Here is a 55,813-nt window from a genome sequence, read left to right as displayed (position 1 = left end):
CGGCGCCTGACGATTTCGACATGTATTTCATCCTTTTCGCCTTTGCCATCGGCCTGATCGGGATGGAGTTCGCGACGATTTTCACCAATGCCATGCTGCCCGATCTGGGCCCGCGCGAAGAGATCGGGCGGATTTCGGGGCGCGGCTGGGCCTTTGGATATGTGGGCGGTTTGGTCACGCTTTTGTTGATGCTTGCGCTCTTTGCCGAAAGTGCCACGACGGGGCGCACGATGATCGGGATCGAGCCGGTGCTTGGCCTTGATCCGGCGGCGCGCGAAGGCACGCGGTTTGTCGGGCCGCTGACCGCAATCTGGTATGCGGTTTTCATGATCCCCTTCTTTTTGTGGGTGCGTGATCCCAAACCCGCCAAACCGCCCAAAGGCGCGCTTGGCACGGCGCTCAAGGGGCTGGGCCAAACGGTGCGCAAACTGCCGCAAACCCCCTCGCTCTTCAGCTATCTGGGCGCGTCGATGTTCTATCGCGATGCGTTGAACGGGATGTATTTCTTTGGCGGGCTTTACGCCCAAGGCGTCTTGGGGTGGAGCGTCGTGAACGTCGGGATTTTCGGCATTGTGGCGATCATCTTTGGCGCGATTTTCGCCTATATCGGCGGCGAGATGGATGTGCGGTTCGGGCCAAAACCCGTGATCCGCATCTGCATTCTGGTGCTGGCCTTTGTAGCGATTTCCATGGTCCTCGTCTCGCGCGAGAGCGTTTACGGCGTTTTTGTGGGACCGGAATCGAGCCTGCCCGATATCACCTTCTACATTCTTGGCGCGACCATCGGCGCGGCGGGCGGGGTGCTGCAAGCTGCGAGCCGCACGATGATGGTCAAACAGGCCAACCCCGAGCGGATGACCGAGGCCTTCGGCATCTACGGTTTGGCGGGCAAGGCGACGAGCTTCCTTGCCCCCACCGCCATCGGCATCGCCACCGCCGTCACCGGCAGCCAACAATTGGGCGTGACGCCGCTGGTTGTGCTTTTCCTTATCGGGCTGTTCCTGCTACGCTGGGTCAAACCCGAGGGAGATAGTGCAGTATGGTCCGGTTCTTCAAAGCCCTGAGTTTGGCAGTTTTCCTGAGCGCGTGCGGCGGCGGGGGCGGCGACAAACCCGCCCGCGAGGCGGCGCTCTCGACGCAAGCGACGGTGCCGCAATCCATGCGCGGCGTGCAGGCCAAACAGCTTTTCGGCGCCAAATCCGGTCCCTCGGCGCAGACCCCCGCACCCCATGGCGGATATGCCAAAGGCTGCCTTGCGGGCGGGGTGCAATTGCCCGAAACTGGACCGACATGGCAAGCCATGCGCCTGTCGCGCAACCGCAACTGGGCCTATCCCGAAACCGTGGATTTCGTCAAAGATCTCAGCCGCAAGGCCGCCGCACAGCCCGGATGGGCGGGCCTCTATGTGGGTGATATGAGCCAGCCGCGCGGCGGGCCGATGTTGACGGGCCACCGCAGTCACCAGATCGGGCTGGATGCCGATATCTGGATGTTGCCGCCAAAACGGCTCGACCTGAGCGCGGCGGAGCGCGAGAAAATTTCGTCGATTTCCATGCGCCGCAATGGCGGGGCCTATGTCAATTCAAGCTGGACGCGCGCCCATCATGAGATCTTGAAAGCGGCGGCCTCGGACCCGCGTGTGGCGCGTATTTTCGTCTTCCCCGGTGCCAAGGTGCAAATGTGCAAAGACGAGAAAGGGAACCGCAGCTGGCTCAACAAAATCCGGCCTTGGTATGGGCATCACTATCATTTCCATGTGCGGCTCAAATGCCCCAAAGATGCGCGCGGATGTGTGGATCAAGCCGCTCCGCCCGCCGGTGACGGATGCAAGGATGCGGAAAAATGGGTGCGTGATATTTTGAACCCGCCCCCCCCGAAACCGCGCGATCCCAATGCGCCCAAACCCAAACCGCGGCGTGAATACACCTTGTCGGACCTGCCTGCACAATGCGTCTCGGTATTGCAGTCGCGCTAGGCGCGCTGTGCCTGTATTTTGCCTCGTCCCGCCTTGCACAGGCTCAAAGCGCGCAGTTCGTCTCGCGCTTTGTCTGGAGCGAAAAGGCGCGGGCCTTTGGTGGAATTTCCGGTTTTGAACTGGCGCCGGATGGCGGCGCCTTTCGCGCCATTTCGGATCGCGGCACGCTATTGTCGGGGGTGCTGCGGCGCGAGGCGGGAAAAATAACCGGAGTTGAAAACCTGCGCATTGTGCAGCTTCGCGGCGCGCTGGGTGGCCCGCTGCGCGGCGCAATGCAGGATGCCGAAGGCTTGGTTTGGGACGGCGGTGATGAGGTCATTGTTTCCTTTGAGGGCAATCACCGGCTGGCCGCTTTCGATGCGGATGGCATGTTGCGCCGACCCTATCCGATCGTGCGCGAGTTTCTTGGATTTGCCAGCAATGGCGGATTGGAGGCCTTGGCGCGCGGGCCTGACGGCGCGCTTTATGCCCTGCCCGAGTTCGTAGCAAGGGACGGAAAAATAACGGTTTATCGCTATCTGAACGGGCGCTGGAGCGTGGCCATGCGCATTGAGGGCGATGCGCAGTTTTTGCCCGTGGGCGCCGATTTCGGTCCTGATGGCGCGCTCTATCTGCTGGAGCGGGACTTCACCGGACTTGGCTTTCGCAGCCGCGTGCGGCGCTTTGATATGAGCGATCCGGCGCGGGCGGGTGCTGGAGAGATTTTGCTGCAATCGCGGGCGCGGCAATTCGACAACCTCGAGGGGCTGTCGGTGTGGCGCGACGGGGCGGGGCGCATCCGGCTGACCATGGTGTCGGACGATAATTTTATGGTGTTCCAGCGCGGCGAGATCGTGGAATTTGTGATCGACACAGGGCTTGCAAAGCGCGGTGCGAAGGATTAGACGCCCCTGATCCGCGCCGATCCTCGGCGCCAAGTCGCCGCAACCTTGTAAAAACGGGCTCAAAAAATGAAAACTGCTTATTTTCCTGGCATTCTTGCCATGGCCGCGATTGTCGTGGCCTCCAACATCTTGGTGCAATTCTTGCTGCTTGATGGCCTCCTGACGTGGGGCGCCTTCACCTATCCTTTGGCCTTTCTGGTCACCGATGTGATGAACCGCGTCTATGGCGCCCCTGCCGCGCGCCGTGTGGTTTTGGCCGGTTTTGTGGTGGGCATCCTGTGCTCGCTGATCGGCAGCCAGATCATGCTCGAATTCGGCCCCGCCGTGCCCTTGCGCGTTGCTGTGGCGTCGGGCACTGCATTCTTGGTCGCGCAACTGCTTGATATTTCTGTGTTTAACCGGCTTCGCGCGGGGGCTTGGTGGCGCGCGCCCTTGGCCTCTTCGGTGGTCGGATCGGCGGTCGATACGGGGATTTTCTTCACCCTTGCCTTCTCCGCCAGCGTCTCCTTTGGCGCCAATGCCGATGCTGCCGTGGCTTGGGCATCGGACCCCGCGCCGTTGCTCACCGTTGGGGCGATGGCGCCGCTTTGGGTGACTTTGGCCTTGGCCGATTGGGGCGTGAAGCTGGCGATTGCCTTGGTCGCGCTTGTCCCGTTCCGCATCATTGTGGGGGCGATGCGCCCCTCGACCACATGATTTTGTTTTGACATCCAGAAAAACTGTGCTTTCCTGAAGATATCGAAAACATCAGAAAGGAGGTGCTCTAGTGTCTAATGAGGTCATGGAGAAAGGTGTCGGAACAGTCGGGAGGCACGCGACCTGAGGCAGCCCTCGGGAGCGAAAACTCCGGATTGGTGAGCGCCTAACCGGCCCCCACCTCCACATTCTCGAAGGGCCGTCCGCGCATGTTGGGCGGCCCTTTTGCATGTCAAAACCCCTGTCTGTATAACGTCGGTATTCTGTCGGTATTGCGTCGGTGGCAAAATGCGCCGCGCCGGACCGCCATACGCAGCCCCAAAAGGACGCGCCATGCCCCTGACCATCAGCCCCGAGATCACGATCGAAGATTGGGAATTGACCGAGCAGTTCGTGCGCGCCTCCGGTCCTGGCGGGCAGAACGTCAACAAGGTCTCGACCGCGGTCGAATTGCGCTTCGAGGCCGAACGCTCGCCCAACCTGCCGCCTGCGGTGAAAACGCGGCTGCGCAAACTGGCGGGGCGGCGGTGGACGAAAGAGGGGGCCTTGGTGATTTTCTGCGACGAGACCCGCCACCAAGCGCGCAACCGCGACATCGCGCGCGAGCGTCTGGCGGCGCTGATCGTGGAGGCGACCAAAAGGCCCAAGTTTCGCGTGAAGACCAAACCGACGAAAGGGTCTGTGCGCCGCCGCCTTGAGGCCAAAAAACAGCGCGGCGAGGTGAAGGCGCTTAGGGGGAAGGTGGAGTGAGGGGGTGCGCGCGCCCCTAAACCACTACCTCCATCCGGTCCTGATCGCCCACGCCGAACACGCGTTTATAGCGCTCGATTTCGGCTTTCGGGCCCATGGCTTTGTTGGGGTTGTCCGAGAGTTTGACGGTGGGGTTGCCATTGGCGCTGACGGCTTTGCAGACCAAGGAAAACGGCGCGAGGGCGTCGTCTTCGGTCAGGCCGCGAAAGTCGTTGGTCAGCAAGGTGCCCCAGCCAAAGGAGGTGCGCACGCGGCCTTTGAATTGCCCGTGTAGCTCGATGATTTTGTCGGTGTCCAACCCGTCCGAGAAGATCACCAGCTTTTTCGTCGGGTCCTCGCCGCGTAGCTTCCACCAATCGATCGCGACTTCGGCGGCGGCGGCGGGATCGCCGCTGTCGATGCGGATGCCGGTCCATCCGGCGAGCCAGTCGGGCGCGCCGTCGAGGAAGCCTTTGGTCCCGTAAGTGTCGGGCAAGATGATGCGCAGGTTGCCGTCATGCTCTTCGTGCCAATCGGCGAGCACGTCATAGGGCGCTTGGCGCAGGGCCGCGTCGGATTTTGCCAAGGCGCTGTAAACCATGGGCAATTCATGGGCGTTGGTGCCCACGGCCTCCAGATCGCGTTTCATCGCGATGAGGCAATTGGAGGTGCCTGTGAATTTATCGCCCAGCCCCTCGAGCATCGCCTGCACGGCCCAATCCTGCCACAGGTAGCTATGGCGGCGGCGGGTGCCGAAATCGGCGATGCGCAGCCCGTCCAGCCCGCGCAGCCTCTCGATTTTCTCCCAAAGTTTCGTCATGCCGCGCGCATAGAGCACCTGCAATTCGAATTTGCCCATATCGCGCAGAACCGCGCGGCCGCGCAGTTCCATCAGCACCGCCAGTGCGGGGATCTCCCAAAGCATCACCTCGGGCCATGAGCCTTCGAAGGTCAGCTCGTATTGATCGCCCTTGCGCTCCAGATGGTAGGGCGGCAATTGCAGGTTTTCGAACCATTCCATGAAATCGGGGCGGAACATCTGGCGTTTGCCGTAAAACGTATTGCCGCGCATCCATGTGCTTTCGCCGCGGGTCAGGCGCAGCGAGCGGATATGGTCGAGTTGCTCGCGCAATTCGCCCTCGTCGATCAGATCGGCCAAAGGGATCGAGGTCGTGCGGTTGATCAGCGAGAACCGCACCTGCGCCTCGGGGCGGTTGCGAAACACCGATTGGCACATCAGCAGTTTGTAAAAATCCGTGTCGATCAGGGACCGCACAATCGGATCGATTTTCCAATTGTGATTGTGAACGCGGGTTGCGATATCGACCATCTGCTGCTCTCCTTGGGGGCGAGATGCATAAAGCAGGGAAAACAGAGGCTTGGCAAGGTTTCGGTGAGGCTTGTGTGATACTGCCTCGCGAGGTGCCCAAAATAAGGAGAGCGGGATGCGAGAAATGGTGATGATCGGTGCGGCGGCTTTGGCGGCTGCGGGCGCGGCCTTGCCCGCCGCAGGGGCGCAATATTGGGATTACGGCGCGTGGCATGTCGCCGTCGAAGAGGTCGACACCGGCGAGGACCTGCGCCGCAGTTGCACCGCCTATACCGGCTATGACGGCGATCCGGGGTTGAAATTTTCGTTCAGCAATGGCGACGCCGGCCCGCCGGATTTCTTTCCCGACGTGATCGTGCATGAATACGCGATGCGCCATTACCAGACGGTGATGCGCGAGGGCGATGCCGCCTATGTGCGCTTTGACGACGAGGATACGATGGAGGCGGTGGTGCGCGGCTATCTCGAAGAGGATGTGTTTGAAAACGCCGAGATCGTCTATTCCCACCCCGTCAGCCTCTATGTGCTCGAAGCCATGCGCCGTAACTATCAGATGGAGGTCGTGGTGAACCATAAGGTGCTGCACACCTTCTACCTCGACGGATTCACCGCCGCCTATCTCAAGGCCGCCGAAGAATGCGGCTTCACCGGCGCGGGGTTGATGGAGGGCGGTTGAACCTAGGCCAAGGTCACCCCCGCGGCCTTCATCCCCTCCAATGCGGCGGCGAGGGATCCGTCCATGTCGATGGCGCGGCAGAGGGATTGGCGCACGGTGACGTCAAAGCCCAAGCGGGCGGCGTCGACCGCCGAGTAGTTCACGCAAAAATCCAGCGCGAGGCCGACCATGGTCAGCCGCGTGATCGCGCGCGTGCGCAGGTAGCCCTCAAGCCCCGTAGGGGTGGCGCGGTCGTTTTCGAAGAACGCCGAATAGCTGTCGATGGCGGGGTTATAGCCTTTGCGGATGATCAGATCGGCGCGGGCGGTGTCGAGCTGCGGGTGGAACTGCGCACCTTGGCTGGCTTGCACGCAGTGATCGGGCCAAAGCACTTGCGGCCCGTAGGGCATGTCGATCATCTCGAAAGGGGCTTTGCCCTTATGGCTGCTGGCAAAGGAGCTATGCCCCGCGGGGTGCCAGTCTTGGGTCAGGACCACGGCGTCGAACTGCGCCATCAGCGCATTGACCGGCGCGACAATCTCGTCGCCGCCCGCCACGGCCAAAGCGCCGGAGGGGCAAAAATCGTTTTGCAGATCAATGACGATCAGGGCGGATAGGGACATCGGGCGGCTCCGTGTGTGAGGGGCTGGGGGCAAGTCGGGTCAGGTCGGGTCGGGTCAGCGGTCGGGCCGCGCAGCAGGCTGGGGCAGGGCCAAGATGCCCCGCAGGGCGCGATCAATCAAGATGGCGGCGCGGCGCACAAGGTGCAGGTCGCAAGATGCAGAGCAACACGCAGGCCCGCGCCGCGGCAGGCGCGCGGCGGCGGGGCAAAAAAATCCGCCGCGCACGGGAACCTTTGGCGCGCTGCGGTGTTACTCTCTCAAGCCCGGCCGCAAAACGGTCCCAAGCCGGGGCGCATGAGATGGCGCGGTAAAACTGTAGGACCGCTGGCTCTGGACCCTTGTTGCGCTGCAAGCAGTCATCCCCCTGCGATACGTGCGCCGCGAGGATATATTGGCCCGCATAGGGCAAAATCTATTTTCCTTTTGGAAAGGCCCGCCGGATGTCCCTCGGCAGGGCCTTTCTTGTTTGCGGGCGGCGGCGCGGGGCGGGGGCGGGACGCGCGCGCGGTGCAGGGCGAAAAGCTGCATGGCAAATACCCTTATTTATAGGGGCGGGCATGGGGTTTGCCTCTTGCGCGGCGGGGCGCGGGCGCGCTAAAGGAGCGCCATGTCCTATACCATCGCAGCGCTCTATCACTTCACCCGTTTCCCCGACCGCGAGGCCGTGCAGGCCCCGCTCAAGGCGCTTTGCGCCGCCGAAGGGATCACCGGCTCCTTGCTCATCGCCCATGAGGGGATCAACGGCACCATCGCCGGATCGCGCGCCGGAATTGACGCGGTTTTGGCGCATATCCGCGCTTTGCCGGGCTGCGGCGATCTGGTGCATAAGGAAAGCTTTGCCGCCCAGCAGCCCTTTGGCCGCATGAAGGTGCGCCTGAAGGCCGAGATCGTCACCATGGGCCAGCCCGATGTCGATCCGCGCGCCAGCGTCGGCCATTATGTCGAGCCTGCCGATTGGAACGATCTGATCCGCTCTGACGATGTGGCGGTGATCGATACGCGCAATGATTACGAGGTGGCGATCGGCACATTCGAGGGCGCGATCGACCCGCAGACCGAAAGCTTTCGCGAGTTCCCGCAGTGGTGGGAGGCAAACAAAGAACGCTTTCACAACAAACGCGTGGCGATGTTTTGCACCGGCGGTATCCGCTGCGAGAAGAGCACGAATTACCTGCTCCAGCAGGGGGTTGAAGAGGTCTATCACCTCAAGGGCGGGATTCTGAAATACCTCGAAGAGGTGCCGCAAGAGCAAAGCACGTGGGAGGGCGAATGTTTCGTCTTTGACGGGCGGGTCTCGGTGGGGCACGGGCTCAAGGAAGGGCCGCATGAGCTGTGCCATGCCTGCCGCCGTCCGATCCTGCCCGAGGATAAGACGCGCGCCCAATACGAGCAGGGCGTGTCGTGCCACCAATGTATCGGTCAGACCTCCGAGGCCGACAAGACGCGGTTTCGCGAGCGGCAAAAGCAGATCGAATTGGCCCGCCAGCGCGGCGAGACGCATTTGGGCCACGCGCCCTCGGCGTAATCTGGCGGCGTTACATGCCGGCAATGCGCGCCCATTTGGCGCGGCCCGACAGGGCGCGGCGCTCAGAGCGGCGAGACGGCAAAGGCGGGCATGGCGCGCCCGTCCTGATCGGCCTGCAAGAACATCTCGGCGGTGTCCAAGGCCTCGCGGATGGTGACATCCATATCCAGATAGCGATAGGTGCCAAGCCGCCCGACAAAGGTCACCGCAGGGGTGTTTTGCGCCAGCGCGACATAGCGGGCGAGCAGCGCCTTCTCATCGGCCAAGCGGATCGGATAATAGGGGATGTCTTGCGGCTCGGCGGCGCGCGAATATTCGCGGTAGCACAGGCTGCGGCTATGGGTTTCCCAAGGGGCGAAATGTTTGTGTTCGGTGATGCGCGTATAGGGCACGTCGCGGTCGCCATAGTTCATCACCGCACAGCCTTGGTAATCGCCCTCGGCGGTAAAGCGTTCGAAATCCAAGGTGCGATAGCCCAAACGCCCCAGTTCATAGTCGAAATAGCTGTCGAGCGGGCCGGAGAAAAACACATGGTCGTATGTTTCGGCGTCGGGGGCGGCAAAGCTGCGGCCAAGGGTGAGGGTGATGCGCGGATGGTCAAGGATCGCGGCGATCATCGGGCTATAGCCTTCTTCGGGCATGCCTTGGAATTTATGGAAGAAATAATTGTCGTCATAGGTGAAGCGCAGCGGCAGGCGTTTGAGGATCGAAGCGGGCAACAGATGCGGCGCAAGCCCCCATTGTTTGACCGTATAGCCTTTGAAAAACGCCTCATATAGCTGCGGGCCGACCGTCATCAGCGCCTGCTCTTCGAAGTTTTGCGGATCGGTGATCGTGGTGTCGGCCTGCGCGGCGATAAAGGCGCGGGCCTCTTCGGGTCGCAGGGTTTTGCCGAAGAACTGGTTGATCGTGTGCAAATTGACCGGCAGCGCATAGACCGCGCCTTGGACGGTGGTTTTGACACGGTTTTGAAAGGGCCGGAAACGGGCGAAACCGTTGACATAGGTCCAGACCTCTTCGTCATCGGTGTGGAAGATATGCGGCCCGTAGGTATGGACCAGAACGCCGGTGTCCGCGTCGCGCGCGGTATGGCAATTGCCGCCGATATGGTCGCGGCTGTCCATGACGGTTACATCATGTCCCGCCTCGGCCAGCTTGCGCCCGATCACCGCGCCGGACAATCCCGCACCTACGTTGAGTATTTTCACCGCGTTTTCCCGTTTTGGCCAGTGGTTCGGCCCATGGTTCGGCCCATGGCTCGGCCCGTGATTGGGCGTGCCTATGTGTCCCATGGGGGGCGGGCGAATTCAAGCAAAGCGCCATATGTCGGCGCGCAAAGGCCTAACTGCGTGCGGAGCAAGGCACGGCGGGGGCGGCGGGGCGGCGGCGCTCATGGGGCCGCGCTGAACAGGAGCGATAACAAAGGTGTGAGGTGGCTTGGCCGTATTTTCCCCATGAATTTGACACGCAAATGCCTTAAGAAAAGTTTAGGCCAAATCGGGGCTTATTGTAGGCCTGAAGGCGCGCGCCTTATCTGCGCTCTTCGGGGAAAATATCGACGAGGGATTTCATGCAACCGAACGATCCACTTTACAGCTCTCAATGGCACTTCACCTTGATTGGCGACATCGAAACCATCTGGGATGATTACACCGGCGAAGGGATCGCGGTTGGGGTTTACGACGAAGGCGTCGAATCGGCGCATCCGGACCTTGATGACAACTACGATTACGCGCTGCTTTTCCCCGGTGATGATGGTGAGCCGAACGGCGCGGCCAACGGGCATGGCACGGCGGTTGCGGGGATCATCGCGGCGGAAAACAACGGGGTTGGCGTGGTTGGCGTTGCCTTTGATGCCACGCTCACCGGCGTCGATCTGTTGCAAGATCTCAATTCCTCCCAGACGCTTGATGCCTACGACTGGATGGCGAATTTCGACGTCACCAACCACAGCTGGGGCTATACCCCGACCTTTGGCAGCGCCAATGATGTCGGTGACAGCAGCGGCTATACCTACCAAGAAGCCTACCATTTCGGGATCGCGGCAGGGGCGGGTCGCGGCGGGCTTGGCACCGTCAATTTCAAAGCGGCGGGCAACGAGAATCACAATTCCTCGCTCGAAGCCTCGGGCATCATGGGCAATGCGCAGGGCGACGGGATGAACAACACCCGTTTCGCCGTCACCGTGGCGGCGACCGGCGCGGGCGGCATTGCGGCGGATTATTCCAACTGGGGCACGAATATCCTGATCGCGGCCCCTGCGGCGCAACACACCACCGATATGACCAGCTTTAACGGCTATAGCGGCACCGATTACGCCAATGATTTCGGCGGCACCTCGGCGGCGACGCCGGTGGTTGCGGGCGTGGCGGCCTTGATGATGCAGGCCAACACGGGCCTTGGCTGGCGCGATGTGCAAGAAATCCTGTCGGTGTCGGCGGCGCATACCGGATCGAGCTATGGCGCGGCGGCGACCTCTTACGAGGAAGGCGCATGGTTTGCCAATGGCGCTGACGACTGGAACGGCGGCGGGCGCACCTTCAACGTCTCTTACGGCTTTGGCATGGTCGATGCCTTTGCGGCGGTGCGGATGGCGGAAGTGTGGTCGCGGTTCGGCGCGGCGCAAACCTCGGCCAACGAGATGTCCGGCACGCTTGAGTATTCCGGCTCGGCGGTCTCGATTTTGGACAATGACACGGTGTCGATCTCGCAGGCGGCAAGCCTGGGCATGGTGGTCGAACATATCGATGCGCGCATCACCGTGTCGCACACCTATATGGGCGATATCCAGATGACTTTGGTCGGCCCTGACGGGACGCGCTATGTCTTGCTCAACCATGATGGCGGCAACGAATTTCTTGCCGGAAGCTATACTTACGGCGTCGATGTGGTGCGCGGGTCCTATTCCGACGGGACATGGACCGTCGAGGTCGAAGACAGCGTGTCGGGCGATACCGGCACCTTGTCGGATTTCACCCTCGATTTCTTCGGCAGCGCGGTGAGCGACGACAAAGTCTATCACTTCACCGAAGATTACCTCACCTACCGCGCCGAGGAGATTGCGCGCGCCTCGACCGTGGTGGCCACCGGCGGTGTGCAATGGCTCAACCTTGCGGCCATCACCGGCGATGTGGCCTTTGTGGCGGCGGGCACGTCGGGCTTTAGCGTCGATGGCGCGGTCTGGGCGACCTATGAGGGCGCGGGCCGGATCGAGCATTTCGTCACCGGCGACGGCGATGATTATGTGCAGGGCAACTGGCTGGCCAACCAGATGCTCGGGATGCGCGGCGATGATTTCCTCAATGGCGCGGCGGGCAATGATACGCTTGAGGGCGGATTGGGCAATGATACGCTCAATGGCGACAAGGGGCGTGACCGTTTGATCGGCGGCGAGGGTCATGACGACCTGCGCAGCGGCGAGGACAATGACACCTCGGTCGGCGGCGCTGGCAATGACACGTTGCGCGCGGGGGCGGGCGACGATCTGGCGTGGCTCAATGACGGCGCGGATGTCTTCTTTGACCAAGACGAAAGCGGCGGGCTTGGCCATGACACGATCTATGGCGGCACTGGCAACGACAGCCTTGAAGGCGCCAGCGGCAACGACAAATTCTATGGCGAAGCGGGGGCCGATACGCTGTCGGGCGGCACCGGCAATGATACGCTCTTTGGCGGTTCGGGCGATGATTTCCTCTCCGGCGAAGAGGGCAATGACCGGCTCAACGGCGGCGCGGATAATGACACATTGGTCGGCCATAACGGCAATGATGTGCTCATCGGCGAGAACGGCAATGACCGCTTTTATGCCGGATATGGCGACGACACGATCTATGGCGGCAATGGCAATGACACCGTGTTCGGCCACCAAGGCGACGACTATGTCGTGATGGGCTTTGGCGACGATCTGTTCAATGACACCGACGGAAGCAACGGCGGCAACGATTCGGTTTATGCGGGAATGGGCCGCGATACGATCTATGGCTCGACCGGCGCAGACACGTTCGATGGCGGCGGCGATCCCGATTTCATCAATGGCGGTCTGGGCAATGACCTTTTGGTGGGCGGCACCGGTTGGGACACGCTGCGCGGCGAAGGCGGCGACGATTTCATTGTGGGCGATCACGGGAATGACCGTCTTTATGGCGGCTATGGCGAAGACGCCATCTTTGGCATGGTTGGCAATGATTTCCTGCACGGGTCGAACGGCGATGACACGCTTGCGGGCGGCTCGGGCGATGACCGCTATTTCGGCGGTCTGGACACCGATACTTTTGTGTTCGAAAGCGGCCATGATGTGATCACCGATTTCGATGTGAACGAGGATATCATGGTGATCCTGGGGTCGCCGTGGGGGAGCGGCACGCTCACCGGTCAGCAGATTGTCGATACCTACGGTGGCGATGTGGCCGCAGGCTACGAGCTCTATTTCGACGCTGCGACCTCGATCGTCTTTGAGGGGATGTTCGACAACACCGGCCTCGCGGCGGCGATTGATTTCAGCTACTGATCGGGTTCACATCCGGTCTGACATAGCAACGGGCGCCTCGGTTTCGGGCGCCCGTTTTGCATGGGTCCGGCCCTGCGCGGTCGCGGCGGGTCAGAAGAATTCAAGGTTCGCCACGCTGATCAGCCAAGGCATGGTGTCCTCGATCACGATGGTGCCGAAATCGCTGCTCAGCAGGGTATCGCCATTGCTATAGACGAGGCTGAGGTCATTGCGCGAGGCGGGCGCATCGGGGTCGCCTTCGCTGAGGAAACGCAAAATATCCGCACCGGTGTCGAAATCGCGGATCGTGTCGTCGCCGTGGCCATCGGCAAAGACAAAAACATCATTGCCCGAGCCGCCCGACAGCACGTCATTGCCAAAGCCGCCTTCGATCGTGTCGTTGCCGCCATCGCCGTGGATGCTGTCATTGCCGCCATAGCCATAAAGCCGGTCATGGTCCTCGTTGCCGCGCATATGATCGTTGCCTTGGCCGCCGATCAATTCGTCGTTGCCAAAGCCGCCGGTGATGACATCATCATCATCGCCGCCTTTGAGCGTGTCATTGCCGCCGCCGCCGCCAATCGTGTCATTGCCGTTGCCGCCCTCGACGTGATCGGCGCCATGCACATCGTTTTGCGCGCTGTCGATAAAGATGTCGTCGCCATCATCAAGATAGACGCGGTCGCGCCCCGCCCCTGCGGTGACCACATCATTGCCCGCGCCGCCATAGATCCAGTCATAGCCGCTGCCGCCGTCAATCGTGTCGGCGCCCTCTTGGCCGAACAGCGTGTCATTGCCCGCCCCGCCGATCAGATTATCCACGCCATTGCCCGCATTGATCCGGTCCGCGCCTTCGCCGCCGTCGAGGTAATCGGCCTCATCGCCGCCGTTCAATGTATCGTTGCCATGGCCGCCAAACAAAGTGTCGCGCCCCGCATCGCCGAACAGCCTGTCGTTCATATCGCCGCCATAGATCAGGTCATCGCCCCTGTTGCCATACAGCGAATCCTCGCCGTCCGAGCCGTAAAGGCTGTCGTTGCCCCAACCGCCATAGATATGGTCGTCGTCATCGCCGCCGGTCATATGGTCGTCGCCCGCCGCCCCGTCGAGCGTGTCATCCGCGCCCCCGCCGGTGATCGTATCATCGCCGATACCGCCAAAGATCAGATCAAGCCCCGTGCCGCCGCTCAGCAGGTCATTGCCTCCTCTGCCGTTGAGCGTGTCATTGCCATCGCCGCCATAGACCGTATCGGCCCCGCCTGCGCCGTCTTCGTCATGGTCCTCAAACAGGTCGTGGCCGGCGTCGAGCCGGATGTCGTCGCGCCCCATGCCGCCATAGACCGTATCGTCGCCGGTGCCGGCGCGGATCGTGTCGGGTTGATCGCCACCATCGATGAAGTCATGTCCGTCCTCGCCGACAAGGCTGTCCTTGCCGCCATCGCCGCGCAGCGTGTCGCCGCCATTGCCGCCATAAAGGTGATCGCCGCCCAATCCGCCCTCGATGGAATCGCGCCCGCGCCCGCCATAGGCCACGTCATGCCCGCCCGAGGCAATGATCGTATCATCACCATCGCCGCCATAGACCGTATCCGCGCCATTGGCGTCGTTTTGCGTCTCGTCGATAAAGCGGTCGTTGCCATTGCCCAGCCAGACCTCATCGGTGCCCAGCCCGCCGATCACCGTGTCATTGCCATCGCCGCCGCGGATCGTATCGCCCCACGAGCCGCCATCGATGCTGTCGTCGCCCGCGCCACCGTCGATATCGTCGCTCTCGGAGCCGCCGAAAATCGTGTCATTGCCCGCGCCTCCGGTCATCACATCGCGGCCGGTCAGCCCGAACAAAAGGTCGTGCCCATCGGCGCCGACAATCGTGTCATGCCCGTCGCCGCCGTCGATATAATCATCGCCCAAATCCCCATAGAGCGCGTCATGACCCTGCTCGCCGAGCAGGCTGTCGTTGCCCCAGCCGCCGCTGATATGATCATTGCCGTCGCCGCCCGCGGCCGTATCCGCGCCTGCGCCGCCGATGATGCGGTCATTGCCCGCCGCGCCGAGCAGGCTGTCGTCGCCGATCTCGCCCAGCAGCGTGTCATTGCCATCGCCGCCCAGCAGCGTGTCGTGCCCGTCGCCGCCGAAAATGCTGTCGGCGCCGCCGCGCCCGTCGACGTAATCGTGGCTGCCGAGGGCATAGATTTCATCGGCGGTGCTCTCGCCGGTCATCACATCATCGCCATCGGTGCCGCGCATCGGCACGCGCACCAACATCATCGGGCGGTTCGGGCCGGTGATTTCATAGCCGAACAGATCGGTCATGCTCAGATAGCCGCCGCTGGCCGCATAGACGTCGATCACCTCGTTGCGATAGCTGACGCGCGCGCCCCAAGAGGTGCTCAAAAGGGTGATCTGCTGGGTCGAATAGAGCATCGGAAAGGCGCTCAGATCAAAGCGGTCCACGCCTCTTTCAAAGTCCATGATCGTATCGGTGGCTTGGTCATAGTCGAGGATGAAAATATCCGCCCCCGCGCCGCCGCGCAGCGTGTCCTCGCCATCGCCATCGACCAAAATATCGTTGCCCGCGCCGCCCGAGAGGCTGTCGTTGCCGCCGTATCCCATGATGATATCGTCGCCCGAGGTGCCGTTTTGGGTCGCGCCGCTGCTGGTGCCTGAAAGGGTCTGGCCCTGCGCGCTGGTGCTCATGGCAAGCTGCGTCAGGCCCGCTTCGGATTGCGAGGCGGCCATGACGATCATCTCGCCGCCCACCGAGGTCAGCGACAGCGCCTCGATATTTTGCAAGCCCATCGCCATCGTGTCTTCGATGGATTGCAAATGCACCAGCCGCCCGCCTGGCAGCAAGGTAAAGAGCGAGATCCCGTCATCGGCCCCGCCCGCCAGCACGTAAACGCGCCCGTCCACCGTGGTGACCTCCAAAGAGGTCAACCCGCCAAAACGGGTCGAGAGCGTGTCGAGGATATGATCGACGGGGGCCAGATTTCCCGAAGCATCGAGCCGCATGACCGAGATCGACTGGCTGCCCGCCGCGCCCAAAATGACGTAGGTCTCGCCCTCGACCTGCGCCACTTGCATCGCCGTCGGGGTGTTGACGCCCAACCCGTTTTGCGCGCCCAAGGACATGGTTTCGCTCAGGTTTCCGGTCTGTTCATTGACGTGGTAGGAGGTGACGCCATGTTCGGCGTTCGAGGCCACCAAAAGATAGGTATTGCCGCCGACCGTGGCCTGCACCAAGGCGGCGGCGTCCTGCATATAGGAGGTGTCGGTGTCTTGCGCCGAGGCGGAGGCCACATATTGCGCCGTGCCCGAGCCCCAGCGGTAGGCGTGGATTTGCGTGCCGCCCTCTTCGGCGAAATAGAAAAATTCGCCGCCCATCAGATTGACCGAGGCAAAGGCCGACACCCGCCCCGAGGCGGAGGCCTGCACGCCGCTGATCGCGGTGGCGGTGCCGATGGTGCCCGCGTCGTCGACATAATGGCCGACCAATGCGCCGGAGCTGTCGTTGCCGGTCAGCACATAGCTTTGCCCCGACAGGGTGACGGTGGTGATTTGCGTGTCGGCGACGGCGGCCATGGATGCGGAAAACACCGCCGCATCGACCAAGGAGGCGGCGCTGCCTTCGCTGAGTTGATAGGAGCTGAGCCCGCCGTTGGTGCCGCTGGTGGCATAGGCGAAGACACCGCTGCTGGTGACTTGGACATCGATGTCGGAAATCGCCACATCGAGCATCTCCTGCCCGCTGCCGATCACCGTTCTGAAACCCAGATAGCTCATACCACACCCGCTCACGTTTACGGGCTGACATTGCGCTCAGGGGCGTTAACGCGGCTTAATGGAATTCGGGCAAGATTGTGATGATCACCTCAAATCTTAATCTATCTTGATGATCTCTTTGCGCAGTCTTGAGCTAAACATGACTGTATTGTTGCCTTGGCGCGCGGCGACAACGGATCAGGCCATGAGCGTTTCATGGCGACGGATCGCCTCGTTCAGATCGTCGAAATATTCCAACCCGCCGCCGTGCAAAACGCATCCCGCTTCGCAAAAATCGCGCAACTGGTTCATGTCGTGATTGACCACAATCGCCCCAGCGCTGCGCATCCGCTCCAAAAACACCGCGCGGCTTTTGCGGCGAAAGCGTTGGTCGCCCACGGCGGTGACCTCGTCCACAAGGTAGGTGTCAAAGCCGATCCCCATCGAGGCGCCAAAGGCCAGACGCGAGCGCATCCCCGAGGAATAAGAGCGCACCGGCATCTGAAAATGCGGGCCAAGTTCGGCGAAATCCTCGACAAACCCCTCAAGCTCGTAGGTATCGACGCCGTAGATGCGCGCGATAAAGCGCACGTTTTGCGCGCCGGTCATCTCGCCGTGGAAGGATCCGGCAAAGCCCACGGGCCAAGAGATCGAGCGGTCGGTGGTCAGCGTGCCGCCATCGGTCGGCAAGGTGCCCGCGATGATTTGCAGCAAGGTCGATTTGCCCGCGCCGTTTTGCCCCAAAAGCGCGACCGAGGCCCCGTCGGGGAAGGAGACGCTGACATCATCGAGCACGGTTTTATGCCCGCCTTTGACGGCAAAGCGTTTGGTCACATTGTCGAGCCGCAACATCGGTTTGCCTTCCCTCGCTTGTCCTGTGGCGCTTGGCCCCGCCCTTATCGCCGTGCCTATTGCCGGTCGCGGATCGAGTAATAGACCAAGGCGCAGATCGACCAGAAGAGCAGCGAGAAGAGCGCGGTCAAAAGCGTCCATGTGATGCGCTGCGGATATTCGGCGGTCTGTGCCAGCGTCGGGGTGATATAGGTCGCCAGATAGCGGCTTTTGCGCGCGGCGTTGGAGCGCGCGATCTCTACGGCGGCCAAGGCGGCGCGGTAGGCTTCTTCGGAGAACTCGCGGTCCACCGAGAGGCTTTCGAATTCGGCCATCAAGGTGGGGTAATCGGCGCCGTTATTGCCCGCCTCGGCGGTGGCAAAGGTCGCGCGCTCTTCTTCGATGCGGCTTTGGATCACCTCGATGCGGCGCTCGGCTTGCTGCAGGCGCGGGTCCGAGCGTTTGGTGGTTTCCGACAGGATGTCGAATTCGATCAGGGATTCGGCCAATTGCTGTTGCAGGTTGTTGAGCACCCCCATGCGGCCTTGGATATCGGCGGTGGGATCGACGATCTGTGTGCGGGTGCGAAAGGCGGTCATGGCCTCGCGGGCCGCCTTGAGCCGCACCAAGGCCTCGTCGAGATCAAAGAGCGCATAGCGGATCGTATCCTCGCGCGCGGCGGCGTTGAGGGCGTTGATCATCGACTGGCTTTCCGCGACGATTTCCTCGGCGATGGATTGCGCGGTTTGCGGATCAAAGGCAAGCACGCGCAATTCGATCAGGCTGGCCGATTGGTTGTAGGAAATCCGCACGATCCGTTGCCAATAGCGCACCAGATCTTCGAGCGTCGCATCGGGTTTGAGCGAGAAAATCGGGTCGGTTTCATAGTTGTGCACGTAATGGGCGCGCAGATCGACGGCGGCATCGACGCGGCGCACCAACTCTTGGCTTTGGATGAATTCATACAAGATATCGGTGTCCGACGATCCGCCGCCCGACAGGCTCGACAGCCCGCCCAGAAGGTCCACGGCGCTGCCGCCGGTTTCGCGCTGCACCGTGAAGGCCGTGGTCGAGGCATATTGATCGGCGCTGCGCACCCACAAATAGAAGGACATGACCACAACGGGCAGCATGACCAGAAAGGCAAAAGAAACGATCAGCCCGCGATGGCGTTTGCGCAGCCGCGCCGGACCGGCGAGCGGTTTGATTTGCACGGCGGGGGCGGGGGAGGGGCCTTGGTTCGCCTGCCCTTGTTTGGGCTGTCCCTGATTGGCCTGCCCCTGTTTGGGTTGACCCTGATTGGACTGACCCTGTCCCTGACCCTGTTTGGCTTGGCCACCTTGGCCTTGGGCGGGTTGCCCCTGCTTGGCCGCCGGTTGGTTGCCTTGCGGCTTGCCGCCCTGACCTTGGCCGCCTTGGCCCTGCGCGCCCTGACCCTGTCCGCCCGCGTTCGGCCCCGCTTTCGGCCCTGCGTTCGGGCCGCCGCCCTGAGCGGCGTTGGGGGGTTTGTTCGGGCCTGCGTTTGGTCCCGCATTGGGTCCTTTGTTTGGCCCTTGGCCGCCCGCTTGCGCTTGGCCTTGCGGTCCTTGGCCGCCGCCCTGACCACCGCCTTGGCCTTGGCCTTGCGGTTGCGCTTGAGGCTGGCCTTGGTTCGGCCCGCCGCCGCCCTGCGCGGGGCCTTTGCCTTGACCGCCCTGACCTTGCTGTCCTTGGCCTTGCGCCGGACCTTTGCCCTGACCCTGACCCTGACCTTGCGCCGCTGCGCCCTGACCGCCTTGGGGGGCATTGCCCTTGGGCGCCGCTGGTTTGGCGGGGGTCTCTTTGGCGCTGTTGTCGGGGGCTTTGGCCTCGGCATCGGCCGCGCCGCTTGTGGCGGCGGCTTTGGCGGCTGGCGTGTTGTTCTGGTTCAACAGGGATACTCCGCTTGTGAACGCAATTGCATTGCCGCAATCATAGCCCCATAATTGCGCTTTAAAAACCCCGCATAACGGAGGCGTTGTTGAGCGCTCGTTCCAATCCTGCCGCTGCCCCGTCCGGCCCCCCGATCCGCCCCGCAGCGCGGCCCAAACGCGCGACGCGCTGGGCCTCGGGCCGTTCGGTGCTGGCCTTGATGCTGCGCGAGATGGGGTCGCAATACGGCCGCTCCCCGGGGGGCTATCTTTGGGCGGTGCTGGAGCCTTTGGGCTATGTGATCGTGATGTCCATGGCGTTTTCCTTGCTGTTTCGCGCGCCGTCCTTGGGGACCAGCTTTGTGCTGTTTTATGCCACGGGATATTTGCCCTTTACCCAATATCAAAACGTCTCGCAGGCGGTGGCGCGGTCGCTGCGCTATTCGCGCGCCTTGATGAATTATCCCGTGGTGAGCTGGATCGACGCGGTGCTGGCGCGGTTCTTGCTCAATGCGCTGACCTCGGTGGCGGTGGCGGTCTTGCTGATGGCGATCATCTTGTTCTTTGTCGACACGCGCGGCCTGTTGGATTTCTCGCCCATCTTGATGGCCTTTGCGGTGGCATCGGTGGGAGGGCTCGGCGTGGGGCTGGTCAATTGCGCCTTGATGGGGCTTTTCCCCGTGTGGGAGCAGCTATGGAACATCGCCACGCGGCCGCTGTTTTTGGGGTCGGCCATTTTGTATACCTATGAGGACCTGCCCTCGATGGTCGGCGATATCTTGTGGTTTAACCCTTTGGTGCATGTCGCCGGATTGATGCGGCGCGGGGTCTATTCGACCTATGATGCGAGCTATGTATCGCTGATCTTTATCTGGGGCGTGGCCTTGGGGCTGGTGGTGCTCGGCATGCTCTTGATGCACCGGTTCAGCCGCAAAATCCTCGCCGATATGTAAGCGGCTCAGGCGCCGCGGCGGGTTTCGGCGGCGATTTTGGCCTCGGGGATCGAGGCGTGTGGCGCTTTGGCATGGGGCAGGTGCGGCGGGCCAGCGGCCTCAAGCACCGCATCATGCGAGGTCGAGGTGCGCCGCAAGACCCCGTCGCGCAGCGCCATGCGCAGCAGCCGCAGATAATCGCGCCGATCCGCCCCGTAGCGGCGCGCGGCCAAAAGCCATTTGACCATCAAGAGCGGCAAGAGCGCGACAAACAACAGCCCCGCCGCCTCGCGATACATCATCAGCCCGTTGCGATAGGTGTAATAGACCTTCCACAGCGGGCGGAACACGCGGCGTTTTTCATTGCTATAGGTGGTGCAATCATGGGTGAAGGTGACGCGCGGATCAAAGCCGATGCGCATCCCCGCCTTGCGCAGCGACAACGCATAAAGCACGTCATCGCCATAGATAAACAGAGCGCCATCAGGCTCTCCGACCCGATCCATCGCCGCGCGCGAGACGAAAAACCCGACGAAAGAGGTGATGTCGAGCGGCACGATCTCCTCGTCCGCATAGGCCCCGCGCGAGATGTGATAGCCGTCGCGCCCGTGACCCAGAAGGGTGCGCAAGAACAAGCGCGGATGTTTGAACGGGTTTTGCGAGGGGCGGTTCATCTCGCAAATCTGTCGGTTGGGGTAAAAGACTGCCGCTGCGATCACGTCCCATCCGCTATGGTCGCGGCGGTGGAATTGCGCCAATGCATCGGGGTCGGGGCGGGCGTCGTCATCCATCAAGACGCACCAATCGGGGTCCAACTCGCGGCGCGCATGGCGCATGCCGATCTCGAAACCGCCCGCGCCGCCAAGGTTATGATCGGGGGTGATCACATGTAGACGCGCGCCCATGCGGGTCTTTTCGCGCGCCAGCCAGTCGCGGGTGCCATCGGTCGACAGGTTGTCGACCACGATGATATTGCTCAGCAGCGCAGGGCTGACCGCTTCGAGCTGCGCCAAAGTGGTTTGCAATTGCTCAAGACGGTTATACGTCGTCACCACGGCCACGACGCGCCCCTTGCGAGGTTCGGTCTCGTCGATCATCTGTGCAGACAGGGGCGTGTGCATTTGGGGCCTTTGGGTCAACGTGGTGCTTCAATGGTCATATGGCGGTGCCGATGTCAAACCGCGAAAGGGGAAAATCGCGGTGTTTCGCCCATATGCTGCTGCTTTGCGCTGTTGCGGCGGGCTGTGCACGCCCGAGCAGGATCGGCGATATCTTAGCGCAGCGCGGTCTTGAGCGCCGCTGTTTCGGCCTGCTCGGCGGCGGCGTAATCCTTTTGCCCGCGCGCGATTTGCCACGCGCAATAGGCCGCCATGCGGGCATGATACCACGGCGCGAGCGCGGCGTAACGCGCGGCCAGATCGGGCGCGTTCAATGCCGCCAAAAAGCCCTGCTCCTGCGCGCGGCTCAGCGCCGCACCGCGATAGATGATCTGCATCGCGGGCGAGAGAAAATGCGCGATATCCTCGCAAGGATCGCCCAAGGCGGGGCATTGCCAATCGATCAGCCGCAATCCATTTGGTCCGGCAATTAGGTTGCCCGCGACCGGATCCCCGTGCAGCAAGGCGCGCGCGCCGAGGGGCGGGACCGCCGCGCGCGCCGCCAGCCTGTCCAAAAACGGCGCAAGCCGCGCCCGCGCATCGCCCGGGCAAAGCGCAAGGATCGCCGAGGTTTGGCGCGCCAGCGCCGCAGAGCCGTCCGGCGCGGCAGGCAGGCCCGCACTCTTTGCCGCTCCCTGTGCGGCGCCGCTGCGGTGCAAATGGCGCAGCAGATGCGCAACAGGCGCAGGATCATCGCACCATGGCGCGCCCTCCACATGATCATAGAGGAGCGCCCTGCCTTCGGGCGTGTGCAACTGCGCGCGCAGGCGGGGCGCGATGCCCAAGCCCTCCAGACGCGCCAAAATCCGCGCTTCGCGGTCGGGGTCATTGGCAAAAAGCGGGTTGCCATCGGGGGCGGCAAAGAGCTTTACCACCGTGCTGGCGGCGTCGCCGCGCCCATGATGCAGTTGCCACAAACGGTTGCTGCGCCCGCCGGACAGCGGGATCCATCTGCATCTGTCATCGGCAAATCCCGCCTCTTGCACCGCGCGGCGCAGCGCTGGCGGCACCTGCGCGTCCGCAGTCGCCTCTGTGCTGCCCGCGCGATGCGGCGCGGCGGGGTCACCGGCAGAATATGGTTCAGGGGATTGGGGCAATGAACGGCTCTCACAGGGCTTGCGCCGCGCGACACAGGCGGGGCCGCCCGACGCTATGCGAGCGGGGGCGCCAAGGCAAGCGCCGCCCGTTGGCGGGTTGGCCAATGAGGCCGATAACCGCGCGCGCTCAGCCGCGCCGTCTCGGCTGGGCCGTGTCAGTTGCCTTGGCGCAGCGCCGTGATGCCGGAGGCCGCGATCTGCGCGCCGCCTTCGAGCAAGAGCACCGTCGTGCCATTGTCGTTTCGCGCCTCGGTGATACGGGTATAGGTTTCGACCGGCGAGGTGCCAAGCAGATCGCCATTGGCGTAGCTTTCCAATTCAAACGAATAGGCCCCTGCGGCGAAGGGCGCGCCGTCCTCGCCCACGCCCGCCCATTCGATGGTATCGGAGGAGACCGGCACATCGACCCGCTGCACGATGGTATTGCTGGCGTCGCGTACCACAAGCGTGGCCGCATCAGCGAGGCGCTCGGGGCTGGGCGAGAGGCTGACGGGGGTGCCGTCGAAATATCCGGCGGCGCTGGAGCGTGCGTCCATGCCGACCCAACCGGCCAGTTGGGCCATGCCCATCGCGCCCATTTGCGCCGCCAGCCCTTCGAGCAGGTCATTTGTCACCACCTGTTGCTCGACCGAAGAGAAGGTCGCCAGTTGCACCGCATAATCGGAACTGTCAATCGGGTTCAGGGGGTCCTGATTTTCCATCTGCACGGTGAGCATTTGCAAGAATGTGGTGAAATCCGAACTGAGCGTCGCCTTGGTGCCGGTTTCGGCCGCGCCGCTGGCGGCGGATCCGCTCGCGCTGCCCGCCGATTGGATGTCGGCGGAGCTGGCCGCGCGGGCGGTTTTGCCGGTGGTCGCGGCGGGCAGGGTGTTTGCGCCGCTCGGTGCGGCGGCGGCCTTGGCCGCGCGGGCCAGATCGGCGCCGGTTTTCAGCCCCGTAAAGGCGGGGGGGATGGAATGTGTGGCAGTGGCCATGATGGTGTCCTTTGCGTTAAAGCCTGAGGTCCAGACCTTCGGTCGGGGCGAGGGTGATTTGCGCTGCGGCGCTCTGGTCCGGTGTGTCTGCCGACGCGGCGGCGGGCGCGCCAAGACCGGAGCCGGAGGCGGCGTGTTCTGCCTCCTGATGCGCGCCGCTTGCGCCGCTATCGTCTCCTGCGCCGCCGCTTTGGGTGCCAAAGGAGAAAGAGACATCGTCATAGCCGATGTCGCGGAATTGCTCGGCCAGTTGCGCGATATGGCGGCGCATCAGATCGAGCGTCTCGCCGCGTTCGGCCAGAACCGTCACCACCATGCCGCCTTCGGCGGCGCTCAAGCTCATCCGCACGCGGCCCAGCTCTTCGGGGTTGAGGGCGATCTCGACCGGTTTGCGATCCGACAGGCGCTGCGCCGCCGAGGCCATTTGCTCGGCGATGTGGCGCGGAATTTCGGGGCGCGCCAAAGTGGCGTCGAGCCGCGCCAGCGCGGCGGGGGTGGCCCGTGCGTCGTGGCGCGTCTCAAAGGAGAACTCGGCCTCGGAGAGCCATTCCACCTCTGCCGCCGCATCGGTTTTGGATTGGGCGCCAGCGGGCATTTGCGCCTGAAGCGGGGCGGCGGATGCGGGTTGCACTTGCGCGCCAGCAGCGGTTTGCGGCGCAGGGCGGGCGGTGCGGGCGGCCTCGTCGGCGGCGCGCAGGGCCGCATCGCGACGGTTGAATTTCGGCTCTGCGGGGTCGGTTTTGGGCACGGGCGCCGCGTGGAGCGCCGCTTGGGCGGTGGCGGCGGTCGGGCCGGAGGGAAGCGCGGCGCGCGGCTCGGTAGCGGTTTGCGCGGGGTGATCGGTGAGGGCCGGCCCGCCTAGGGGTTTGCCCGTTTGCGAGGGCGCTTGCTCCGCCTGTGCGCGACCCGTTGCTTGCGCTCCCGAGGATGCGGCGGCGCTCGCGGTTTGGGTCTGCGCCGCGATGGGTGCGGCGGCGCCCTCGGTGCGGCGGGTGGTGAAGCTTGCGGCGCGGACCAAAGGATCGGCGGGCTCCGCGGCAGGGTCGGCAGGGGCGGTAGGCACGGCGGCGCCCTGCATCTGTTGTGCGGTGGAGGTGGCGGAGGCCTGCGCGCCATTGGCAATGGGCGTCGCGGGTTGCGCTGCGTTCGCGCCGTTTGCCCCGTTCGCGGCACCAAGCGCGGTACCGAGCGCGGCAGGCGTTTGGGCGGCCATCGCGGCGGGGGCGGTTTGCGCGCCCATGGCGTCGCGGCTCAGCCTTGCGTTGAGCAGGCTCAGCGCAGGCGCATCGGGCGCGGGTTTGGGCGGGGGCGGCGTTGCGGCCTCGCCGAAGGCGCGCTCCATATCGCGGCCCGCGTCATCGCCCGAGGGCTCCGCCGCGCCGCTGCTTTTGCTGCTGTCCATGGCCGAGCCGCTGTGGGGCGCACCGTCCGCGTCCGGCGCCGCCTGTGCCTCGTTTGCCGCATCGTTGCGTGCGTTGGGGGCGGCGGGCGCTTCGGCTTGGTTGGCCTTGGCGCCGTTGCGCGGGGCCTGTGCGCCGGACTGCGCGCGTTCGGCGGCGCGTTTTCGTTCTGCGGCGCGCTGCTCTTGCTGGCGCAAGATGTCGCCAAAGCGCTCTTGATCCTTGCCATGGGTGTCACGATCCAGCCGCGCGGCAGGTTCGACAGGTTTGCGCGGCGTGTCGAGCGCGGGTTTGGGCGCGAGTACGGTGTGAAGCGGATTCATATGCGTGCTACCTCCGGGAATTCTTCCTCAGCATGGGGGCACTATGACGACGCTTGGTTACTGGTTCTTTACCGCTCATCGGCCAATCTGGAAAAAACCTGTCAATTTGGAGATACCCTATGAGCGATCCCTCCCCCCTGATGACCAGCGCCATGCGCTTTTCTTCGGCCCCTGCCGTGCGCGGGCAAGGCGTTGAAACCAATGCACTATCAAGTGATGCGCGCGAGAAGGCCCTGCATGAGGCGGCGCGCTCTTTGGAGGCGGGGTTCCTGTCCGAGATGCTCAAATCCGCAGGGCTGGGCAAATCGCGCGAATCGTTCGGCGGCGGCGCGGGTGAGGATCAATTCGGCTCTTTCTTGCGTCAGGCGCAGGCCGAAGAAATGGTGAAAACCGGAGGGATCGGATTGGCCGAGTCGCTCTATCAGGCATTGAAGGACCATGAAGATGCAAAATGAGACCGCACAAGACCTGATCAATGAAATGGATGATCTTCTCGACAAGGAGCGCGAGGCGCTTTTGGTCGGGGATCTGGATGTGATCACGCGGCTTTTGGGCCAGAAGGAACATCTGATCGACGCGCTCAATGCGATGGAGCATGACGAGCAGGAGCGGCTGGTGGCCTTGCAAGGCAAGGTGCAGCGCAATCAGGCCTTGCTTGACGGGGCCTTGCGCGGGATTCGGGCGGTGGCCCAGCGGCTCTCGTCGATGCGCCGCGTGCGCAAGAACCTCGACACCTACGACAGCCACGGACAACGCCAGACCATCGAAGGCACCCGCGCGCCGACATTGGAAAAACGCGCCTGACGCGCGAAAACGCCTATAGTTCAAAGGGTTCTTTGCGGGGTGCATGGGGATTTGTCTCAAATCCGAAGTATTGCAAAAAACCGGTTTAGGCTCTCGTTAGCTTTTATGCGGGCATGGTGACAGGGCATTCCAAAGCGAATGGCGCAGACGGCCCGAACAGCCGAAACTGTAGCAGTCAGAACGACAGTTGGATCCGTCCCGATGGGGGGCGGGAATGAAAAATTGGGTGCAAAGTGCCCACTGACCAAAGGAATATGCTATGTCCAGCATTCTGACCAATAATGGCGCAATGGTTGCGCTGCAAACCCTCAAATCCATCAACTCGAACCTGTCGGATGTGCAATCGCAAATCTCGACCGGTAAAGCGGTTGGTTCGGCCAAAGACAACTCGGCCGTTTGGGCCATCTCGAAAGTGATGGAATCGGATGTCAAAGGCTTCAAGGCGATTTCCGACAGCCTTTCCTTGGGCGAAGCGACCGTTTCCGTGGGCCGTCAGGCGGCTGAAACAGTCACCGACCTCTTGACCGAAATGAAGGGCAAGATCGTCGCGTCGCAAGAAGACAACGTCGACAAAGTCAAAATTCAGGCCGACATCTCGGCTCTGCGTGACCAGATCACAACCGTTGTGGGCGCCGCCCAGTTCAACGGTTTGAACCTCGTCGACTCTGCCGGCACCGTGAACGTTCTTGGCTCGCTTGACCGCGACTCCTCGGGCAATGTGACGGCCTCCAATATCGCCGTGACCAAGCAGAACCTTTCGACCGGTAGCTACACAGCGAAAGCCGTGTTTGACACCACCAACACCGACGGCGTGTCGGCGGATGGCGCGGATACCTTCGGTTTCGCACTTGACGCAAACGGCGGCACCGATGATGCGGGCGTGATCGAATTCGAAGATGGCGCAGCCGCAGATGCATGGGCCGCAGGCGATTCGGTAACGATCCGTCTGGGTGATGAAGAAGTCACCTATACCATCACGCAAGAAGATGTGGACGCGACAGCGACCGAAGACGTGATCGCGGTTGGTGTGAAATCGGCCATCGAAGCCTCGGGTGCCAATGTCACCGTTGACTATGACACCACCACTCCGGGCCGTTTGACCATCACCAACGCAGACACGACCGATGGCTTGCACATCTCGGGTCAGTTCAACAACGCTTCGGCCGGTGGTCTTGGCGCTTTGGCGGCCATTGACGTGACAACCAACGCCAGCGCGGCTTTGGGTTCGATCGAAACCTTGATCGGCACCGCAATCGACGCGGCGGCTGAGTTCGGTTCTGTCGAAGGTCGTATCGGTATTCAGGCCGACTTCGTGTCGAACCTGTCGGACTCGTTGAAATCCGGTATCGGTGCCATGGTTGACGCCAATATGGAAGAAGCTTCGGCCCGCCTGCAAGCGCTGCAAACACAGCAGCAGCTTGGTGTGCAATCGCTCTCGATTGCCAACCAGGCTCCGCAGACTCTGCTCTCGCTGTTCCGTTAAGGCACAGTTTCAGGGGCGCGGGAACCGCGCCCCTGATCACAGTCGAATAGCATATCTGCCACCTGGAAGGATTTCACGTGAACGCTCTAAATATGGCCCGTCAGGCCTATGCCAACCAAGCTGCTCCCACACGCACGACGCGGGGCACGGAATACGAGGTCTTTGCCAAGATCACCCACCGCCTCAACGCCGCCGCGCGCAAAGGCAAACTGGGTTTCCCCGAACTGGCATCGGCGATTCACGACAACCGCAAATTATGGACCCTGCTCGCCACCGATGTGGCCGACGATGGCAACGGTCTGCCCGACGATCTTCGGGCGCGGATCTTCTATCTGGCGGAGTTCACACAGGTGCACAGCCGCAAGGTTCTCAAAAACCAAGCCTCGGCTGCCGCGCTTATCGAAATTAATGCCGCCATGATGCGCGGTCTGCGAAGCGGGAGCGTCAAGCCATGAGCGGCCTTGTCCTGAAACTTAGCCCCAAAGAGCGCGTGCTGATCAATGGCGCGGTCATTGAAAACGGCGACCGCCGCTCGCGGTTGTCCATCGTCTCGCCCAATGCGAATATCTTGCGGCTGCGCGATGCGATCCACCCCGAAGAGGCCAACACGCCGGTGCGCCGCGTGTGCTATGTCGCGCAACTGGTGCTGACCGGCGATGCCGATCCCGACGAGACGCGCCACAAACTGCTGCGCTCGATCGAAGAGTTGAGCCAGGTTTTGACCGATGTCGACAGCCGCACGCATTTGACTGCGGCCACCGATGCGGTTCTGGGCGGTCAATTCTACCAATGCCTCAAGGCCCTGCGGGCGCTGTTGCCCCGCGAAGACCGCCTTTTGGCAACGCCGCTGAGCTGAGGAGCCGCGCCATGAGTTTTCAACCCATCGTCCCCTCCGGCGGTCTTGTCGGTTGGAAGTTTCTGGAGCGCACCTATGAGGCGCAAAACGCCGCTTTCCAAAGATCGACGGTCATCACCCGCGATACCGAGTATTTTGCCGAGAATATCAGCAAGGTCGACACGGCCGAAGACCTTGTGAATGATCGCCGCCTGATGCGGGTCGCCTTGGGGGCTTTCGGGCTTCAGGACGACATCAACAACAAGTATTTCATCAAGAAAATCCTCGAAGAGGGCACGTTGGAAGACGGGGCTTTGGCCAATAAGCTGTCCGATGACCGCTACAAGAGCCTTGCCAGCGCTTTCGGGTTCGATCTGGGCACGCCGCGCAGCAAAATCTCGACGTTTTCCGATACGATCATCGAAAAATTCCGCCAGCAGGAGTTCGAGGTCGCCGTGGGCGAGGCGGATGACGATATGCGCCTTGCGATGTATACCGAGCGCAACCTTGCCGACATCGCCACGGGGGAAAACTCGGAAGAGACCAAATGGTTCAAGATCATGGGCACGCCGCCCCTGCGCGCGGTTTTCGAGGCGGCGTTGAACCTGCCGTCGAGCTTTGCGCAACTGGATCTCGACCAACAATTGGGCGTGTTCCAAGACCGCGCCACGCGATATTTTGGCGACGACAGCGTCGCTCAATTTGCCGATCCGGAGAAGCAAGAGAAGCTGATCACCAATTTTCTGGTGCGCAGTCAGGTCTCGCAGGTCACCTCTTCTTCGGCGGGCAATATTGCGCTGACCCTGCTGCAAAGCGCGGGGTATTGAGCGCGGGTCGCATCGCGCCCGAGCCGTCTTTTCAAACGTCCGATCTTTCAACATGACAGCACCGGCGCGAGGGGTTCCTCGTCGCCGGTGTTTTTCATTCATGCTGCCTCAAGCTGGCCGCTATTCGGCGGGCAAGCTTCCGCCCGACGCGCCGCGCACCGCCGGATTGAGCGCCAATGCGCCGCCACCTGCGCGTTGGCGGGCGGGCGGTTGCGGGCCGCGCGGCGGCATCGGGCGTTTTTGCCCTGCGCCGCGGGCGGCGGCCTGCGCACGGCGCAAAATGAGTTGCAGCCGCGAGAAGCTGTGAGAGCTGTCTTGGCTTTCCTTCTCGGCCAAAAAGGCATCGAGTTCGGAATGCACTTTGATCGCGCTGTCGAGCATCGGGTCGGAGCCTTCGGAGTAAAGCCCCGCGCGGATCATCATTTCCGATTGCGCATAGGCGCCGAGCAATTGGCGCGCTTCGCTGAGCGATGCGTTCTCTTCGGGGCTGGCGGCATCGGGCAAGGAGCGCGAGACCGAGCGCAGCAAATCCACCGCCGGATAGCGCCCGCGTTCGGCGATTTTCCGGTCCAGCACCACATGCCCGTCGAGCACCCCGCGCAAGATATCGGCGATGGGTTCCTCCATATCCGATCCGGCGACCAGCACCGACAGGATCGCGGTGATATCGCCGCCCGTGCCCATGCCTGGCCCTGCGCGCTCGCACAGCGACATGATGGTATGGGCGGTCGAGGGCGGATAGCCGCGTAGCGACGGCGATTCGCCCGAGGCCACGGCAACCTCACGGTGGGCTTCGGCGAAACGGGTGATCGAATCGGCGAGGAAGAGGACATGTTTGCCCTGATCGCGGAAATGTTCAGCGACGCTCATCGCGGTCCATGCACAGCGGCGGCGCACCAAGGGCGAGCGGTCGGAGGTGGCGGCAATCACCACCGAGCGGCGCATGCCTTCCGGCCCTAGAACATTCTCGACGAAATCGCGCAATTCGCGGCCCCGTTCGCCGACCAGCGCGATGACCACGACATCGGCCTGCATGTTGCGCGCCAGATGCGCCAGAAGCGAGGATTTTCCCACGCCCGAGCCGGCAAACAGCCCGACACGCTGCCCGCGAACAACGGGCAGGAGCGTGTTGAACACCGCCATGCCGGTTTCAAGCCGCTCGCCCATGGCGCGGCGCGCGGCGGCGGGGGGCGGATCGGCGCGCAGGGCGCGCGCACGCGCTCCGCGCATCAAGGGCGCGCCGTCCAAAGGTTTGCCGTAGGGGTCAATAATGCGGCCGATCCACGCATCGCAGGGGGCGACGGTATTGGCGTCCAAAAGCGCGACGCGATTGCCAAGAGAGACACCGTCAGGCGCGGCATCGGGCAACATCACCACGCTGTCTTGGGCCAGTTGCAAGACCTCGCCGCCCAAGGTTTCGCCGCCGCGCAAATAGACGCGCAACTGGTCTCCCATCCGCGCCGCGTGGCCCAAACCGGACACACGCAGCGTATTGCCCTCGACGGCGCAAATGCGGCCCACGGTGCGCACGGCGCTCAGGGTGGCGATTTCGGCGGTAAGGCTTTCGAAGTCGGGCTGGTCCATCGAACTCTCCATAAATTCTCTGCAACTGTTTCTAAAGGAATCAGGGTTAAGCCTTGATTGAAGCCAATCGAGGGAGAAGCCCCGATGTTTGAAAAACTCGAAATCTTTCGCATGGCACATGCGATGGCGACCCATGCAGGGGCGCGCCAGACCGTTGTGTCGCAAAATATCGCCAATGCGGATACGCCCGGATATCGCGCAAAGGACATTGCCTCCTTTGCCGAGCAATTCTCGCCCTCGGCGGGCGAGGGGGTGCAACGCGCCACCCGCGGGCGGCATCTTCACGGTGCCGAAGGCCCCTATCAGGTCGCGATGATTCGCGGCGATGGTGCGGCCAATCCCAATGGCAATTCCGTCACTGTCGAAGAAGAGATGATGAAAGCCGTCGAGGTGCAGCGTCAACACGACCGCGCCCTTGCCATCTATAAATCCTCGCTGGGCCTTTTGCGCACCAGCCTTGGCCGCCGCTAGGAGAACCCGCATGGCTGATTTTACCGATTCCCTTTCTGTTTCCGCCTCCGGCCTGCGCGCCCAAGCGCAGCGCTTGCGCCATGTGTCCGAGAATATCGCCAATGCCGATACCCCCGGATACCGGCGCAAAACCGTTTCGTTCGAGCGCGAGCATGGCGCGGCGGGCGGGGTGGAGACCGTGAAAACCGGCCGCGTCAAACTCGACAAATCCGATTTGGCCGCGGTCTACGATCCGGGTCACCCTTTGGCCGACGAGACCGGCCATTACGACGGATCGAACGTCAATTTGGTCATTGAAATTGCTGACGCGCGCGAAGCGCAGCGCAGCTATGAGGCGAACCTCAAAATGTTCGATCAGGCGCGGCAAATGTCGTCCAGCCTGCTTGAACTTCTGCGCCGCTAAAGGCGCGCAACTCTCTAAAGGAGATCCAGAATGGATATTCAATCGCTTGCTGCCCAGAAATATGCAGCCTCCCGTCCCGCCACCGAGCCAACGCTCGGTGCGGGCGGGGCTGGCGAGGCCTTTGCGGGTCTCGCCAAAGATTTCGCCGCGACCTTGCAAGAGGGCGAGGCGACGGCCAAAGCGTCGATGATGGGCAATGCCGATCCGCATGCTTTGGTGCAGGCGCTGGCGCAAACCGAATTGGCGGTCGAAACCGCCGTGACGGTGCGCGACAAGGTCGTCGAAGCCTATCAAGAAATCCTGCGGATGCCGGTCTAAGGCGCGGGGCATGGACGAGGCTATTTTCTTTGACACCCTGCGCCAAGGGCTTTGGGTCGCGCTGATCACATCGGTGCCGATCCTGAGCGTGGCTTTGGTTGTCGGTCTGGTGATCGGCCTGTTTCAGGCGCTGACCTCCATTCAGGAAATGACGCTGACCTTTGTGCCCAAACTGGCCGCCATTGTGGCGGTGTTCTGGATGTCGATGGGATTCATGACGCAAACGCTGGTCTCGTTTTTTCACGACCGGCTGATCCCGCTGATCATCAGCGGATAAAGAGGAAAACGCCCATGGAAAACGCAACATATACCACGCTGACACGGCAAAGCGGTTTGATGCGCGAGATGCAGATCGTCGCCAATAACATCGCCAATGCCGCGACCACCGGCTTTCGCCAAGAGGGGCTGATGTTTGGCGAATACGTCAAAAAAGTCGATGGCGAGCCGTCGATTTCGATGGCGACGGGTAACCTGCGGATGACCTCGATGATGCAGGGCGGATTGACGCAAACCGGCGGGCAGTTCGATTTCGGCATCGAAGGTGACGGGTTTTTCCTGATCGAGACGCCGCAGGGCGAGCGGTTGACCCGCAACGGCTCCTTCAGCCCCAGCGCCGAGGGCGATCTGGTCACGAACGACGGGTTTCGTGTGCTGGATGCGGGCGGCGCGCCGATCTTTATCCCGCCCGATGCGACGGACCTGTCGGTCGCGGCGGATGGCACGGTTAGCTCCAATGGCAAACCTTTGGCGCAGCTCGGGATCGTCATGCCCGTCGAGCCGACCAAGATGGTGCGCGAGGACGGCGTGATGTTTGCCGCCGAAGAAGGATACGAGCCCGCCCAGAACCCCACGGTTTTGCAAGGATTTTTGGAAAGCTCGAACGTCGATCCGGTGGGGCAGATCGCCCGCATGATCGAAGTGCAGCGCGCCTATGAGATGGGCCAGAGCTTTCTAGATGCCGAAGACGAACGCATGCGAAACGCGCTCAAAACCTTCCTGCGCTGAGGCGCAGGCAGGCCAGCCGTTGACCATATCCTGACACACCAACCAAAGGAGACGCCAGATGCGCGCCCTGAAAATCGCCGCCACCGGTATGGCCGCACAGCAGATGCGGGTCGAAACCATTTCGCAAAACCTCGCGAATATGTCGACCACGGGCTACAACACCCGCCGCGCCGAATTTGCCGATCTGCATTATCAACAACTGGCACGCGCGGGCACGGTGAATGCCTCTGACGGCACGGTTTTGCCGACCGGCGTGCAGCTTGGCCTCGGGGTGCGCCCTGCGGCGGTTTCGGTCAATCTGGCGCAAGGATCGCTCTCGGCGACGGGCGGCGATCTGGATGTGGCGATTGACGGCAAAGGTTATCTTGAGGTGACGCTGCCTTCGGGGCAGGCGGCCTATACCCGCGACGGGGCGCTCAAGCGCACGGCGGAAGGGTTGATCGTCACCTCCGACGGTTTCCCCGTCGCCCCCGAGATCGTCATCCCCGACGATGCGCGCAGCATTTCGATCAACGCCAATGGCGAGGTCTATGCCTATTTCGACACGGCCACGGCGGCGCAGCTTTTGGGGCAATTCACCTTGGCGAATTTCACCAATGCCAAGGGGCTGGAGGCCATCGGTTCCAACCTCTTTACCGAAACCGAGGCCTCCGGCCCCGCCAATGTCTCGACGCCAGGGATCGACGGGTTGGGCACGCTGCGGCAGGGGTATCTCGAAGACAGTTCGGTTGATGCGGTGCGCGAAGTGACCGAATTGATCGAGGCGCAGCGCGGATACGAGTTGAACGCCAAAGTGATCTCAGCCGCCGACCAGATGCTCGGCGCAACGACGCAAATCCGGTGATGGCCGCGCGTTCATATATTGCGGGCGCGGCATTGGCCGCCCTATGCACCGCAGCGGGCGCGCCCGTGGCGGCCGATACGGTCGTGCCGGTGCGCACCCTGCGCGCGCAGACGATTTTGACCGCCGCCGATCTTGTGGTCAGCCCCGTCGATGTGGCTGGCGCCGCGACGCGCATCGAGGATGTCGTCGGGCAAGAGGCGCGCACCGCACTCTACGCCGGACGCCCCGTAAGGTTGCAAGATGTCGGGCCGCCCGCCCTTGTCGACCGGAACCAGATTATCGCCCTCATCTACACCACCAGCGGCCTGCAGATCATGGCCGAAGGGCGCTCTTTGTCGCGCGCTGGCGTCGGGGATGCGGTGCGGGTGATGAATATGTCGTCGCGCACCACGGTGAGCGGCACCGTCCAGCCGGACGGCACAGTGCGCGTGTCCCAGTGACGCTGCGCCTAGCAATTTAGGAGTAAAGAATGAAGCCTTTGAACGTGATCTTGAGCTGTGCGCTCTTGGCCTTTGGTGCGGGCTGTGCGGACCGGTTTGACCATCTGGGAAAACCGCCCAGCTTTTCGCCCAATGTCGAATCCGCCGAGCGCAGCGCGATGGTGAACGCGGGCCTGCCGCAAACCGTAGAGCGGCGGCGGATGATCGACGGGGCTTCGCTTTGGGAAAGCGGGCGCCAGTCTTTGTTGGGAGACCGGCGTGCGATCCAGCGCGGCGACATTTTGACCGTCGTGGTCGAAATCAACGACAAGGCCGAGATTTCCAATTCGACGGCGCGTTCGCGCGGCGGCAGCGAAAGCATGGGCGTGCCCAACCTTCTCGGCATCCCGCAGCGGCTCGATCAAAAGCTGCCCGAAGGCGCGTCGATGGCCGATGCGGTCGGGATCAATTCGTCGTCCAGCTCCTCGGGCGACGGATCGGTCAAGCGCAACGAGAAGCTGACCTTGCGGGTCGCGGCGACGATCATGAATGTCCTGCCCAACGGCGTGTTGGAGATTTCCGGGAGCCAAGAGGTGCGGGTCAATTTTGAAATCCGCGAGCTTTTGGTCACGGGTTTTGTGCGCCCCGAGGATATTTCGCGCCAGAACGAGATCACCTATGACAAAATCGCCTCGGCGCGAGTGTCCTATGGTGGGCGCGGGCAAATCACCGATGTGCAGCAACCGCGCATCGGGCAACAGGTTCTCGACACGGTTCTTCCGTTCTAAGGAGTTGAAAGCATGAAGAAATTACTTCCCATACTCCTTGCCCTGATCGGGGTGGGCGCAGGGATCGGCGCGGGCGTCATGCTGCGCCCGCCCCCCGCGGAAGTGGTCGAAATACAGCCTTGCGGCGACGGCACCGAAATGGCCAAAGCGGCGTCGCATGATGAGGGCGAAGCAAAGGATGACGGCGACGAAGACGCGGCCGATCCCGACGCGGCGCTGCGCGAATATGTAAAGCTCAACAACCAGTTCGTGGTCCCCGTGGTGACGGAAAGCAAGGTCGAGGCTTTGGTGGTTCTGTCGCTGAGCGTCGAGGTCGGACCAGGGCAAAAAGAGCAGGTCTATGCCCGCGAGCCAAAGCTGCGCGATGCGTTTTTGCAGGTGCTTTTCGATCACGCCAATATGGGCGGGTTTCGTGGGGCGTTCACCAATGCCAACAATATGGACGTGCTGCGCAATGCGCTTAATGAAGCCGCCCATAAGGCCATCGGCGATACGATTTCGGATGTGTTGATCACGGAAATCGCACGGCAAGACGTTTAAGGCTCTCAATGCTGAACATCCGAAGCGTCGCAGCGCACCGCTGCGGCGCTTTGCGCGTTTGCGCGCCCCTGCCGAAGGTCGGGCGCAACACCCACCGTGCGGACCGCACACGGGTTGCACATGATTTGCGACGAATACTCTGCATGACCGCCCGCTTTGCGGCCTGACTTTGACAGAGGATTCCCTGATGCCCGATCAATCTCCGGTTCTATCGCTGCCCTATATCGCGCCGTCGCAGGCGCAAAAACACGTCACTCACAACGAGGCGTTGCGCAAGCTTGACGCGATTGTGCAGCTTGTTGCTTTGGACAGCGCGCTCACCGATGCGCCCGCCGTGCCAAACGAGGGTGATTGCTATATCGTGGCGGGCGGAGCCAGCGGTCTTTGGGCAACCCATGATCACGATATCGCCGTCTATGACAACGATATCTGGATGTTCTACGCGCCCAAAGAGGGCTGGCGCGCCGAGGTTCTGGCCACCGGCACGACGCTGCGCTTTGATGGCAGTGCGTGGCAAGATGCCGGCACCCAGTTGCAAAACCTGCCCGAGGTCGGGATCAACACCGCCGCCGATAGCATCAACCGCTTTGCCGTGGCCTCGGAGGCGAGCCTGTTTACGCATGAGGGCGCGGGGCATCAGCTCAAGCTCAACAAAAATGCCAGCGGTGATACCGGCAGCTTGTTGTATCAAACCAATTGGTCGGGGCGCGCCGAAATCGGGTTGATGGGTGACGATGATCTGGCGATCAAGGTCAGCTCGGATGGCAACACATGGACCGAAGTCTTGCGCTTTGACGGCACGGTTGGCAGCGCCACCTTCGGCGTCGATGTCAACGCGCAATCGGTCAATGCGACCGCGTCGTTTAACATGCCTGTCTATGCTTCGGCTGGGCTGCCGTCGGCGGTGACCGAAGGCGAGGGCGCGGTGGTCTATGTCACCGGCGCGGCGGGCGGGCCGGAGCCTTATTATAGCGACGGCATCGATTGGCGGCGGTTCCGCGATGGCACGGTTTTGAGCTAGCACCGCGCGAGTCTCTGGCAGCGTGATCGAGAGATTGCGCCGCCAGATACGCGCGACGGCCGTGCTATTGCGAAAGTTTTTCCAGCTCTTCGGCAATGCGCTTGGCCTCGCGCATTTTGTTGGTTTCTTCGCGGTCTTGGTCGCGCAATTCTTGCGCGACGCTCGATTTACCAAAGGCGCGGCGCAGACGGGTCATGGCTTCGTTCTTGCGCACCAAGACCTGCGCCAGTTGCATTTGCAATCCGGCGCGCGCGCGTCCGACCCATTGCCGCCAAAGCAAATCCGCACCAAGTGCACGCAGTGCCATCATATCATTTTGTGCCGCTTCCATGGCATCGCGGGCCTGCGCATCCAGATCGGCCAAGGCTTGACGCAAGCGCGCTTCCTCCGCCGCGATCTTTTGCACCTTTGCCAGTTCCACTTGGTAGAGCGCATCGGTGACTTGCACCAGATCTTCAAATTGTCCCTGCATCAGCGCCCCCATCTTGCGCGTTTGCGCATGGCTTCGGCAAAGCGGATCGCGGCGGCAACGGCGCGGAAATGCTCGGCCGCGATTTCCTGCCCGATCTCGGTCGTGGCATAAAGCGCCCGCGCGGTCGGCGGATCGGACCGGATGGGCACGGCGTTTTCATTGGCGATCTCGCGAATTTTTGCGGCAATTTCATCGACGCCTTTGGCCACGCAGACCGGCGCCGCGCCGGGCATGCGGCTCCATTTCAGGGCGACGGCATAATGGGTCGGGTTGACGATGATCACATCCGCATCGGGCACATCCTTCATCATCTGGCCCATCGCGATTTCATACCCGCGCTGGCGGCGCTGGTTTTTCATATGCGGATCGCCTTCGCTTTCCTTATGTTCGTCGCGGATTTCCTTGTTGGACATCATGTTCTTGCGGTTGTGCTCCATCTTTTGCCACAGAAAATCAATCGCCCCGATGGTGATGGCAATGAGCAGGACGACAACGAAAAACCGGCTGAACAGATCGGAGAGCATCATCGTCGCGATGCCGGGGCTGGTTTGCACGGTGCCTGCCATTTCCTCGATCCGCGCGCGCAAGAACAGGCCCAAAACCGTCGAGTAGATCAGCAGTTTGGTGAAGCTCTTGCCAAATTCAAACAGCCCGCCGCGCCCGAATTTATTCTTGGCGTTCGAGATGATGGAAATGCGGCTGAGTTTGAACTTGAGCTTGGACGGCGCGAAGGCAAAGCCGCGCTGGGCAAACAGCGCAAGCAGGGCGGCGATGGCGGGCAGGGCGAAAAGCGGCAGAACGGCGATGCCGACGGCGCTCATGATGGAGCCAAACACCGGCTGGGGCGCGCCGCCAAACATCAGCGGGGCCAGATCATGCGATTGGCTGACCAGCGTCATCAATGCATTCCCGATGCCTTCGATGATCACAGGCCCTGCGGCGACAACCGCGAGCAAAAGCCCGCCGTAGGCCGCAGCCGTAGTCAGATCCTGCGAGCGGGCGATATCGCCCTTTTTGCGCGCCTCATCGAGTTTGCGCTGCGTTGGCTCGTGGGATTTCTCTGTATCATCGTCCTGCCCGCTCATGGTGCGGCCTTGAACGGATTGGCGAGAAAGAGGTGCATGGCTTCGACCCAGACCTGCAAGATCACCGGCGAGATGATCAACAAGAGCGCCAAGGCGCCGCCGGTGATCACCGGTGCACCAACAAAGGCGACCATCAGTTGCGGCATCGCGCGGTTGATGACGCCGAGCGTGAGGTTATAGAGCACCGAAATGATGATAAAGGGCGCGGCCAAGGTGAAGGCCAGAGAGAAGGCGCGGCTGACCTGTCCGATGCCCCATTGGCTGACCACCGAGGGCACCGGAAAGGCACCGGCGGGCAGCATGTCGTAGGAAAGCGCCAAAAGCTGCACGACCCGCACATGCAGGCCGAGCATCATCGCCAAAGCCAGCCCCGCGACCATCAGGACATGACCGATGGCGGGCAAGGGTTCGGCCCCCGCACCGCCGAAAATCTGCGCCAATGAGGTCGCCTGCGCGGCCATCGATCCTGCGGTTTGCAGGGCCAGAACGAAGAGGCGCAGGCCGATGCCCAGCAGCAGCCCATTGAGCGTTTCCGTGACCACATAGCGGATCACCGAAGGCATCGCGATTGTGCCGCTTGGATCAATCGGGCCGATGATGGGCGCCAGCACCAAGGTAAAGGCAAAGGCCAGCCCGAGTTTGACCCGAACCGATACCGATTGCTCGCCAAATCCAGGCATCAAGGAGACCATCGGACCGACCCGCAGAAACACCAAGAACCCCTGCCAAAGAAGGGCCTCGGTCCATCCAAGCAGGGCGGCGGCATTTTCCATCAGGCCGAGACCACCCCAACCAAGGAGGGCCGCGCCTCAAGCCCGATTTCCTCGAACGAGAGCACCGGATTGGAGATATTCTTGGCGCTCATCACGGTGCGCAAGAACCTGCGGCGGCGGGTCGAGGTGACGATGGCGGGGAAAATGCCGCGATCGCCCGCCTCGTTGATCCGGTCGGAGACGGAATTGGCCAAGCGGTTGAACATATCAGGCGGCAGCGCCACGTCGAGCCCGCCGCGTTCGCTGTCGATCTGGTAGGTGCTGAATGTGTCTTCCCATTCGGGCGCGAGTTGGATGAGCGGGATTGTCCCGTCCTCGCGGCGCATCTGTGCGACCAGTTGGAAGCCAAGCCGTTGGCGCACATGTTCGCAAATCGCCTCGGGTTGGTGATGGATGCTGCGCGCCTCGGCTGTGGCCTCGAGGATCAGCGGAAGGTTGCGCACCGAGACCTGCTCTTCGAGCAACAGGCGCATGACCTGATGCAAGAGGTCGAGCGGCACCTTTTCGGGGATCAATTCGTCGAGCATCTTGCGATTGGCTTCGGCGCGATGGCCATCGGTGAGATTGACCATTTCGTCGAGAAGACGGCGCAGGGATTTCAACGTCAAAAGCCGCGGGAAATTCTTTTTGATGATCTCCAGAAGATGCGTGGCCAGAACCTCGGTCGGGGTCACGATGGTGACGCCCGATAGGGCGGCGGCCTCTTGGTCTTTGGGGTTTAGCCAACGCGCGGGTGCGCCGTAAACCGGCTCTTTGACATCCTCGCCCTGCGGCAGTCCGGCGCTGCCATCGGGGACGAGGGCGAGCACTTGATCGGGCGAGAGGCGCGCGCGCACCTGCTCGACGCCTTGAATGCGGATGACGTAATGGCCAGAAGGCAGACCGGGATCATCGGTGAGCCGAATTTCGGGTAAGATCAGCCCGAAGAAGGTGGCGACATGGGTGCGCATATTGGCGATCCGTGCGTCCAATCCGGTGCCAGGATCGAGCACCATATTGACCAGATCGGGGGCGAATTCGACGTGGATGTCATCGAGATTGAGCACATCCCCGAGCGGGCGATCGACGGGCAAGGCTGGCGCGTCATCGGCGGTGTCGGCGGCGGTTTCTTCGGCTTTTTGCGTTCTAAACATATAGAAGGCCGCCCCGCCCAAGACCCCCGCGCCCGCCATGAAGGGCATGAACGGCAGGCCTGGCACCAGCGCGAACAGCGCCATGAGCACGCCAACCGTGGCGAGGGCTGCGGGGTATTTTCCAAGTTGGTCAAAAAGCGCCAGATCGGTCGCGCCTTTGTCTCCGCCGCGCGCCAGCAAAAGCGCCGAGGCGATCGAGATGATCACGGCGGGAATTTGGGTGACAAGCCCGTCACCCACGGTCAAAATCGTATAGGTTTCAAAGGCATCGCCGATGGCCATGCCATGCACCGCGACCCCCATGATCAGGCCCATCACGAGGTTGAGCATGGTGATCAACAGGCCCGCGACCGCGTCACCTTTGACAAATTTCGACGCCCCGTCGAGCGAGCCGAAGAAGGTGGTCTCCATCTGCTCCAATTCGCGGCGCGCCTTGGCTTCGGCATGGTCGATGGCACCGGCGGACATGTCGCTGTCGATGGCGAGCTGCTTGCCGGGCATCCCGTCGAGAGCAAAGCGCGCGCCGACTTCGGCCATCCGCGCCGCGCCTTTGGTGATGACCATGAAATTCACGATGAGCAGCACGCCAAAGACCACAAGGCCCAAGAAGACGCTGCCCGACATGACGAAATTGGCAAAGCCCTCGATCACATCGCCCGCCGCGCCGGTGCCCGTATGGCCCTGTCCGATGATCAGCTTGGTCGAGGAGACGTTGAGCGACAGGCGCAGCATCAGCGAGGCCAGAAGGATCGTCGGGAAGGCCGAAAAATCCAAGGGCCTCTCGATGAAGAGTGTCACGGTAAAAATCAAAATTGCCAAGGCGAAAGAGGCCGCCAGCCCAATATCAAGCACAAAGGCGGGCATCGGCAGGATCATCATCACGATGATCGCCATCAAGGCCAGCGCCAGCAAGATCGTGGGTTGGAAAATCGTACGCAAAGTCAAAGGCGGCATGATTTATCCTTCGGGTGTGGGCGGAGCAAAGAGGCTCGATCCGCCGCGTGAGATGGGCACCAAGGAGCCAAGCCCTCCCGTCGCGCCGGATTGCAAAAGCGGAAAATTGTTCGGACCGCGCGGTTTTTGACGCCGCACGGGCGAGGCATCGGCAATGGCAACGGGGGCGGGGTCCACCCGCGTCTCGCGCGGTTGAAATTCGCCGACATCGGGCGGCGTATTGGTCATGGCCGCACGGAATTTCTCGAAGCGTGCCTTATATTTGTTGGCATATTTCGGCGTGCGCGAGTGATAGGCTCCCGCGGCATTGGTCCAGCTTCCGGTCTCTTGATACAGCTCGCGCAGGAATTTGGCCGCGTAGCGCGCGTTGGCCATCGGCTCGAACATCTCTTCGATGGAGCTGAAATTCTTGTGGTGCCATTTGTAGTTGATTTGAAAGCAGCCGACATCAAAGCTGCGCGCGCCGCGCTTGAAGTGGCGAAACACATAGGCGCGCGCTTCGTCTTCATTGTCGAACCATTTGCCGGTGCCCTCCATATTCACGGTCCATGGCCAAGGGCGGATTTTGCCGCCGCGCTTATGGCCGGTTTCGGTGCGTGTGATGGCTTGCAGCACCGAGACGGGAACACCCGATTCGCGGCTGACGGTTTTGGCGGCGGCATCACAAATCGCCGCGACGTCGTTGGACGCACGCGCGATTTGCGGCGCGGCCATAAGCGATAGAACACCTAGCGCCAGCAGGGCAAAGCGCGCCGCAAAGCCGCAGGAGCGGCGAAAGATATGGGAGGGAAAATGCGCCACCGTTACATACGGGGCGCGGGCCTGAACTGATGACATTCTACCATCCTTGATGCGCGTTTTGCTGCTCAAGGTTCACGATAGGCGCGGGGTCTTACCAATCGGTAACGAGGCGCGATGAATCTCGCGTCAATCACGTCGAAGTGTCGGATTTCTTGTGGATTATTCTGCGCGCGCGTTGTCGACGCGCAGATCGTCGAGCAACCCGTCAAGAAGCGCGCGCGCGTCTGCGCTTTGCTCCAAAAGCGCGCGGTTGCGGGCCAAGACGCCTTGGGGTTCGGATTGTTGCGCTGGGGGCGGGGCATCGGCCGCGACCATGAGCGCGGCGGCCTCTGCCATCGGGCCCTCGGCCACGGTTTGCACGCTGTCCCATGATCCGGCGAGCCAGGCTTGCCGTTTGGCTTGCTCCGGATCGTCGAGGGCCAGAAAGGCTTCTGTCGCGGCGGCATGATCGCCGGTCAGGGCGCGGGCTTGCGCACGAATTTCGTCTGCATCTGCACCGTCAAGCCCGATAACATCTGCTTCGGCGCGCAGAGGGCGGCCATCCAAGAGCGCGGCGCGGGCACGCAAAATCCGGCGCTCGCGTCCGGCTGGGCCATCGGCGCTGGGCTCCAAGAACCGGTCTGCGGGGGCGGCAAAGCCAAGGGCGATAAGCCGCCGTGCCGCGCTGTTGGCCACCTCTGGCGTGAGTTCTGCGATGTGGTCAAATTGTTGCGCCACCGCGATTTCCAAGAAGGTCATATCTGCGGCTTTTTGAGTCAAGATGCCGACAGCCTGCGAGCGCACAGCGTGGTAAGCTTCGGGCGCGGCCCCCGACTTGAATTGTCGCAACTGTTTGAAAGCCTCGTGGAATTTACCCGCATCCGCCAAAGCCAAAGTATTGACGCGGAGCAGCCCGTCCCCCAAGGCGGTTTCGCGTTGCTCGAAGGCATAGGCCCCCGCAAGGTCGGCCATTTCGGGCGAGATTTGCTCACCGCGTGCCAATTTGGTGTCGATCAGTTTGACGAGGGCTTCGGGCGATTGCTCGGTGTTGGACGAAACCACGGTGTCGAGAGTTTTCTCCGCAGGCTCCACCTCGCCTTTGGCCAGTTCCAACTCGGCGCGCGCCATATGGGCCTTGGCATCGGGCGCATCGGTCCCTCGCTCCAAAAGGCGCAGGACCTGCTCGGCCTCATCCTTCATACCTGCGGCCAAGAACCGTTGGCTGAGCATTGGGCCGAGGTGGACGCGCAGGTGCAGCGGCAGGCCCGAAAACGTGCGCAGCGCAGCGGAGACATCGGGGCCGGCCGCCGCGGGCAGTGCCTCATGGGCGAGAATGGCCCAAAGCGCGACGGGTGTGTCGCATTGCATCTGGCTGTGGATCAGGCCGAGACTCGGATCAAATCCGCGCTCCATGATCTGCGCGAGGGTATGGTAAACGCTGGTTTCTTTGGCCTTGGGGTCCAACATTTGCGCCGCAGCGAGAGCTTCGGCGCCAAATCCGTAGTGAAGGTAGAGGCGGACCAGATCACCGGCGGCCTTCGGGTCGGGTTTGTCAAACTCGCCAAGCAAGCGCGCGCGCACTTTGCCAACCGCGCGGCCAAAAGTGATCTCCGGATCGCCCCATTTGCCGATGTCGATATCCCCGCCGTCGAGGCATTTTTGTCCGTTTTTCGCCAAGGGCAATTCACCAATCATCCGCATCAAATCGCGATCGACGCTGGTTTCGGCCTTGAGGTTGATATGGTTCATGGCTTCTTGCAGCGCTTCTTCCGCGCTCATGGGCGCGTCATGGGGGTTTTGACCCGCCTCGCCCTGTGCGTCTTGCCCCGCGGCACCATTCTGGCCGCTCGGGCGCAGGGCGCTTGTGGTGGTTTTGCGCGGCACCAAAAGGCCCTGTGTGGCGGCGCGGCTGATCTGCTCAATCAAGCGATCTTGCGCCTCTTGGACCCGCTGCAACCGGCCAAGGTCTTCCTCGCGCATGGTTGTATATTGATCTGCCGAATTTTGGGTCTCGCTTGGCTCGGGGCGAAGCGGGACGGCAGGTTCTTCGACTTCGCCCATCGAGATGCCAAAGCCCAGACGAAATGGCGTTTGCACCGCAGCGGTGTCGAGCGGGAAGTATTCCAAAGACGGACGGCGTGTCTCTCGGGTGCCCTCGCGCGGAGTTTGAGCCTGCGCGGCGGCTTCGGCGGCGGCAACAGTGGGGGCGGCGGGCGGCGGCGGCGCAGCGTTGGGGGCGCCGTTGGAGATATCAAGCACCAGATACCGGCGTCCGACATAATAGCCCTCGATCGGGCAGTCACAGGCAAGATCCAGCCGGACCCCGCTCTCGCCCTCAATCGGGCGCAACGCCGTGATCCGGCTGCGCGGAATTTTGTCAAAGGCTTGCGCGGTGTTGAAGGTGAGCCCGTCGCGCTCGAAACGCAAAATGCGGCTGTCGCCCATTTTCTCCAGACGCCATTCGGTGGCGTCGGGAAGATAGAAGACCAGTCGTGTGAAATCCGCATGCTCGCCGCCAAGCACGTTGACCCGCTGCGCGGCAGCGGGCAAGGCGCCAAGCGCCAAGAGCAAGAGTGCAAATCCGATCCGGATCATGCTGCCTCCGATTTGAGCGCCTTAAGGGCTTCTTCAAGTTCCGAAAAGCTCGGGCGGCAATGGGACGGTGTGTTCTGGCGCCCGACTTCGATGCAAATATTGGTCGCATGGTTGTGCAGGTTGGCGACGAGAACCTCGCGGATCAACTGATAGAAATGTCCGTCTTCTTCGACCACGTCTTTCACCTTGGTGGCAAACGGCCCTACGATACCGTATGCAAGAAACACCCCCAAGAATGTGCCGACGAGCGCGCCGCCGATCATCTTGCCCAAGACCTCGGGCGGCTGGTCGATCGACGCCATGGTTTTAATCACACCCAAAACCGCCGCAACAATCCCGAGCGCGGGCAGACCGTCGGCCATCACCTGCAAGGCATGCGAGCCGTGCAGCGCGTGGTGCAGGTTTGCCTCCATCCGCTTTTCGAGCACTTCTTCGACCTGATGCGGGTCGTCATAATTCATCGAGGCCGAGCGCAGCGTGTCACAGATCAGGTTCACCGCTTCGGCGTCACTCATGATCTTGGTGTATTTGGAAAAGATCGACGAGCTTTCGGGGTCTTCGATATGTTCTTCGATGGCGACAGGGTTTTGCCGCGCCAGACGGATCAATTCGAAGAGCAGGCAAAGAAGATCTCGGTAATCGTCATGTTTCCATTTCGGGCCTTTAAAGACCTTACCGACATCCTTCATCGTATGTTTGATGCCGCCGATATCGTTGCTGATGAAAAATGCACCGATCGCCGCGCCGCCGATCATCATCAATTCGAACGGCAGCGCTTTGATGATGATCCCCATCTTGCCGCCGGCAAGAATATATCCGCCGAAGACCATCGCGAAAATGACGCCGATGCCAATGATACCGAACATGCTGGTGCTCCACCCGATTTTGGTTTGATCCGACTGTGACAGCCGAGCGTTAAGAAAGCCTCTGCGCCGTGCAGATTTTTACTGTTTTGGCACGTTGGCGTTGCGACCGGCGAGCACGACGCTGATCGTATAGGCGGCGGTGGGGGATAGTCCGGTCATGATACCTGCGGCGGCGTCGGGACGCATGCGTGCCAAGAATCCCGCTGCAAAATCAGGGTCCATTTCCTCAAACAAAGCGGCAGCATCTTTGGGCTTCATGTTCTCATAGACGGCTGTGAGTGTGGTGATATCGGTTTCTGCGGCGCTATCGGCAAGTGCCAAAGTCTCGCGCAGAGCGGCCTCCGCAGCGGTCAGTTCTGCCATTTTGTTCGCGATTTGCTCGTCGGCAACGGCCAGCGCTTGCATCCGCTCTTGCATCTGCGCTTCGCGGGTTTTCAATCGCTCTTCGCGGGTTTGGAAGAGTTTGAGCATCTCGGCCATATCCGGCGACGGCGCACATCCCTCGGCAGGGGTCGCAGCGAGGGTGTCGCTCGTTGGCGCGTCTTTCTTGTTCTCAACGGCAAAGGCCTTGCCCGCGTCGCCACCGATACGAATCATGGCTGATCCGATCAGCAGGCTGGCGATGATCAATAGCGTGCCGCGACCGGTGCGCCGACGTTTGCGCGCTTTGGGCTTGGCGCCTGCTTTAGGCGCGGTTTTGGCCGCTGCTTTTGCGGCTTTCTTGGACGCGCGCATTCTTAGCGCCCTCCGGCAGCGGCGGAATGGCGCATAAAGACCGGCTCGGCGGGTTGCTCTGGCGCGGAGGCCGCGGCGGGTTGCAGGGGCGTGGGTTCAGATGCGGTGAATTGCGGCTCGGGCACGGGCTGCGGGACCGGCTGGGGCGCCGGTTGTGGGGCTGCGGCGGGCTGCATCTGTTGCGGAGCGGGTTGCGGGGCAGCGGGGCGCACCGCGGGATCGGGCAGGTCATGCATGGAGGCGACCAAGAGTTCCAATCGTTTGGCCACCCCCTCGGCGCGATCCGTCAACCCGTCGAGCGAGCGGGTCGAAGCCACGGCGGTTTGTTGGGCAGCGGCGAGGGTTTTGGTCAAATCATCGACCTGCGCCGACAGCACCGCCACCGCGCCGCCAACGCCGGTTTCCAGATCGTTGAAGCGGCTCAGCCGCCGCGCCAGAACAAAGCAATAGAGGCCCGCGCCAAGCGCGCCGGTCACCAGCAGGATATCTGCAATCATCTCCATAAGTGTCACCCTTCTAGTTGACGACGAATTCCATAATCAAAAGATCGTTCACGCGGCCTTCGCCTGTGACGATCTGAACACGGCGCAGCATTTGTGCCCGCAAGCGCACCAAGGCAGAGGGGTCGGTCAGATCACCGGTCTCCAAAGCCCGCAGGTAGCTGTTGAGCACGTCCACGACGCGCGGCAGGAGCGTTTCTACGTCCGCCTGGTATTTGCTTGGCACTTCAAGCTGTGCGCGAAAGCGCAAGTGGTGGTTTTCCGAACGGCCGCTCAGAGAGATCACCAAGGGCTCGACCGCGACAAATGCCACATCCGGCAGGGCTTCGGCCGGCGTTTCTTCTTCTGCGTGGGCCTCTTCTTCGGCCTGCGTGTCGCCGCCGAGAATCATGCCTGACGAGACGGCGAAGAAGCCGCCGCCGCCGCCCGCCAATGCCAGTACCAACCCAATAATCAAAGGCATTTTGGAAGATTTTTTCGGCGCGTCTTCATCGCCTTCTGCGGGTGTTTCTGTCTCGGCCATGCTGTTTTCCTGCATTTCTCAATAATCCTCGTATAGCCGCTCAGGGACTAACCGATTGTTAAGTCTGATCGGCGAAACATGAGAACACGTCCGGTCAGAAGGCCGACGGCATAGGAGGCAAAGAATTGCAGCAACTCATCAACGTATGGTCCGCCCTAGATACGCGCCGCCGCATGACAGTGATCTTGGCGACTGTGGCGATGTTTGCTGCGGTCTTGTTCCTGTCCCGTATGGCCGCGGCGCCCAGCATGACCTTGCTCTATGCGGGCCTTGAAAGCGGGCCGGCGGGCGAGGTTGTCCGCTCTTTGGAGCAGCGCGGAGTGATCTACGAAGTGCGCGGCGGAGCGATTTTTGTCGAATCAGGGCAGCGCGACGAATTGCGTATGACATTGGCCAGCGAAGGCCTTCCGACGCAATCGAGCCAAGGCTATGAGTTGCTCGACGGGCTGTCGGGTTTTGGAACCACATCGCAAATGTTTGACGCCGCCTATTGGCGCGCGAAAGAGGGCGAATTGGCCCGCACGATTGTGTCCAGCCCGCATATTTCAAATGCGCGGGTGCATTTGGCAAATGCCGGATCCAACCCGTTCCAACGCGATGTGCGCCAGACCGCTTCGGTTTCGGTCACCGCTTCGGGCGGACCGATTTCCGCCAGCCACGCGCGGGCGCTGAAATATCTTGTCGCTTCGGCGGTCGCGGGCCTGTCGCCTGAGGATGTTTCGGTCATTGATGGCAGCGGCGCGTTGATCGGTGCCGCCGAAGATGCCGCGCCGCAAAATGTTGGCGAAGACCGCGCGGAGATGTTGCGCGAGCGGGTGCAACGCCTTTTGGAAGCGCGCGTGGGCTTCGGCAATGCCGTGGTCGAGGTGAGCGTCGATACCGTCACCGAGAGCGAATCAATCTCCGAGCACCGTTTTGATCCGGAAAGCCGTGTCGCAATCAGCACCGATACTGAAGAACGCTCGAACACCTCCAAGGATCAAGGCGGCGGCGATGTCACCGTGGCGTCCAACTTGCCCGAAGGCGACGGCGCGGGCACGGACAGCTCGCAAAGCCAGAACAGCGAGACGCGCGAACGGGTCAATTACGAGGTTTCCGAAACGCGCCGCGAGATCGTGCGGCAACCCGGAGCGGTGAAGCGCCTGACCTTGGCGGTCTTGGTCAACGGCACCAAAGGCACCGATGATGCCGGCGCCGAGGTGTTTATCCCGCGCCCTGATGCGGAGTTGGACGCCCTGCGCGAGCTGGTCTCTGCGGCAGTGGGTTTTGACCCCGAGCGCGGCGATGTCATCACGATGAAATCGATGGAGTTCGAGCCGCTTGTGCCCGCAGGCACCGAAAGCTCGGTTTCCTTCCTCGATAAGATGAACCTCGACATCATGTCGATCATTCAGATGGCGGTTCTGGCCATTGTGGCGCTGATCCTTGGTCTGTTTGTGATCAAGCCGGTCCTGTCACGTGAAGCCGAAGGGGCGAGTGCCGCCTTGCCCCCGCCGAGCGACGCCGACGAGGGCGCAATGTCGCCTTTGACCGGCGAGATCGATGACGGCGACTTCGAAATTCCCTCTTTGGCGACGATGTCGGAGTTCGACGACGGCGGTCTGCCGGATCTGGGGGATTTCGGTGGCGGAGGGATGAGCAACGATGATCCCGTCACACGGCTGCGCAATATGATTGGCGAGCGCCAAGAAGAGACCGTTGAAATTCTACGCAGCTGGCTCGAAGACAAAGAGGAGAATGCATAATGTCGATTTCGCATTTGCTTGAGGACTTCGGAAACAAATCTGCCAGCCGCTCTTCTATTGCGATGACGGATGTTTCGCTCGAAGAACAACGGCTTGAATCTTTCGAGCAGGGGTATAAGGCGGGGTGGGATGATGCGCTCAAGGCGCAAAACAACACCGCCGTTCAGATCTCCGAAGAGTTTGCCCGCAATCTGCAAGACCTGTCCTTCACCTACCGCGAAGCCTACGCGCATATCCTCAAATCGATGAACCCGCTTCTGAGCCAGATCGTCGAAACGGTTCTGCCGGAAATGGCACAGCAAACCTTGGGGCTGCGGGTGATCGAGCAATTGCAAGAGATGGTGAAAGCGACGGGCGATACCGGCATCGAAGTGCGCGTGTCGTCTGCAAATCAACCGGCTGTTGCAGGCTTGCTCAAGCAAGAGTTCGGGTTTCCCGTGGCCATCACAGAGGACGCCTCCCTGTCCGAAACACAGGCCTTGTTGAAATTCGACGAGACCGAAAAGCAAATCGACCTTGGCGAGGTCCTGTCCGCGATCGGGCAGGCCGTGTCGGGCTTCTTCCACGAACATCAAAAGGAGGTCGTCAATGGATGACGCCAGCGAGGCGCCGAAGACCGGCGCAACGGATCTTTCCAGCCCCTTCACCTCGGTCCCGATCGAGATCACGATTTCCGTTGGCAAGGCGCGGCCGTTGATCCGCGATCTGCTCAAGATGGGCGCCAATGCCGTGCTGCCGCTTGACAGCCGCGTCGAGGATCCGGTCGAGCTTTTCGTCGGGGACCGGCTTATTGCCCGCGGCGAGCTTGAGGAACTGGAAGGCGATCAGGCAGGGCAATTGGCGGTGCGTTTGACCGAAGTTGCGGATCTGCAGAACGGATTGTAATGACCCAAGCCCCTTTCAGGAGTCCAGAAGGACTCTGGCGGGCCGCAGTGATCGCGGCCAGCCTTCTGGCCCTTACCGCCGCCCCTGCCGCCGCGCAGGAAATTTCGCTCAACCTTGGCGATGGCGGATCGGTGAGCGCGCGCTCGATCCAGTTGATCGTATTGATCACGGTGCTCAGCCTCGCACCGGGATTGGCGATTATGGTGACCTGTTTTCCGTTTTTGGTCACCGTCCTGTCGATCCTGCGCCAAGCCATCGGCCTACAGCAATCCCCGCCAAATATGCTGATCATCTCTTTGGCGCTCTTCTTGACCTATTTCGTGATGGAGCCGGTTTTCACCGCCGCGTGGGAAACCGGCATTGACCCGCTGCTCAACGAGCAGATCGAGGTCGAGGAGGCCTTTACCCGCACTCTGGCCCCATTCCGCACCTTCATGTCGGCGCGCCTGGACGGCGATACGTTTTCGGCAATGGCATCCTTGCGCCCGGGCGGTGACGAGATCGTCGCGGGGCCGGATGCGCCACTGTCGGTCCTTGTGCCCAGCTTTTTGCTCTCGGAAATTTCGCGCGCCTTCCAGATCGGGTTTTTGGTGTTTTTGCCCTTCTTGATCATCGATCTTGTCGTCGCCGCGGTGCTCATGTCGATGGGGATGATGATGGTGCCGCCCGCGATTGTCTCTTTGCCGTTCAAATTGGCTTTCTTTGTCATCGCGGATGGGTGGAGCCTTATCGCCAGTGCCTTGGTGCGCAGCTACTTCTAGATCGCGACCTTTGGTTTCACGCCTTCAAAGCGCCGCCTCACATCGTGAGAGCGGCGTTTTGCGTGGGTGGTCTTTGTGGCTGGCGGGACTTTTCGCGCAGCCCCTCCCTCGGATCGGCGCGATGACATGCGGCTCATCTGATCGGTGTTGAGATGACACGGGGGCAAATACAATGCGGCCCCCTTGGATAAACAAGAGGGCCGCGAGTTGGTGGTGCGAGGGATGAGATTCTGCCGGTGGCTAGCGCACGATGAACTCGGCATGCAGCGCGCCGGCGGCTTTGATGCTCTTGAGGATATCGATCATGTCTCGCGGTGAGACCCCAAGCGCGTTCAGGCCCGAGATGACTTCGGAGAGCGAGGTTCCAGGCCGCACTTCGGCCAATCCGATGCCTGGCTCTTCTTGAATTTGCGCATCCGTGCGCGGCACCACAACGGTTTGCCCGTCCGAGAAAGGGTTAGGCTGCACCACGATGGGTTTTTCTTCGATCTTGAGCGTCAGGTTGCCTTGGGACACTGCAACGCGGCTGATGCGCACATCGGCGCCCATCACGATAGTGCCTGAGGCTTGATCCACCACCACCCGTGCTTTGCGCTCCGGCTCGACAAGAATGTTCTCAACGCGGCCAAGCGCGTGGGCGGGCGAAGGCATGCGCGTGGCGGTGATATCAAGGCGCACGGTGCCGGCGTCCAGCATCACCGCAACGCCCCGCCCGAAATCGCGGTTGATGGCTTTTTCAATACGCCCTGCGGTGGTGAAATCCGGCTCGCGCAACGCAAGGCGCAGCGAATTGAGCGCGGTGAAGTCGAAAGCGATCTCGCGCTCGACCCGTGCGCCCGAGGGGATCACCCCTGCGGTGGGCACGCCTTGCACCACACCGCCTGCGTCGCCCTGTGCGGACACACCGCCCGCGATGATCGTGCCTTGGGCTACGGCATAAATTTGACCGTCCGCGGCGTTGAGCGGGGTCATGACCAAAGTGCCGCCAAGCAGGCTTTTGGCGTCACCGATGGCCGACACGGTGATGTCGATGCTGCTGCCCGCGCGGGAAAAGGGCGGCAGGCTGGCCGTGACCAAGACCGCCGCGACGTTTTTTGGGCGAAATTGCTCACCGGTGACATTGACGCCAAGCCGTTCGAGAATGTTGGACATGATCTCTTCGGTAAAGGGCGCATTGCGCAATCCGTCGCCGGTGCCGTTGAGGCCAACAACAAGGCCGTAACCGACAAGATCATTGCCGCGCACCCCGTCAAATTCCACCAGATCCTTGATGCGGATCGGGCTGGCCGAGGCGAGCGTCGCGGTAAGGCCCGCGATCAGGGTCAGCGGGGCGAGCAGGCGCAAAAGGGCTTTGAGGTTCATCATCACATGAAGTCCATCAGCGAGAGGCGCGACATGCGCACGGTGACCGTGTAGAGGGTTTCGAGCTGGTATTGCGCGTTCTCTAGCCGCGTTGCGGTCTCGTAGGGGTCAATGCCGATCAACTCGCCCTTGGCATATTCGAGGGCGGTTTTTTCGGTGGCAAGGCGGGCCTTGCTTTCGTCGATGCGCGCCTCGGCATAGCCCAGATCGGCGCGAATGGCCGTCAGCCCCGATTGTCCGGTCAGCAGGTCCTCGCCCGCGCCGCGCAGCAAATCCGCCTGCATCGGGCTGGCGTATCCAAGCGTTGCATCGGTGGCGAGCGCGGCTTTTGCTGTGGCTTTGAGCAGGTCTCGGAAGGCTTGGTTGTCGGCGCGCAGATCGAGATCGACGCTTTCACCCTCGCCCAGCAAGAATGGGGCAAGACCGGTGGTCGAGCCTTGGTAGCCCGTGGTTTCAAATCCGCCGCCCGCCGTGTCGAAATAGTCGTCGAGCACCGCTTGGACATCGCCCACCGAGGCCGCACCCGCAGAGGTCAGCGCCGTGCGCAGGTCCGCAAGCATCGCATCCCCCGTCGTGAGCGGCGCGGCATCCACATCAACGCCTGCAAAAAGCGAGCGCCCCGCGACGCTGGTATTGAGCGCGCTGACCAGCGATTGAAATTGCGTGCGTGCATCGGCGGAGGCGCTGTTGAGCACCGAAGGGATCGCAGAGCTGGCCACGAGAACCAGATCGGCCGCCAGATCGGAGCTTTGCACTTGAACGGTTTCCAAGGCGGTTTGCATGGCGCCGGTGAAAATACCGGCTTCGCCCGTGGCGGTTTGATAGCCTTTGAGCAGGTTCATCCCGTGTTCGATATCGTTGAGGTAGCTGTAATTGCCGCCCAGATGCTCTGCCACATCGGCGGTGCGCCCGCTGGCCAATTCCTCGGTCAACTGGGTCATATTCATTTTGAGGTCTACGTTGTGGCGGCGCAGCATGAAGTGCGCGGCCATATCGCCTACGGTCATTTGGGACATGGGTTACAGCCTCAGAAGGTTTTGCATCAGCTCATCGACCGTTTCGATCATCCGCGCATTTGCGGCATAGGCCTGTTCGATGAGCATCAAGCGTTGCATTTCATAGTCGGAATCGACGCCGTTTTGCAGTTCCATGGTCTTGAGTTCATTGAACTGGGTGCTAGCGAAGGTCATTTGGGTTTCTTTGATTTGCCGGTCGAAGCCGACAGAGGAGAGCAAGCTGGAGGCCAGCCCCGAAGAGGAGCGCGCGGCGCTGCCAAAGCCGCCGGAGGAGGGCGTGCGCAGGGCGCTCATGGTGGCGCTGAGGTCTTGCAGCAAGCTCGCATCGCCCACCGATCCGGGTGCGGCGGCGCCAAGCCCGTCGCGAATGCGCCACGAGCCGCCGCCAACGGAGGGATCGACCGCAGCGTTGATTTGCAACCGTCCGGCAAGTCCGATCTCGTCGGTGGTGACAAAGGCCGCGCCTTGGTCGGTGAACAGGCCCGGATCGCCAAGCGCCCGCGTGGCGTCGAGGGTCGGGTCTTCGAAACGTTCGACAAGATCGCGCGCGACGGCGTCGATCTGCGCCTGCATATCGGTGGCAATCTCGTCGCGGATTTCGAACAGCGCGCCAAGTTTGCCGCCCGCGATGGGGCTGCGTTCGCTATCGGTGCGCACGGCGCGGCCATTGATTTCCAGTCCGGACAAGAGCCCGTTTTCGATGGTCATATGCGGCATGATCACATTGGACGCGGTAAAGCTGAGCTCGGCGGCGCTGCTGTCCACGAGGATGGCACCGCCTGGCGTGAAGAGCGCCACGGCGCCGCGGTCGCGCGGCACTTCGCGCACGGGAATGAGTTCGGCGATGGTATCAATGACGCTTTGGCGCAGATCTTCGAGCGAGGCGGTTTCCTTGCCTTGATGTTGCGCCGAGGAGATGCGCACATTGAGATCGCGCACCTGTTCGAGCGAGATATTCAACCGGTCCACGGTATCGGCGATTTCGGTGTCAACTTCGCGGCGCATGTCTTGAAGCCCGTCGGAGATGCCTTTGATCGTTTCGGCAACATTTCCCGCGCGCAGCACGACCTCGTCGAGACGTTCGGTCGATTCTGGGCGCGAGGCGGCGGCGACGATGCTGGTCTCGAACGACGCGATCCGAGAGGAGAGCGAATATTCGTCCTCGGGCGTGCCGAGCAATGTCTCGACACGGCCCAGAAAGGCGGCGGTCGTGTCGGTGTTGCTATAGTCCGAGGAGGCGAAACGGCGGTCGCTTAAAAGTGCGGGATCGACAAGGCGGTTCACCCCGTTGACTTGCACACCGCCGGTTGATCCGGTGACGCGCGGCGATTGCGATATTTCGCGCCGCCCATAGCCGTCGGTCATGATGTTTGACAGGTTGGAAGACACGACCTCTGCAGCGCGGGTCGCAGCGGTCAAGCCGGTGAGGGCGTTGTTTAAGGCGCCGGAAATAGACATGTCTTGGCCTCTCAAAGAGCGCGGATCGCGCCAGTTGCACAGATATCAAAAGGAGGGCGGTGCGCGGGGCTAGGCCCGCACACCGACGCGTGTCAGCCGATCAACGTTTGATGTTGGTGGTCTCTTGCAGCATCTCGTCGACGGTCTGGATGACTTTGGCGTTCGACGAATAGGCGCGCTGGGTCTGGATCATGGCGGTCAATTCGCCCGCCACATCGGTGGCCGATTCCTCGCGCGCGAAGGCCACGATGTCACCGGTCGGGCCGTCGCCTGCATCCCACAAGAAGTAGGAGCCGCTTTCGGGCGAGGGCAGGTAGGTCTGGTGGTCCAGCGCGACCATGCCGTTCGGGTTGGGCAGATCGACCAGCGGCACCTGATAGATGGTGCGGGTGATACCGGTGTCAAAGAAGGCGTGGACATAGCCGTTCGCATCGACCTCGACGCCGGTCATATTGCCGACGGGCGATCCGTCCTTGCTGATCGATACGGGGGCGAAGCTGTCGGAGAGTTGGGTCAGACCATCAGCATCGCCGAGTTTGCCGATGTTGATCTCCATCGGGCCGCCGTCGACGTTGACGATAATCGAGCCGGTGACGGCGTCATAGGCGCCGCCGGTGGTTGTTGTCACCGCATTGAGCGTGCCGCCTGCGGTGCGGCTGTCGTCAAAGGTCAGGGTGTATTCGCCGATGACGGTCGCCCCCGTGGCCGAGTCGCGCATGATCATCGTCCATTCGTTAGATGATCCGGTGGCCGGAACGGTGGCGGTGAATTCGATGTTGATGCTCTCGGAGGTGCCAAGGTTATCGAAGTATTCGACCGAAAGCTCCCAAGGGTCGTTGACCGATCCTGCGTCGGTGTCGGTGGCGGGCAGGTTGACGCCCAAAGCCATATTGGTCGTCGGCTCGCCGGAGAACTGGTTCACATTGATCTGGATCGGCTCCAAACCGTCGGATGTATCGCGCGGGTATGTCGGGATCGTCCCGTCCGGATCCGCAGGCCAACCCATAAGAACCAGACCCGATTCAGAGCGCAGGTAGCCTTCGGCGTCGGTGCGGAACGATCCTGTGGTGGTCAGGAACATTTGTGTGTCGCCATTGGCGACCTCGACTTCGGTGGCTTGCGAGACGGGCAACATGCCGCGGCCGCGCACCGCCAGATCGGTGGCGTTGGAGGTCGATACCAGCGCGCCGCTTTCGTCGATCAACCGCTGCGTCGTGGTGCGCACACCGCCTGCGGAATAGGTGCCGCCGGTCGAGGAAATCACCATCGAGTGAAAATCCGCCTCCATGCGTTTGTAGCCATAGGTGGCCGAGTTCGAGATGTTGTCGGAAATCGTCGCAAGCCGCGTTGCGTTGGCCTGAAGGCCCGCCACACCGGCATTGAGCGAGGAGGAAATAGTCATACGATACGCCTTTCTGCTGCATCAACCCATTCGTCTGGGCTCCAGCATTAGGGCGCTTCGCTTAACAGGCGGCTAATAGGTAAAATTCGACCTATTTCAAACACCCCGACCCATCGCGGTTCTCAAAGGCCTGCGGCAATCCGCGGGTATCCTTTAAA

General features: G+C 61.9%; 54 protein-coding genes (1 of these 54 running past the window's edge). 29 read left to right on the top strand and 25 right to left on the bottom strand.

Annotated features, from left to right (window positions below; all coding sequences use genetic code 11):
• The 5 genes from ABWV64_RS07595 to arfB all read left to right on the top strand — a co-directional run.
• On the top strand, positions 1-1,064 hold the 3' portion of the coding sequence (locus ABWV64_RS07595; protein WP_353343690.1) for an MFS transporter. The gene continues 295 nt to the left of window position 1, outside the view; only the last 1,064 of its 1,359 coding nucleotides appear in the window; its start codon lies beyond the left edge, outside the window; the stop codon is at positions 1,062-1,064.
• A gap of 95 nt (positions 1,065-1,159) precedes the next feature.
• Positions 1,160-1,975: a penicillin-insensitive murein endopeptidase gene (gene mepA, locus ABWV64_RS07590; protein ID WP_502902638.1), complete on the top strand. Its 816-nt coding sequence runs from the start codon at positions 1,160-1,162 to the stop codon at positions 1,973-1,975.
• Entirely contained in the window at positions 1,948-2,859 is a 912-nt protein-coding gene (locus ABWV64_RS07585) for an esterase-like activity of phytase family protein (RefSeq protein WP_353343686.1), read from the top strand. The genes mepA and ABWV64_RS07585 overlap by 28 nt, the downstream gene beginning before the upstream one ends.
• 66 nt (positions 2,860-2,925) lie before the next feature.
• Positions 2,926-3,555, top strand: a complete 630-nt coding sequence (locus tag ABWV64_RS07580; protein WP_353343684.1) for a queuosine precursor transporter — start codon at positions 2,926-2,928, stop codon at positions 3,553-3,555.
• A gap of 333 nt (positions 3,556-3,888) precedes the next feature.
• The gene (gene arfB, locus ABWV64_RS07575) at positions 3,889-4,305 is read left to right on the top strand and encodes an alternative ribosome rescue aminoacyl-tRNA hydrolase ArfB (RefSeq protein WP_353343682.1); all 417 of its coding nucleotides are present in this window, start codon (positions 3,889-3,891) and stop codon (positions 4,303-4,305) included.
• 16 nt (positions 4,306-4,321) lie between these two features.
• On the opposite strand, the gene pncB is transcribed toward arfB, so the two are convergent.
• A complete protein-coding gene (gene pncB, locus ABWV64_RS07570; RefSeq protein ID WP_353343680.1) occupies positions 4,322-5,614 on the bottom strand; it encodes a nicotinate phosphoribosyltransferase in 1,293 nt (430 codons plus the stop codon).
• Positions 5,615-5,729: 115 nt separating this feature from the next.
• Here pncB and ABWV64_RS07565 point away from each other — a divergent pair, with 115 nt between their 5' ends.
• Entirely contained in the window at positions 5,730-6,290 is a 561-nt protein-coding gene (locus tag ABWV64_RS07565) for a hypothetical protein (protein WP_353343678.1), read from the top strand.
• Positions 6,291-6,292: 2 nt separating this feature from the next.
• On the opposite strand, the gene pncA is transcribed toward ABWV64_RS07565, so the two are convergent.
• Positions 6,293-6,892 carry a bifunctional nicotinamidase/pyrazinamidase gene (gene pncA / locus ABWV64_RS07560; protein WP_353343676.1) on the bottom strand — a complete coding sequence of 200 codons (600 nt, stop codon included), beginning with the start codon at positions 6,890-6,892 and terminating at the stop codon, positions 6,293-6,295.
• A gap of 607 nt (positions 6,893-7,499) precedes the next feature.
• Between pncA and trhO the strand changes: the two genes are divergently transcribed.
• The gene (gene trhO, locus ABWV64_RS07555) at positions 7,500-8,417 is read left to right on the top strand and encodes an oxygen-dependent tRNA uridine(34) hydroxylase TrhO (RefSeq protein ID WP_353343674.1); all 918 of its coding nucleotides are present in this window, start codon (positions 7,500-7,502) and stop codon (positions 8,415-8,417) included.
• Positions 8,418-8,479: 62 nt separating this feature from the next.
• Here trhO and glf read toward each other — a convergent pair whose 3' ends face one another.
• Positions 8,480-9,625 carry a UDP-galactopyranose mutase gene (gene glf / locus ABWV64_RS07550; RefSeq protein WP_353343672.1) on the bottom strand — a complete coding sequence of 382 codons (1,146 nt, stop codon included), beginning with the start codon at positions 9,623-9,625 and terminating at the stop codon, positions 8,480-8,482.
• Between the two features lie 362 nt (positions 9,626-9,987).
• Between glf and ABWV64_RS07545 the strand changes: the two genes are divergently transcribed.
• Positions 9,988-12,924 carry a S8 family serine peptidase gene (locus ABWV64_RS07545; protein WP_353343670.1) on the top strand — a complete coding sequence of 979 codons (2,937 nt, stop codon included), beginning with the start codon at positions 9,988-9,990 and terminating at the stop codon, positions 12,922-12,924.
• A gap of 90 nt (positions 12,925-13,014) precedes the next feature.
• On the opposite strand, the gene ABWV64_RS07540 is transcribed toward ABWV64_RS07545, so the two are convergent.
• The 3 genes from ABWV64_RS07540 to ABWV64_RS07530 all read right to left on the bottom strand — a co-directional run bounded on the left by ABWV64_RS07540 (position 13,015) and on the right by ABWV64_RS07530 (position 19,406).
• Positions 13,015-16,686: a calcium-binding protein gene (locus ABWV64_RS07540; protein ID WP_353343668.1), complete on the bottom strand. Its 3,672-nt coding sequence runs from the start codon at positions 16,684-16,686 to the stop codon at positions 13,015-13,017.
• A gap of 177 nt (positions 16,687-16,863) precedes the next feature.
• Positions 16,864-17,517 (bottom strand): ABC transporter ATP-binding protein, encoded by a 654-nt coding sequence (locus ABWV64_RS07535; protein WP_353343666.1) that lies wholly within the window; start codon positions 17,515-17,517, stop codon positions 16,864-16,866.
• Positions 17,518-17,573: 56 nt separating this feature from the next.
• Positions 17,574-19,406: a KpsE/RkpR family capsule polysaccharide export protein gene (locus tag ABWV64_RS07530; RefSeq protein WP_353343664.1), complete on the bottom strand. Its 1,833-nt coding sequence runs from the start codon at positions 19,404-19,406 to the stop codon at positions 17,574-17,576.
• 89 nt (positions 19,407-19,495) lie between these two features.
• On the opposite strand from ABWV64_RS07530, the gene ABWV64_RS07525 reads away from it, so the two are divergent.
• Entirely contained in the window at positions 19,496-20,338 is an 843-nt protein-coding gene (locus ABWV64_RS07525) for an ABC transporter permease (protein WP_353343662.1), read from the top strand.
• A gap of 5 nt (positions 20,339-20,343) precedes the next feature.
• Here the strand turns inward: ABWV64_RS07525 and ABWV64_RS07520 are convergent, their stop codons facing one another.
• The 4 genes from ABWV64_RS07520 to ABWV64_RS07505 all read right to left on the bottom strand — a co-directional run bounded on the left by ABWV64_RS07520 (position 20,344) and on the right by ABWV64_RS07505 (position 25,268).
• Positions 20,344-21,438 (bottom strand): glycosyltransferase, encoded by a 1,095-nt coding sequence (locus tag ABWV64_RS07520; protein ID WP_353343660.1) that lies wholly within the window; start codon positions 21,436-21,438, stop codon positions 20,344-20,346.
• 152 nt (positions 21,439-21,590) lie between these two features.
• Positions 21,591-22,571, bottom strand: coding sequence for a phosphotransferase (locus tag ABWV64_RS07515; RefSeq protein WP_353343658.1), 981 nt, complete (start codon positions 22,569-22,571; stop codon positions 21,591-21,593).
• A gap of 155 nt (positions 22,572-22,726) precedes the next feature.
• The gene (locus ABWV64_RS07510; protein WP_353343656.1) at positions 22,727-23,545 is read right to left on the bottom strand and encodes a flagellar hook capping FlgD N-terminal domain-containing protein; all 819 of its coding nucleotides are present in this window, start codon (positions 23,543-23,545) and stop codon (positions 22,727-22,729) included.
• A gap of 16 nt (positions 23,546-23,561) precedes the next feature.
• Positions 23,562-25,268, bottom strand: coding sequence for a flagellar hook-length control protein FliK (locus ABWV64_RS07505; protein ID WP_353343654.1), 1,707 nt, complete (start codon positions 25,266-25,268; stop codon positions 23,562-23,564).
• A gap of 119 nt (positions 25,269-25,387) precedes the next feature.
• On the opposite strand from ABWV64_RS07505, the gene ABWV64_RS07500 reads away from it, so the two are divergent.
• From ABWV64_RS07500 to ABWV64_RS07475, 6 genes are all read left to right on the top strand, one after another.
• A complete protein-coding gene (locus ABWV64_RS07500) occupies positions 25,388-25,723 on the top strand; it encodes a rod-binding protein (RefSeq protein ID WP_353343652.1) in 336 nt (111 codons plus the stop codon).
• Positions 25,713-26,072, top strand: coding sequence for a flagellar biosynthesis protein FlgN (locus ABWV64_RS07495; protein ID WP_353343650.1), 360 nt, complete (start codon positions 25,713-25,715; stop codon positions 26,070-26,072). Before ABWV64_RS07500 ends, ABWV64_RS07495 begins: the two co-directional genes overlap by 11 nt.
• A gap of 259 nt (positions 26,073-26,331) precedes the next feature.
• Positions 26,332-27,555 carry a flagellin N-terminal helical domain-containing protein gene (locus tag ABWV64_RS07490; RefSeq protein ID WP_353343648.1) on the top strand — a complete coding sequence of 408 codons (1,224 nt, stop codon included), beginning with the start codon at positions 26,332-26,334 and terminating at the stop codon, positions 27,553-27,555.
• A gap of 77 nt (positions 27,556-27,632) precedes the next feature.
• Positions 27,633-28,010 (top strand): flagellar biosynthesis regulator FlaF, encoded by a 378-nt coding sequence (gene flaF, locus ABWV64_RS07485; protein WP_353343646.1) that lies wholly within the window; start codon positions 27,633-27,635, stop codon positions 28,008-28,010.
• On the top strand, positions 28,007-28,411 hold the full coding sequence (flbT, locus tag ABWV64_RS07480) for a flagellar biosynthesis repressor FlbT (RefSeq protein ID WP_353343644.1): 405 nt from the start codon (positions 28,007-28,009) through the stop codon (positions 28,409-28,411). Before flaF ends, flbT begins: the two co-directional genes overlap by 4 nt.
• A gap of 11 nt (positions 28,412-28,422) precedes the next feature.
• The gene (locus ABWV64_RS07475; protein ID WP_353343642.1) at positions 28,423-29,217 is read left to right on the top strand and encodes a DUF1217 domain-containing protein; all 795 of its coding nucleotides are present in this window, start codon (positions 28,423-28,425) and stop codon (positions 29,215-29,217) included.
• 120 nt (positions 29,218-29,337) lie between these two features.
• Here the strand turns inward: ABWV64_RS07475 and ABWV64_RS07470 are convergent, their stop codons facing one another.
• The gene (locus ABWV64_RS07470; protein ID WP_353343640.1) at positions 29,338-30,801 is read right to left on the bottom strand and encodes a FliI/YscN family ATPase; all 1,464 of its coding nucleotides are present in this window, start codon (positions 30,799-30,801) and stop codon (positions 29,338-29,340) included.
• 84 nt (positions 30,802-30,885) lie between these two features.
• Here ABWV64_RS07470 and ABWV64_RS07465 point away from each other — a divergent pair, with 84 nt between their 5' ends.
• The 10 genes from ABWV64_RS07465 (at position 30,886) to ABWV64_RS07420 (ending at position 36,610) form a co-directional block, all read left to right on the top strand.
• Positions 30,886-31,272 carry a FlgB family protein gene (locus tag ABWV64_RS07465; RefSeq protein WP_353343638.1) on the top strand — a complete coding sequence of 129 codons (387 nt, stop codon included), beginning with the start codon at positions 30,886-30,888 and terminating at the stop codon, positions 31,270-31,272.
• A gap of 10 nt (positions 31,273-31,282) precedes the next feature.
• Positions 31,283-31,675 carry a flagellar basal body rod protein FlgC gene (gene flgC / locus ABWV64_RS07460; RefSeq protein WP_353343636.1) on the top strand — a complete coding sequence of 131 codons (393 nt, stop codon included), beginning with the start codon at positions 31,283-31,285 and terminating at the stop codon, positions 31,673-31,675.
• 30 nt (positions 31,676-31,705) lie between these two features.
• Entirely contained in the window at positions 31,706-31,993 is a 288-nt protein-coding gene (gene fliE, locus ABWV64_RS07455; protein WP_353343634.1) for a flagellar hook-basal body complex protein FliE, read from the top strand.
• 10 nt (positions 31,994-32,003) lie between these two features.
• Positions 32,004-32,270: a flagellar biosynthesis protein FliQ gene (fliQ, locus tag ABWV64_RS07450; RefSeq protein WP_353343632.1), complete on the top strand. Its 267-nt coding sequence runs from the start codon at positions 32,004-32,006 to the stop codon at positions 32,268-32,270.
• Between the two features lie 14 nt (positions 32,271-32,284).
• Complete coding sequence (locus ABWV64_RS07445; protein ID WP_353343630.1) at positions 32,285-32,998, top strand: flagellar hook-basal body complex protein; 714 nt, start codon at positions 32,285-32,287, stop codon at positions 32,996-32,998.
• Positions 32,999-33,056: 58 nt separating this feature from the next.
• Positions 33,057-33,842 carry a flagellar basal-body rod protein FlgG gene (gene flgG / locus ABWV64_RS07440; protein ID WP_353343628.1) on the top strand — a complete coding sequence of 262 codons (786 nt, stop codon included), beginning with the start codon at positions 33,057-33,059 and terminating at the stop codon, positions 33,840-33,842.
• Positions 33,842-34,282: a flagellar basal body P-ring formation chaperone FlgA gene (flgA, locus tag ABWV64_RS07435; protein ID WP_353343626.1), complete on the top strand. Its 441-nt coding sequence runs from the start codon at positions 33,842-33,844 to the stop codon at positions 34,280-34,282. Before flgG ends, flgA begins: the two co-directional genes overlap by 1 nt.
• Before the next feature lie 29 nt (positions 34,283-34,311).
• A complete protein-coding gene (flgH, locus tag ABWV64_RS07430; protein ID WP_353343624.1) occupies positions 34,312-35,049 on the top strand; it encodes a flagellar basal body L-ring protein FlgH in 738 nt (245 codons plus the stop codon).
• Positions 35,050-35,061: 12 nt separating this feature from the next.
• Positions 35,062-35,589, top strand: a complete 528-nt coding sequence (locus tag ABWV64_RS07425; protein ID WP_353343622.1) for a flagellar basal body-associated FliL family protein — start codon at positions 35,062-35,064, stop codon at positions 35,587-35,589.
• Between the two features lie 187 nt (positions 35,590-35,776).
• Positions 35,777-36,610 (top strand): DUF2793 domain-containing protein, encoded by an 834-nt coding sequence (locus ABWV64_RS07420; RefSeq protein ID WP_353343621.1) that lies wholly within the window; start codon positions 35,777-35,779, stop codon positions 36,608-36,610.
• Between the two features lie 64 nt (positions 36,611-36,674).
• Here the strand turns inward: ABWV64_RS07420 and ABWV64_RS07415 are convergent, their stop codons facing one another.
• From ABWV64_RS07415 to ABWV64_RS07370, 10 genes are all read right to left on the bottom strand, one after another.
• The gene (locus ABWV64_RS07415) at positions 36,675-37,082 is read right to left on the bottom strand and encodes a hypothetical protein (RefSeq protein WP_353343619.1); all 408 of its coding nucleotides are present in this window, start codon (positions 37,080-37,082) and stop codon (positions 36,675-36,677) included.
• Positions 37,082-38,167 carry an EscU/YscU/HrcU family type III secretion system export apparatus switch protein gene (locus ABWV64_RS07410; RefSeq protein ID WP_353343617.1) on the bottom strand — a complete coding sequence of 362 codons (1,086 nt, stop codon included), beginning with the start codon at positions 38,165-38,167 and terminating at the stop codon, positions 37,082-37,084. Before ABWV64_RS07410 ends, ABWV64_RS07415 begins: the two co-directional genes overlap by 1 nt.
• Positions 38,164-38,940, bottom strand: a complete 777-nt coding sequence (locus tag ABWV64_RS07405; RefSeq protein WP_353343615.1) for a flagellar biosynthetic protein FliR — start codon at positions 38,938-38,940, stop codon at positions 38,164-38,166. Before ABWV64_RS07405 ends, ABWV64_RS07410 begins: the two co-directional genes overlap by 4 nt.
• Entirely contained in the window at positions 38,940-41,027 is a 2,088-nt protein-coding gene (flhA, locus tag ABWV64_RS07400) for a flagellar biosynthesis protein FlhA (RefSeq protein ID WP_353343613.1), read from the bottom strand. The genes ABWV64_RS07405 and flhA overlap by 1 nt, the downstream gene beginning before the upstream one ends.
• A gap of 3 nt (positions 41,028-41,030) precedes the next feature.
• Positions 41,031-41,864, bottom strand: coding sequence for a transglycosylase SLT domain-containing protein (locus ABWV64_RS07395; protein ID WP_353343612.1), 834 nt, complete (start codon positions 41,862-41,864; stop codon positions 41,031-41,033).
• Between the two features lie 123 nt (positions 41,865-41,987).
• Positions 41,988-44,402: a hypothetical protein gene (locus tag ABWV64_RS07390; RefSeq protein WP_353343611.1), complete on the bottom strand. Its 2,415-nt coding sequence runs from the start codon at positions 44,400-44,402 to the stop codon at positions 41,988-41,990.
• Complete coding sequence (gene motA, locus ABWV64_RS07385) at positions 44,399-45,268, bottom strand: flagellar motor stator protein MotA (protein ID WP_353343610.1); 870 nt, start codon at positions 45,266-45,268, stop codon at positions 44,399-44,401. Before motA ends, ABWV64_RS07390 begins: the two co-directional genes overlap by 4 nt.
• A 78-nt stretch (positions 45,269-45,346) precedes the next feature.
• Entirely contained in the window at positions 45,347-46,003 is a 657-nt protein-coding gene (locus ABWV64_RS07380) for a MotE family protein (RefSeq protein ID WP_353343609.1), read from the bottom strand.
• A gap of 2 nt (positions 46,004-46,005) precedes the next feature.
• On the bottom strand, positions 46,006-46,506 hold the full coding sequence (locus tag ABWV64_RS07375) for a hypothetical protein (protein WP_353343608.1): 501 nt from the start codon (positions 46,504-46,506) through the stop codon (positions 46,006-46,008).
• 13 nt (positions 46,507-46,519) lie between these two features.
• Positions 46,520-47,026, bottom strand: a complete 507-nt coding sequence (locus ABWV64_RS07370) for a flagellar basal body-associated FliL family protein (protein ID WP_353343607.1) — start codon at positions 47,024-47,026, stop codon at positions 46,520-46,522.
• Between the two features lie 125 nt (positions 47,027-47,151).
• Between ABWV64_RS07370 and fliF the strand changes: the two genes are divergently transcribed.
• Genes fliF through fliP form a run of 4 tightly spaced genes read left to right on the top strand, consistent with a single transcriptional unit; the run spans position 47,152 to position 50,417 of the window.
• Entirely contained in the window at positions 47,152-48,771 is a 1,620-nt protein-coding gene (gene fliF / locus ABWV64_RS07365; protein WP_353343606.1) for a flagellar basal-body MS-ring/collar protein FliF, read from the top strand.
• Positions 48,771-49,367, top strand: coding sequence for a FliH/SctL family protein (locus ABWV64_RS07360; protein WP_353343605.1), 597 nt, complete (start codon positions 48,771-48,773; stop codon positions 49,365-49,367). Before fliF ends, ABWV64_RS07360 begins: the two co-directional genes overlap by 1 nt.
• Positions 49,360-49,656 carry a FliM/FliN family flagellar motor switch protein gene (locus tag ABWV64_RS07355; protein ID WP_353343604.1) on the top strand — a complete coding sequence of 99 codons (297 nt, stop codon included), beginning with the start codon at positions 49,360-49,362 and terminating at the stop codon, positions 49,654-49,656. Before ABWV64_RS07360 ends, ABWV64_RS07355 begins: the two co-directional genes overlap by 8 nt.
• Positions 49,656-50,417 carry a flagellar type III secretion system pore protein FliP gene (gene fliP / locus ABWV64_RS07350; RefSeq protein WP_353343603.1) on the top strand — a complete coding sequence of 254 codons (762 nt, stop codon included), beginning with the start codon at positions 49,656-49,658 and terminating at the stop codon, positions 50,415-50,417. The genes ABWV64_RS07355 and fliP overlap by 1 nt, the downstream gene beginning before the upstream one ends.
• Before the next feature lie 240 nt (positions 50,418-50,657).
• On the opposite strand, the gene ABWV64_RS07345 is transcribed toward fliP, so the two are convergent.
• The 4 genes from ABWV64_RS07345 to ABWV64_RS07330 form a co-directional block, all read right to left on the bottom strand.
• On the bottom strand, positions 50,658-51,779 hold the full coding sequence (locus tag ABWV64_RS07345) for a flagellar basal body P-ring protein FlgI (protein ID WP_353344562.1): 1,122 nt from the start codon (positions 51,777-51,779) through the stop codon (positions 50,658-50,660).
• A 2-nt stretch (positions 51,780-51,781) separates the two neighbouring features.
• Positions 51,782-52,795, bottom strand: coding sequence for a flagellin (locus ABWV64_RS07340; protein WP_353343602.1), 1,014 nt, complete (start codon positions 52,793-52,795; stop codon positions 51,782-51,784).
• A gap of 3 nt (positions 52,796-52,798) precedes the next feature.
• On the bottom strand, positions 52,799-54,253 hold the full coding sequence (gene flgK, locus ABWV64_RS07335; RefSeq protein WP_353343601.1) for a flagellar hook-associated protein FlgK: 1,455 nt from the start codon (positions 54,251-54,253) through the stop codon (positions 52,799-52,801).
• A 100-nt stretch (positions 54,254-54,353) separates the two neighbouring features.
• A complete protein-coding gene (locus ABWV64_RS07330) occupies positions 54,354-55,655 on the bottom strand; it encodes a flagellar hook protein FlgE (protein WP_353343600.1) in 1,302 nt (433 codons plus the stop codon).
• Positions 55,656-55,813 lie beyond the last annotated feature (158 nt).

The sequence above is a fragment of the Litorivita sp. NS0012-18 genome, assembly GCF_040371945.1.
Lineage (GTDB): Bacteria > Pseudomonadota > Alphaproteobacteria > Rhodobacterales > Rhodobacteraceae > Litorivita.
Note: the sequence above shows the minus strand (reverse complement) of the source record. Positions and strands in the feature narration are given on the sequence as shown.

Bases quoted from the DNA above. Each gene is read 5' to 3' on its own strand.
- ABWV64_RS07520 (WP_353343660.1), bottom strand. From the start codon at position 21,438: ATGCACACGCCCCTGTCTGCACAGATGATCGACGAGACCGAACCTCGC.
- ABWV64_RS07540 (WP_353343668.1), bottom strand. From the start codon at position 16,686: ATGAGCTATCTGGGTTTCAGAACGGTGATCGGCAGCGGGCAGGAGATG.
- ABWV64_RS07585 (WP_353343686.1), top strand. From the start codon at position 1,948: ATGCGTCTCGGTATTGCAGTCGCGCTAGGCGCGCTGTGCCTGTATTTT.
- ABWV64_RS07495 (WP_353343650.1), top strand. From the start codon at position 25,713: ATGCAAAATGAGACCGCACAAGACCTGATCAATGAAATGGATGATCTT.
- ABWV64_RS07580 (WP_353343684.1), top strand. From the start codon at position 2,926: ATGAAAACTGCTTATTTTCCTGGCATTCTTGCCATGGCCGCGATTGTC.
- ABWV64_RS07360 (WP_353343605.1), top strand. From the start codon at position 48,771: ATGTCGATTTCGCATTTGCTTGAGGACTTCGGAAACAAATCTGCCAGC.
- mepA (WP_502902638.1), top strand. From the start codon at position 1,160: ATGCGCGGCGTGCAGGCCAAACAGCTTTTCGGCGCCAAATCCGGTCCC.
- trhO (WP_353343674.1), top strand. From the start codon at position 7,500: ATGTCCTATACCATCGCAGCGCTCTATCACTTCACCCGTTTCCCCGAC.
- ABWV64_RS07330 (WP_353343600.1), bottom strand. From the start codon at position 55,655: ATGACTATTTCCTCCTCGCTCAATGCCGGTGTGGCGGGCCTTCAGGCC.
- arfB (WP_353343682.1), top strand. From the start codon at position 3,889: ATGCCCCTGACCATCAGCCCCGAGATCACGATCGAAGATTGGGAATTG.
- ABWV64_RS07535 (WP_353343666.1), bottom strand. From the start codon at position 17,517: ATGTTGCGGCTCGACAATGTGACCAAACGCTTTGCCGTCAAAGGCGGG.
- ABWV64_RS07470 (WP_353343640.1), bottom strand. From the start codon at position 30,801: ATGGACCAGCCCGACTTCGAAAGCCTTACCGCCGAAATCGCCACCCTG.
- ABWV64_RS07445 (WP_353343630.1), top strand. From the start codon at position 32,285: ATGGAAAACGCAACATATACCACGCTGACACGGCAAAGCGGTTTGATG.
- ABWV64_RS07420 (WP_353343621.1), top strand. From the start codon at position 35,777: ATGCCCGATCAATCTCCGGTTCTATCGCTGCCCTATATCGCGCCGTCG.
- ABWV64_RS07390 (WP_353343611.1), bottom strand. From the start codon at position 44,402: ATGATCCGGATCGGATTTGCACTCTTGCTCTTGGCGCTTGGCGCCTTG.
- flgG (WP_353343628.1), top strand. From the start codon at position 33,057: ATGCGCGCCCTGAAAATCGCCGCCACCGGTATGGCCGCACAGCAGATG.
- ABWV64_RS07510 (WP_353343656.1), bottom strand. From the start codon at position 23,545: ATGGCCACTGCCACACATTCCATCCCCCCCGCCTTTACGGGGCTGAAA.
- ABWV64_RS07375 (WP_353343608.1), bottom strand. From the start codon at position 46,506: ATGGAGATGATTGCAGATATCCTGCTGGTGACCGGCGCGCTTGGCGCG.
- ABWV64_RS07380 (WP_353343609.1), bottom strand. From the start codon at position 46,003: ATGCGCGCGTCCAAGAAAGCCGCAAAAGCAGCGGCCAAAACCGCGCCT.
- ABWV64_RS07505 (WP_353343654.1), bottom strand. From the start codon at position 25,268: ATGAATCCGCTTCACACCGTACTCGCGCCCAAACCCGCGCTCGACACG.
- ABWV64_RS07410 (WP_353343617.1), bottom strand. From the start codon at position 38,167: ATGAGCGGGCAGGACGATGATACAGAGAAATCCCACGAGCCAACGCAG.
- pncA (WP_353343676.1), bottom strand. From the start codon at position 6,892: ATGTCCCTATCCGCCCTGATCGTCATTGATCTGCAAAACGATTTTTGC.
- ABWV64_RS07345 (WP_353344562.1), bottom strand. From the start codon at position 51,779: ATGAACCTCAAAGCCCTTTTGCGCCTGCTCGCCCCGCTGACCCTGATC.
- flgC (WP_353343636.1), top strand. From the start codon at position 31,283: ATGGCTGATTTTACCGATTCCCTTTCTGTTTCCGCCTCCGGCCTGCGC.
- flbT (WP_353343644.1), top strand. From the start codon at position 28,007: ATGAGCGGCCTTGTCCTGAAACTTAGCCCCAAAGAGCGCGTGCTGATC.
- flgA (WP_353343626.1), top strand. From the start codon at position 33,842: ATGGCCGCGCGTTCATATATTGCGGGCGCGGCATTGGCCGCCCTATGC.
- ABWV64_RS07465 (WP_353343638.1), top strand. From the start codon at position 30,886: ATGTTTGAAAAACTCGAAATCTTTCGCATGGCACATGCGATGGCGACC.
- fliQ (WP_353343632.1), top strand. From the start codon at position 32,004: ATGGACGAGGCTATTTTCTTTGACACCCTGCGCCAAGGGCTTTGGGTC.
- ABWV64_RS07415 (WP_353343619.1), bottom strand. From the start codon at position 37,082: ATGCAGGGACAATTTGAAGATCTGGTGCAAGTCACCGATGCGCTCTAC.
- flgK (WP_353343601.1), bottom strand. From the start codon at position 54,253: ATGTCTATTTCCGGCGCCTTAAACAACGCCCTCACCGGCTTGACCGCT.
- motA (WP_353343610.1), bottom strand. From the start codon at position 45,268: ATGTTCGGTATCATTGGCATCGGCGTCATTTTCGCGATGGTCTTCGGC.
- ABWV64_RS07565 (WP_353343678.1), top strand. From the start codon at position 5,730: ATGCGAGAAATGGTGATGATCGGTGCGGCGGCTTTGGCGGCTGCGGGC.
- ABWV64_RS07490 (WP_353343648.1), top strand. From the start codon at position 26,332: ATGTCCAGCATTCTGACCAATAATGGCGCAATGGTTGCGCTGCAAACC.
- ABWV64_RS07370 (WP_353343607.1), bottom strand. From the start codon at position 47,026: ATGGCCGAGACAGAAACACCCGCAGAAGGCGATGAAGACGCGCCGAAA.
- ABWV64_RS07405 (WP_353343615.1), bottom strand. From the start codon at position 38,940: ATGGAAAATGCCGCCGCCCTGCTTGGATGGACCGAGGCCCTTCTTTGG.
- flgH (WP_353343624.1), top strand. From the start codon at position 34,312: ATGAAGCCTTTGAACGTGATCTTGAGCTGTGCGCTCTTGGCCTTTGGT.
- ABWV64_RS07425 (WP_353343622.1), top strand. From the start codon at position 35,062: ATGAAGAAATTACTTCCCATACTCCTTGCCCTGATCGGGGTGGGCGCA.
- ABWV64_RS07395 (WP_353343612.1), bottom strand. From the start codon at position 41,864: ATGTCATCAGTTCAGGCCCGCGCCCCGTATGTAACGGTGGCGCATTTT.
- fliE (WP_353343634.1), top strand. From the start codon at position 31,706: ATGGATATTCAATCGCTTGCTGCCCAGAAATATGCAGCCTCCCGTCCC.
- pncB (WP_353343680.1), bottom strand. From the start codon at position 5,614: ATGGTCGATATCGCAACCCGCGTTCACAATCACAATTGGAAAATCGAT.
- flhA (WP_353343613.1), bottom strand. From the start codon at position 41,027: ATGCCGCCTTTGACTTTGCGTACGATTTTCCAACCCACGATCTTGCTG.
- ABWV64_RS07475 (WP_353343642.1), top strand. From the start codon at position 28,423: ATGAGTTTTCAACCCATCGTCCCCTCCGGCGGTCTTGTCGGTTGGAAG.
- ABWV64_RS07340 (WP_353343602.1), bottom strand. From the start codon at position 52,795: ATGTCCCAAATGACCGTAGGCGATATGGCCGCGCACTTCATGCTGCGC.
- ABWV64_RS07545 (WP_353343670.1), top strand. From the start codon at position 9,988: ATGCAACCGAACGATCCACTTTACAGCTCTCAATGGCACTTCACCTTG.
- ABWV64_RS07500 (WP_353343652.1), top strand. From the start codon at position 25,388: ATGAGCGATCCCTCCCCCCTGATGACCAGCGCCATGCGCTTTTCTTCG.
- fliP (WP_353343603.1), top strand. From the start codon at position 49,656: ATGACCCAAGCCCCTTTCAGGAGTCCAGAAGGACTCTGGCGGGCCGCA.
- ABWV64_RS07355 (WP_353343604.1), top strand. From the start codon at position 49,360: ATGGATGACGCCAGCGAGGCGCCGAAGACCGGCGCAACGGATCTTTCC.